46 protein-coding genes (2 of these 46 cut by a window edge) are annotated in these 57,671 nt (G+C 71.4%); 19 read left to right on the top strand and 27 right to left on the bottom strand.

What is annotated here, in order from left to right; genetic code table 11:
- The 4 genes from HHX37_RS11175 to HHX37_RS11160 form a co-directional block, all read left to right on the top strand.
- A protein-coding gene (locus HHX37_RS11175) for an extracellular solute-binding protein (RefSeq protein ID WP_182878112.1) crosses the window boundary here: on the top strand, positions 1–803 show its final stretch. 853 nt of this gene lie to the left of the window's left edge; only the last 803 of its 1,656 coding nucleotides appear in the window; its start codon lies off the left edge, out of view; its stop codon occupies positions 801–803.
- 60 nt (positions 804–863) lie between these two features.
- Positions 864–1,598 carry a hypothetical protein gene (locus HHX37_RS11170; protein WP_182885338.1) on the top strand — a complete coding sequence of 245 codons (735 nt, stop codon included), beginning with the start codon at positions 864–866 and terminating at the stop codon, positions 1,596–1,598.
- Positions 1,599–1,639: 41 nt separating this feature from the next.
- On the top strand, positions 1,640–3,871 hold the full coding sequence (locus HHX37_RS11165; protein ID WP_182885337.1) for an alpha-glucuronidase: 2,232 nt from the start codon (positions 1,640–1,642) through the stop codon (positions 3,869–3,871).
- A gap of 466 nt (positions 3,872–4,337) precedes the next feature.
- Positions 4,338–7,595: a glycosyl hydrolase family 95 catalytic domain-containing protein gene (locus HHX37_RS11160; RefSeq protein WP_259406345.1), complete on the top strand. Its 3,258-nt coding sequence runs from the start codon at positions 4,338–4,340 to the stop codon at positions 7,593–7,595.
- Between the two features lie 88 nt (positions 7,596–7,683).
- Here the strand turns inward: HHX37_RS11160 and HHX37_RS11155 are convergent, their stop codons facing one another.
- Positions 7,684–8,898 carry a cysteine desulfurase-like protein gene (locus HHX37_RS11155; RefSeq protein ID WP_182885336.1) on the bottom strand — a complete coding sequence of 405 codons (1,215 nt, stop codon included), beginning with the start codon at positions 8,896–8,898 and terminating at the stop codon, positions 7,684–7,686.
- A 169-nt stretch (positions 8,899–9,067) separates the two neighbouring features.
- Between HHX37_RS11155 and HHX37_RS11150 the strand changes: the two genes are divergently transcribed.
- The 3 genes from HHX37_RS11150 to HHX37_RS11140 all read left to right on the top strand — a co-directional run bounded on the left by HHX37_RS11150 (position 9,068) and on the right by HHX37_RS11140 (position 12,752).
- Positions 9,068–10,171, top strand: a complete 1,104-nt coding sequence (locus tag HHX37_RS11150; protein ID WP_310740333.1) for an ADP-ribosylglycohydrolase family protein — start codon at positions 9,068–9,070, stop codon at positions 10,169–10,171.
- Between the two features lie 450 nt (positions 10,172–10,621).
- Positions 10,622–10,762: a hypothetical protein gene (locus tag HHX37_RS11145; RefSeq protein WP_182882245.1), complete on the top strand. Its 141-nt coding sequence runs from the start codon at positions 10,622–10,624 to the stop codon at positions 10,760–10,762.
- 31 nt (positions 10,763–10,793) lie between these two features.
- Complete coding sequence (locus HHX37_RS11140; protein ID WP_182885335.1) at positions 10,794–12,752, top strand: hypothetical protein; 1,959 nt, start codon at positions 10,794–10,796, stop codon at positions 12,750–12,752.
- Between the two features lie 5 nt (positions 12,753–12,757).
- Here the strand turns inward: HHX37_RS11140 and HHX37_RS11135 are convergent, their stop codons facing one another.
- Positions 12,758–13,237, bottom strand: a complete 480-nt coding sequence (locus tag HHX37_RS11135) for a hypothetical protein (protein ID WP_182885334.1) — start codon at positions 13,235–13,237, stop codon at positions 12,758–12,760.
- A gap of 280 nt (positions 13,238–13,517) precedes the next feature.
- On the opposite strand from HHX37_RS11135, the gene HHX37_RS11130 reads away from it, so the two are divergent.
- Positions 13,518–13,991 carry a TIGR00725 family protein gene (locus HHX37_RS11130; RefSeq protein WP_182885333.1) on the top strand — a complete coding sequence of 158 codons (474 nt, stop codon included), beginning with the start codon at positions 13,518–13,520 and terminating at the stop codon, positions 13,989–13,991.
- A 231-nt stretch (positions 13,992–14,222) separates the two neighbouring features.
- Here the strand turns inward: HHX37_RS11130 and HHX37_RS11125 are convergent, their stop codons facing one another.
- Positions 14,223–15,083: a helix-turn-helix transcriptional regulator gene (locus HHX37_RS11125; protein WP_182885332.1), complete on the bottom strand. Its 861-nt coding sequence runs from the start codon at positions 15,081–15,083 to the stop codon at positions 14,223–14,225.
- A gap of 111 nt (positions 15,084–15,194) precedes the next feature.
- Here HHX37_RS11125 and HHX37_RS11120 point away from each other — a divergent pair, with 111 nt between their 5' ends.
- Both HHX37_RS11120 and HHX37_RS11115 read left to right on the top strand, forming a co-directional pair.
- Complete coding sequence (locus tag HHX37_RS11120) at positions 15,195–15,959, top strand: SDR family oxidoreductase (protein ID WP_182885331.1); 765 nt, start codon at positions 15,195–15,197, stop codon at positions 15,957–15,959.
- Between the two features lie 413 nt (positions 15,960–16,372).
- The gene (locus HHX37_RS11115; RefSeq protein ID WP_310740332.1) at positions 16,373–18,172 is read left to right on the top strand and encodes a DUF2075 domain-containing protein; all 1,800 of its coding nucleotides are present in this window, start codon (positions 16,373–16,375) and stop codon (positions 18,170–18,172) included.
- A gap of 111 nt (positions 18,173–18,283) precedes the next feature.
- Here HHX37_RS11115 and HHX37_RS11110 read toward each other — a convergent pair whose 3' ends face one another.
- Positions 18,284–18,847, bottom strand: a complete 564-nt coding sequence (locus HHX37_RS11110) for a hemerythrin domain-containing protein (protein ID WP_182885329.1) — start codon at positions 18,845–18,847, stop codon at positions 18,284–18,286.
- 316 nt (positions 18,848–19,163) lie between these two features.
- Here HHX37_RS11110 and HHX37_RS11105 point away from each other — a divergent pair, with 316 nt between their 5' ends.
- Both HHX37_RS11105 and HHX37_RS11100 read left to right on the top strand, forming a co-directional pair.
- Positions 19,164–19,616 (top strand): cysteine dioxygenase, encoded by a 453-nt coding sequence (locus HHX37_RS11105; RefSeq protein WP_182877547.1) that lies wholly within the window; start codon positions 19,164–19,166, stop codon positions 19,614–19,616.
- Positions 19,610–20,044: a rhodanese-like domain-containing protein gene (locus HHX37_RS11100; RefSeq protein ID WP_396775346.1), complete on the top strand. Its 435-nt coding sequence runs from the start codon at positions 19,610–19,612 to the stop codon at positions 20,042–20,044. The genes HHX37_RS11105 and HHX37_RS11100 overlap by 7 nt, the downstream gene beginning before the upstream one ends.
- A 167-nt stretch (positions 20,045–20,211) precedes the next feature.
- Here HHX37_RS11100 and HHX37_RS11095 read toward each other — a convergent pair whose 3' ends face one another.
- The 9 genes from HHX37_RS11095 to HHX37_RS11055 form a co-directional block, all read right to left on the bottom strand.
- Positions 20,212–23,055: a fumarate reductase/succinate dehydrogenase flavoprotein subunit gene (locus HHX37_RS11095; RefSeq protein WP_182885328.1), complete on the bottom strand. Its 2,844-nt coding sequence runs from the start codon at positions 23,053–23,055 to the stop codon at positions 20,212–20,214.
- A complete protein-coding gene (locus HHX37_RS11090; RefSeq protein ID WP_182882237.1) occupies positions 23,055–23,798 on the bottom strand; it encodes an ABC transporter ATP-binding protein in 744 nt (247 codons plus the stop codon). The genes HHX37_RS11095 and HHX37_RS11090 overlap by 1 nt, the downstream gene beginning before the upstream one ends.
- Complete coding sequence (locus HHX37_RS11085) at positions 23,795–24,736, bottom strand: ABC transporter permease (RefSeq protein WP_310740331.1); 942 nt, start codon at positions 24,734–24,736, stop codon at positions 23,795–23,797. The genes HHX37_RS11090 and HHX37_RS11085 overlap by 4 nt, the downstream gene beginning before the upstream one ends.
- Positions 24,737–24,903: 167 nt before the next feature.
- Entirely contained in the window at positions 24,904–26,331 is a 1,428-nt protein-coding gene (locus HHX37_RS11080; protein ID WP_182885326.1) for an ABC transporter substrate-binding protein, read from the bottom strand.
- A gap of 14 nt (positions 26,332–26,345) precedes the next feature.
- Entirely contained in the window at positions 26,346–26,573 is a 228-nt protein-coding gene (locus HHX37_RS11075) for an indolepyruvate ferredoxin oxidoreductase subunit alpha (RefSeq protein ID WP_079312946.1), read from the bottom strand.
- The gene (locus HHX37_RS11070) at positions 26,557–27,306 is read right to left on the bottom strand and encodes a GntR family transcriptional regulator (protein WP_182885325.1); all 750 of its coding nucleotides are present in this window, start codon (positions 27,304–27,306) and stop codon (positions 26,557–26,559) included. Before HHX37_RS11070 ends, HHX37_RS11075 begins: the two co-directional genes overlap by 17 nt.
- Positions 27,307–27,529: 223 nt before the next feature.
- On the bottom strand, positions 27,530–27,853 hold the full coding sequence (locus HHX37_RS11065) for a hypothetical protein (protein WP_182882235.1): 324 nt from the start codon (positions 27,851–27,853) through the stop codon (positions 27,530–27,532).
- 129 nt (positions 27,854–27,982) lie between these two features.
- Positions 27,983–29,008 carry a pentapeptide repeat-containing protein gene (locus HHX37_RS11060; protein ID WP_182885324.1) on the bottom strand — a complete coding sequence of 342 codons (1,026 nt, stop codon included), beginning with the start codon at positions 29,006–29,008 and terminating at the stop codon, positions 27,983–27,985.
- A 476-nt stretch (positions 29,009–29,484) separates the two neighbouring features.
- Positions 29,485–30,708 (bottom strand): saccharopine dehydrogenase family protein, encoded by a 1,224-nt coding sequence (locus HHX37_RS11055; protein WP_182885323.1) that lies wholly within the window; start codon positions 30,706–30,708, stop codon positions 29,485–29,487.
- 95 nt (positions 30,709–30,803) lie between these two features.
- Here HHX37_RS11055 and HHX37_RS11050 point away from each other — a divergent pair, with 95 nt between their 5' ends.
- From HHX37_RS11050 to mftF, 7 genes are all read left to right on the top strand, one after another.
- A complete protein-coding gene (locus HHX37_RS11050) occupies positions 30,804–31,583 on the top strand; it encodes a TetR/AcrR family transcriptional regulator (protein WP_310740330.1) in 780 nt (259 codons plus the stop codon).
- Positions 31,584–31,865: 282 nt separating this feature from the next.
- Positions 31,866–31,964 (top strand): mycofactocin precursor MftA, encoded by a 99-nt coding sequence (gene mftA / locus HHX37_RS11045; RefSeq protein WP_117409937.1) that lies wholly within the window; start codon positions 31,866–31,868, stop codon positions 31,962–31,964.
- Positions 31,964–33,559 carry a mycofactocin radical SAM maturase gene (gene mftC, locus HHX37_RS11040; RefSeq protein ID WP_182885322.1) on the top strand — a complete coding sequence of 532 codons (1,596 nt, stop codon included), beginning with the start codon at positions 31,964–31,966 and terminating at the stop codon, positions 33,557–33,559. The genes mftA and mftC overlap by 1 nt, the downstream gene beginning before the upstream one ends.
- A 17-nt stretch (positions 33,560–33,576) precedes the next feature.
- Positions 33,577–34,800: a pre-mycofactocin synthase MftD gene (gene mftD, locus HHX37_RS11035; protein ID WP_117409935.1), complete on the top strand. Its 1,224-nt coding sequence runs from the start codon at positions 33,577–33,579 to the stop codon at positions 34,798–34,800.
- Entirely contained in the window at positions 34,793–35,587 is a 795-nt protein-coding gene (gene mftE, locus HHX37_RS11030; RefSeq protein WP_182885321.1) for a mycofactocin biosynthesis peptidyl-dipeptidase MftE, read from the top strand. Before mftD ends, mftE begins: the two co-directional genes overlap by 8 nt.
- Positions 35,584–36,408 carry a mycofactocin-coupled SDR family oxidoreductase gene (locus HHX37_RS11025; RefSeq protein WP_182885320.1) on the top strand — a complete coding sequence of 275 codons (825 nt, stop codon included), beginning with the start codon at positions 35,584–35,586 and terminating at the stop codon, positions 36,406–36,408. Before mftE ends, HHX37_RS11025 begins: the two co-directional genes overlap by 4 nt.
- A complete protein-coding gene (gene mftF, locus HHX37_RS11020) occupies positions 36,405–37,865 on the top strand; it encodes a mycofactocin biosynthesis glycosyltransferase MftF (protein ID WP_182885319.1) in 1,461 nt (486 codons plus the stop codon). Before HHX37_RS11025 ends, mftF begins: the two co-directional genes overlap by 4 nt.
- 81 nt (positions 37,866–37,946) lie before the next feature.
- Here mftF and HHX37_RS11015 read toward each other — a convergent pair whose 3' ends face one another.
- The 14 genes from HHX37_RS11015 to HHX37_RS10950 form a co-directional block, all read right to left on the bottom strand.
- Positions 37,947–38,171 carry an acyl-CoA carboxylase subunit epsilon gene (locus tag HHX37_RS11015; protein ID WP_117409931.1) on the bottom strand — a complete coding sequence of 75 codons (225 nt, stop codon included), beginning with the start codon at positions 38,169–38,171 and terminating at the stop codon, positions 37,947–37,949.
- Entirely contained in the window at positions 38,171–39,760 is a 1,590-nt protein-coding gene (locus HHX37_RS11010; RefSeq protein WP_220499464.1) for an acyl-CoA carboxylase subunit beta, read from the bottom strand. Before HHX37_RS11010 ends, HHX37_RS11015 begins: the two co-directional genes overlap by 1 nt.
- Before the next feature lie 197 nt (positions 39,761–39,957).
- On the bottom strand, positions 39,958–42,738 hold the full coding sequence (locus HHX37_RS11005) for a helix-turn-helix transcriptional regulator (RefSeq protein WP_182885318.1): 2,781 nt from the start codon (positions 42,736–42,738) through the stop codon (positions 39,958–39,960).
- A 404-nt stretch (positions 42,739–43,142) separates the two neighbouring features.
- Positions 43,143–44,882 (bottom strand): 2-isopropylmalate synthase, encoded by a 1,740-nt coding sequence (gene leuA, locus HHX37_RS11000; RefSeq protein ID WP_182882282.1) that lies wholly within the window; start codon positions 44,880–44,882, stop codon positions 43,143–43,145.
- A 37-nt stretch (positions 44,883–44,919) separates the two neighbouring features.
- A complete protein-coding gene (locus tag HHX37_RS10995) occupies positions 44,920–45,258 on the bottom strand; it encodes a hydroxyisourate hydrolase (RefSeq protein ID WP_117409929.1) in 339 nt (112 codons plus the stop codon).
- Between the two features lie 394 nt (positions 45,259–45,652).
- Positions 45,653–48,160 (bottom strand): AfsR/SARP family transcriptional regulator, encoded by a 2,508-nt coding sequence (locus HHX37_RS10990; protein ID WP_182885317.1) that lies wholly within the window; start codon positions 48,158–48,160, stop codon positions 45,653–45,655.
- Positions 48,161–48,320: 160 nt separating this feature from the next.
- The gene (locus HHX37_RS10985) at positions 48,321–51,386 is read right to left on the bottom strand and encodes an AfsR/SARP family transcriptional regulator (protein WP_182885316.1); all 3,066 of its coding nucleotides are present in this window, start codon (positions 51,384–51,386) and stop codon (positions 48,321–48,323) included.
- 549 nt (positions 51,387–51,935) lie between these two features.
- On the bottom strand, positions 51,936–52,103 hold the full coding sequence (locus HHX37_RS10980; RefSeq protein WP_165900889.1) for a hypothetical protein: 168 nt from the start codon (positions 52,101–52,103) through the stop codon (positions 51,936–51,938).
- Between the two features lie 93 nt (positions 52,104–52,196).
- The gene (locus HHX37_RS10975; protein ID WP_182882224.1) at positions 52,197–52,970 is read right to left on the bottom strand and encodes an ABC transporter ATP-binding protein; all 774 of its coding nucleotides are present in this window, start codon (positions 52,968–52,970) and stop codon (positions 52,197–52,199) included.
- The gene (locus HHX37_RS10970) at positions 52,967–53,764 is read right to left on the bottom strand and encodes an ABC transporter ATP-binding protein (RefSeq protein ID WP_182885315.1); all 798 of its coding nucleotides are present in this window, start codon (positions 53,762–53,764) and stop codon (positions 52,967–52,969) included. The genes HHX37_RS10975 and HHX37_RS10970 overlap by 4 nt, the downstream gene beginning before the upstream one ends.
- On the bottom strand, positions 53,761–54,570 hold the full coding sequence (locus tag HHX37_RS10965; protein WP_220502763.1) for an ABC transporter permease: 810 nt from the start codon (positions 54,568–54,570) through the stop codon (positions 53,761–53,763). Before HHX37_RS10965 ends, HHX37_RS10970 begins: the two co-directional genes overlap by 4 nt.
- On the bottom strand, positions 54,567–55,532 hold the full coding sequence (locus HHX37_RS10960; protein WP_182885314.1) for an ABC transporter permease: 966 nt from the start codon (positions 55,530–55,532) through the stop codon (positions 54,567–54,569). The genes HHX37_RS10965 and HHX37_RS10960 overlap by 4 nt, the downstream gene beginning before the upstream one ends.
- A gap of 3 nt (positions 55,533–55,535) precedes the next feature.
- The gene (locus HHX37_RS10955) at positions 55,536–56,996 is read right to left on the bottom strand and encodes an ABC transporter substrate-binding protein (protein WP_220502762.1); all 1,461 of its coding nucleotides are present in this window, start codon (positions 56,994–56,996) and stop codon (positions 55,536–55,538) included.
- Positions 56,997–57,314: 318 nt separating this feature from the next.
- A protein-coding gene (locus HHX37_RS10950; RefSeq protein WP_117409923.1) for a thioesterase II family protein crosses the window boundary here: on the bottom strand, positions 57,315–57,671 show its 3' end. 435 nt of this gene lie beyond the right edge of the window; 357 of the gene's 792 nt are visible here — the last part of the coding sequence; its start codon lies beyond the right edge, outside the window; its stop codon occupies positions 57,315–57,317.

Raw genomic sequence — 57,671 nt, 5'->3', positions numbered from 1 at the left:
TCCACACGCTGGTGCAGGAGAAGCTGCTCGACCCGGAGAGCTTCACGCAGACCGACGACCAGGCGATCCAGAAGCTGGCGTCCGGCAAGTCCTTCGTGATCAGCGGCAACGCCCAGACCCTCGTCAACGAGTATCGCCCGCCGCTGAAGAAGGCGAATCCGAAGGCCCGGCTGGTCAAGATCCCGGTGCCCGTCGGGCCGCTCGGGCCCATCAAGGCCGACTCCAACGACACCCGGCTGGAGAACGGCATCATGATCTCCGCGAAGGCCAAGGACAGCAAGAACTTCGTGGCGATGATGCAGTTCATCGACTGGCTCTGGTACTCCGACGAGGGCCAGGTGTTCGCCAAGTGGGGCGTCGAGGGGGTCACCCACACCAGGGACGCCTCCGGCTTCCACCTCGCGAAGGACGTCGACTTCGTCGGGCTCAACCCCGGGGCGCCCAAGCACCTGCAGAAGGACTTCGGCTTCTCCAACGGCGTGTTCGCGTACGGCGGGAGCACCGAACTGCTCCAGTCGGTCTTCTCGGAGGAGGAGATCGAGTGGCAGAAGGCCATGAACGCCCGGAAGGCGCTGCCGCCGAAGCCTCCGGCCCCCCTCAACGACGAGGAGCGTGAGCAGGCCGCGCTGTGGCAGACCCCGCTGAAGGACCACGCCACGCAGAACTCGCTCGAGTTCATCCTCGGCAAGCGCGACTTCTCCGAGTGGGACGCGTACGTGCAGGAGCTGGAGGCCAAGAACATGTCCGCCTACGTGAACCTGGCGAACAGCGCCTACGAGCGGTACAAGAAGGAGCACGGCTGACCGTCGCGCCGGTAGGCGCGCTCGACCCCGCGGCGGCCCGATCGACCAGGAGACTCCCCCATGACCGACACGACGACGACGTCAGGGGCGGCGACGTCCGCGGCGACGACGGAGGCGGCACGGCGGTTCGGCACCGGCCCGCTCTCGCGGGCCGCCGCGCTGGTCTACACCCTGCTCGTGGTCGAACTGCTGCTGCTGACCGCCTGCCTGCCCGGCCTGGCGGGGCTCGTCCTGCTCGGCCTGTTCGGGCGTGACGCGACCAACCTGCCGCTGGCCGCGGCCTGCCTGCTCCCGGCCGGCCCGGCGCTGTCGGCCGCGCTGTACGCGCTGCACCGCCGCCGCCCGGATCTGGCGGACCTGCGTCCGGCGGCGGCGTTCCTGCGCGGCTACGCGATGAACGTCCGCGGCGCGCTCAAGGTGTGGGTCCCGGCACTGGCGTTGCTGACCGTCGTCGCGGTCGTCCTCGCGAACTTCCCCGCCGCCGGGGTGCCGGACTGGTGGACGGTGCCACTCGTCGTCATCGGGGTGGTGACGGTGGTGTGGACCGCGAACGCGCTGGTGATCACCTCTCTCTTCGCGTTCCGGGGGCGGGACGTCGCCCGCCTGGCCGTCTACTTCCTGTTCCGGACGCCCCGGGTGGCGCTGGGCGGCGCGGGACTCCTCGTCGCGGCGGCCGGCCTCACGCTGGTCGCCACCGAGGCGGCGACGGCGGCGCTGGCCTCGGTGTTCGCGGCGCTGCTGCTGCTGAACAGCCGGCCGATGACCGCCGAGGTGCGCGACAGGTTCACCGCGTGACCCTCCCGCGACGACCGGCACGCCCGTCCGAAGGGAGTCCCGTGACCTCTTCCGGCCCGCCCGGCACCCCCGGTTCGCGCGGCGTCCACCCGGCGTGGCTGCCGGACGAGGCGTTCCGGCCGATCGGCTCGCGCCGCACGCTCCTGTGCGGCGGCGGACCGCTCGCCGGGACCGTGCACGAGGAGGTGGCGTCGGCCTGCGCCCGGTACGGCGGCAGCGTCCGGCGGCGGGCGGAGGGCCCGGACGAGGCCCCGGAGGCCGGCCCGCACGGCGGCGCGGACGGCGGCGCGGACGAGGGCGGGCCGTACGACCTCGTGCTCGCGCTCACCACGGCCGGGCCCCTGCCCGCCGTCGCCGAGACGGCCCTGGCCGGGTTCCGGCGCGGGCCCTCGCCGGGTGACGGCCCGGCGGTCGGCCCGGACATCGGCCCGGTGATCGGCACGACCGGCGGGGACGAGGGCATCGGGGACGAGGGCTACGTCGTCGCCCGGCACGACGGTGTCACGGTGGTGCTCGCCGATTCGGCGACCGGCCTGCTCTACGGCCTGTTCCATCTGGTGCGGCTCGGCGACGAGGCGTTCGGCGCCGCGCGGCCGGCCGAGCACCACCGGCCCGCGGCCCGGCTGCGCATGCTCGACCACTGGGACAACGTGGACGTGCACCCGGTGATGGGCCAGGTCGAGCGCGGCTACGCGGGCGGGTCGATCTTCTGGCGCGACGGCGCGTTGCGCGACGACCTGACGCGGGTCCGCGCCTACGGGCGGCTGCTGGCCGCCTGCGGGGTGAACGCGGTCACGGTGAACAACGTGAACGTGCACGCCACGGAGACCCGCCTGCTCACCGAGCGTCTCCGCGACGTCGCCGCGATCGCGGACCGGCTGCGTCCCTACGGCGTACGGGTACACCTGTCGGTGAACTTCGCCGCGCCGGTCGCCCTCGGCGGGACGGCGACCGCCGACCCGCTCGACGAGGACGTGCGGGCGTGGTGGGCCGCCGTCACCGCGCGGGTGTACGAGACGATCCCCGACTTCGGCGGCTACGTGGTCAAGGCCGACTCCGAGGGGCAGCCGGGGCCCCACGCGTACGGACGTGACCACGCCGACGGCGCGAACCTGCTAGCCGAGGCGCTGGCGCCGTTCGGCGGGGTCGTCCACTGGCGCGCCTTCGTCTACAACCACCGGCAGGACTGGCGCGACAGGTCGACCGACCGGGCCCGCGCGGCGTACGACCACTTCACCCCGCTCGACGGGCGCTTCCGCGACAACGTGATCCTCCAGGTGAAGCACGGCCCGATCGACTTCCAGGTGCGCGAGCCGGTCTCGCCGGTGATCGCGGCGATGCCCCGCACCCGGGTCGCGGTGGAGCTTCAGGTGACGCAGGAGTACACCGGCCAGCAGCGGCACGTCTGCTACCTCGCGCCGATGTGGAGCGAGGTGCTCGGCTTCCGCCCGTGGGGCCCCACCGGGCCAGGCGTGGCCCACGTGGTGGCCGGTGACGTCGCCGATGGCGCGGCCGGCGGAGGGCTGGTGGGGGTCTCCAACGTCGGCGACGACCCCTACTGGACCGGCCACCCGCTCGCCCAGGCCAACCTGTACGCCTTCGGCCGGCTCGCCTGGGCGCCGTCCTCCGACCCGGCCGCGATCCTCGACGAGTGGATCGGCCTCACGTTCCCGGCGGCGGGCGGGAACGACGCGACCGGCGGGGACGACGGGCGGCTGCGGGAGGCGCTGCACGAGATCATGGACGACTCGTGCGGCACGTACGAGCGGTACACCGTGCCGCTCGGCGTGGGGTTCATGGTCCGCCCCGGCCACCACTACGGCCCGGACGTGGACGGGTACGAGTACACGCCGTGGGGCACCTACCACTTCGCCGACCGCGACGGCGTGGGCGTCGACCGCACCCGCGCCACCGGCACGGGGTTCACGGGCCAGTATCCGCCGCCGTGGTCGGAGGTCTACGAGTCGCTCGCGCGGTGCCCCGACGAACTGCTGCTGTTCTTCCACCACGTCCCGTACGGGCACGTGCTGCACGACGGGACCACCGTCATCCAGCACATCTACGACACGCATTTCGCCGGCGTCGAGGAGGTGGACCGGGCGCGGCTGCGCTGGGCGGAGCTCGCCGGGCTGGTGCCCGACGCCCCGCACGCCCGCGTAAGCGAGTTGTTCGCGGAGCAGCTCCGCTGCGCCGAGGAGTGGCGCGACCAGGTCAACGCGTACTTCCTCCGCAAGTCGGGCGTGCCCGACGCCCGAGGCCGCCGCATCCCCTGAGCATTCCCGAGCCCCTCCCCGAACGCCGGACCTTCCGGACGCCGGGGCTTGCGATCGCGACAGGCGCCGCAATCACCCTTCGTGACGCCACCGTGACGGCGGCGCCGACGCCGGGGCGTCCGTCCAGTCCACCCGCAAGATCGGCCCAAGTCAACGCGTTCCGGACAGGATTAAGGCCAAAGGTCAGATGTTCTCGAGGGTCAAGGGGGCAAGATGGCGGGTTTTCGGGCGTTTTGATAACAACCATTGACCCATACATCAAATCTTTGTAGCTTTGCGCTCACCCCCTACACCGCCTCGTCACAGTGCCGGTCCCGCCGAGCCCGTCTGCCCCCGCCACCGCCGGGATCAGGCGTATCGGCGTGCGCCGGACCGTCGGCAAGGCCGGAGCGCGTTTGGAGAACCGATGCCAGACCTGACGCGAAGGCAATTGATGAAGATCGGCACGGTCGGAGCAGGAGCTCTGATGCTGCCGATGCAGTGGACAGCGGTCGCCCGCGCCGGATCGTTGGCACCCCCGGAGGTACGCGCCGCCAACGACATGGCCCTGTGGTACGACCGGGGCGCCGGCACGGACTGGCTCCGCGCCCTTCCGATCGGCAACGGGCGCCTCGGCGCCATGGTGTTCGGCAACGTCGACGTCGAGCGGCTCCAGCTCAACGAGGACACCGTCTGGGGCGGCGGACCGTACGACCAGAGCAACCCCAAGGGCGCGGCGGCGCTGCCGGAGATCCAGCGCCTGGTCTTCGCGGACCAGTGGAGCCAGGCCCAGACCCTGATCGACCAGAACATGCTGGGCAAGCCCGCGGGCCAGCTCGCCTACCAGACGGTCGGCAACATCAGGCTGACCTTCCCCAGCACCAGCGGGTTCACGGAGTACAACCGCCAGCTCGACCTCACCACCGCCGTCACGTCCGTCAACTACCTGCTGAACGGCGTGCGGTACAAGCGCGAGGTCTTCGCCAGCGCGCCCGACCAGGTCATCGTCATCCGCCTGACCGCGGACAAGCCGGGCTCGATCACGTTCAGCGCGACCTTCGACACCCCCCAGCGCACGACGACCCGCACCAGCCCGGACAGCACCACGGTGGCGCTCGACGGCGTCTCGGGCACCTTCGAGGGCATCCCCGGCCAGGTCAAGTTCCTGGCCCTGGCCAAGGTCGTCGCCGAGGGCGGCGCCGTCACCAGCACCGGCGGAACGCTCCAAGTCGCCGCCGCGGACAGCGTGACGCTGCTGATCTCCATCGGCACCAGCTACGTGAGCTACAAGGACGTCAACGGCGACTACCAGGGCATCGCCCGGCAGCACCTCGAGGCCGCCCAGCAGACGCCGTACGACCAGCTGCGCAGCCGGCACGTCGCCGACTACCAGGGCCTGTTCAAGCGGACGACGCTCGAACTGGACCGCACCGACGCGGCCGACCAGCCGACCGACGTCCGGATCGCCCAGCACGGAGCCGTCGACGACCCGCAGTTCTCCGCGCTGCTGTTCCAGTTCGGCCGCTACCTGCTGATCAGCTGCTCGCGGCCCGGGACGCAACCGGCCAACCTGCAGGGCATCTGGAACGACTCGCTGAGCCCGCAGTGGGACTCGAAGTACACCATCAACGCCAACCTGCCGATGAACTACTGGCCCGCCGACACGACGAACCTGTCGGAGTGCTACGAGCCGGTGTTCTCCATGATCAAGGACCTCACCGAGACCGGCGCCCGCACCGCCGAGGTGCAGTACGGAGCCGGCGGCTGGGTCACCCACCACAACACCGACGCGTGGCGGGCGACCTCGGTCGTCGACGGCGCGCTCTGGGGCATGTGGCAGACCGGCGGCGCGTGGCTGTCCACCATGATCTGGGAGCACTACCTCTTCACCGGCGACGTCGAGTTCCTGCGGAAGAACTACCCGGCGATGAAGGGCTCGGCGCAGTTCTTCCTCGACACCCTCGTCGAGGAGCCGAAGCTCGGGTATCTGGTCACGAACCCGTCGAACTCGCCCGAGCTGCCGCACCACCCGAACGTCAGCGTCGCCGCCGGCCCGACCATGGACAACCAGATCCTGCGTGACCTGTTCACCGGCTGCGCCGAGGCCAGCGAGGTGCTCGGCGTGGACGCGAGCTTCCGGGACCAGGTCCTGGCCGCCCGGGACCGGCTCCCTCCGATGAAGATCGGTTCGCGCGGCAACATCCAGGAGTGGCTGTACGACTGGATCGAGACCGAGCGGAACCACCGGCACGTCTCGCACCTGTACGGCCTGCACCCCAGCCACCAGATCACCAAGCGCGGCACTCCGGAGCTCTACACCGCGGCGCGGCGGACGCTCGAACTGCGCGGCGACGACGGCACCGGCTGGTCCCTGGCCTGGAAGATCAACTACTGGGCCCGGCTGGAGGAGGGCAAGCGGGCGCACGACCTGGTCCGCCTCCTCGTGACGCCGGCCCGGCTCGCGCCGAACATGTTCGACCTGCACCCGCCGTTCCAGATCGACGGCAACTTCGGCGCCACGTCCGGCATCGCCGAGATGCTGCTGCAGAGCCACGCCGGCGAGCTGCACCTGCTGCCCGCGCTGCCGCCCGCCTGGGCGAACGGGCGGGTCAAGGGCCTGCGGGGCCGCGGCGGCCACACCGTCAGCGTGGAGTGGAGCGAGGGCCAGGCCGACGACTACCGCGTCAGGCCGGACCGCGAGGGCGTGGTCAAGCTGCGCGGCGACATCTTCGCGGGCCGCTTCAAGCTCCTCGACACCACCGGCGGCGGCACGGCCCAGTACAAGAGGGTCGAGCCCGACGCCATCGAGATCAACGCGCAGGCCCGCCACACGTACCAGGCGGTCGCTCTGCAGAAGATCACGATGACCGCGCCCGTCGAGGTGAGCCCGGGACAGGGAGGAAAGGTCAAGGTCACCGTCAAGGCGGTCGACATGCCGATCGCGCCCGGTGCGACCGTGGCACTCCAGGCGCCGGAAGGGTGGACCGTCACCCCCGCGCAGGCCGAGGTGGGGCCCCTGGCGCCGTACGCGAAGGCCACCGTGCAGTTCACCGTCACGCCCGCCGCCGGCGCGGCGAGCGGCACCGCGGTCCTCACCGCGGTGGTGAGCGGCACCCAGGCGGGCGAGGACTGGACCGCGTCCACGCAGGCCACGGTGCGGGTGTGGAGCGGCGGCGAGAAGCCGCTGGAGGAGCTGTTCAGCAACGTCGGCATCACCGACGACAACAACACCGCTCCCGGAGGCTTCGACGGCACCGGAGGAGCCAGCATCTCCGCGCAGGCGCTGGCGTCGGTCGGGGTCACCCCCGGGTCCACCGTCGCCAAGAACGGGGTGAACTTCAAGTGGCCCAACGTCCCGGTGGGCACCCCTGACAACGCCATCGCCTCGGGACAGTCCCTAAAGATCACCGGCACCGGCAAGACGCTCGGCTTCCTGCTGACCGGGACCTACGGCGCGGTGTCCGGACCGGCCACCATCGTCTACAAGGACGGCACGAGGCAGACCTTCACCCTCAGCTCGCCCGACTGGTACGGCGCGCCGAGGCCCGAGGGCGACGCGGCCGTCGTGGCCCCCTACCAGAACCGGCCGAACAACCAGCGGCAGAACACCGCCGCGACCATCTACTACGTCGGCGTGCCGCTGCAGAACAAGGAGATCTCCCGCGTCGACCTGCCCAACATCAGCGCACGGGCGGCGACCAACGTCGCGACCATGCACATCTTCGCCGTGGCCATCGGCGGCTGATCCCGCCCCGGTCACCGGTCACCGTCACCACCCGGAGGCCGCGGCACGGCTCACCAGCCGTGCCGCGGCCTCCGGCCGTGTTCCCGTACTATTTCCGCCCGCCCGGCAGGCTTGTCAGCGCCTCCAGCAGCCGGTCCACGTCCGAGCGGTCGTTGTAGTGGACGAGACCGGCGCGTACGGCGGAGCCCCGGTCGCGGATGCCGAGGGCCAGGGCCGGCTCCCAGGCGTAGCAGTGCCCGTCCCACACGTTGACGCGGCGGGCGGCCAGATGCTCGGCGACCTCACGGGGAGTGTGTCCGTCCACCGTGAAGTAGGCCGTGGCGGTGCGGCGCCGGGGTGACCCGATCAGCGTCACCCCGGGCAGGGACGACAACCCCTCCAGCAGATGCGCCAGCCCGGCCTGCTCATGGGCCTCGACCGCCGCCATGGAGACGCGCAGCCGCTGCCGGCGGGTGCCGGTGGCCTCCGGGTCCAGGCCGGCGAGGTGGTCGACCGCGGCGGCGACCCCCGCGAGGTCGGCGAAGGGCGCCGTCCCCGTCTCGAACCGGTCGGGCACGTCGTCCGGAGCGGAGGCGAGCTTGTCGGGCCGCAGGCGCTCCAGCAGGTCCGGACGCGCCACGACGGCCCCGACGTGCGGGCCCGACCACTTGTACGCGCTGGTCGCGTAGAAGTCGGCGCCCAGCGCGACCATGTCGACCGGCGTGTGCGGGGTGGCGTGCACGCCGTCCACGTACGTCAGGGCCCCGGCGGCGTGCGCCAGGTCGGCGATCCTCCGCACTTCGGGGATGGTCCCCAGGATGTTGCTCGCCGCGGTCACCGCCACCAGCCTCGTCCGTTCGCCGACGAGCTCGCCGTACTGGTCCGCGGGCAGTTCACCGCTCGGCACCTCGATCGACGCCCAGCGGACCCGGGCGCCGGCGCGCTCGGCCGCCTGCGCCCAGGGCCGGACGTTCGCGTCGTGGTCCAGCCGGGAAAGCACGATCTCGTCCCCCGGGCCCCACTCCTTGGACAGGGCGTACGCGAACCGGTAGGTGAGGGTGGTCATGTTCGGGCCGAGGACGACGCCGCCGGGATCGCCGCCGACGAGGTCGGCGACGGCCCGCCGGGCCTCGGCGACGATGGCGTCGGATCGCGCGCTGGCCGCGAACGCCCCGTGCGTGTTGCCGATGCCGGCCGAGTAGGCCGCCACGATGGCGTCGATCACGGGCTGGGGCACCTGGGTGCCCGCCGCCGCGTCGAGCCAGGCGGAGCCGTCGGACAGGGCGGGATAGAGGGCACGGACGCGTCCGATGTCGAAGCTCATGACTCCTCAGTCTCGCGGCACCGTCAGCCGGAGAAAAGAGCTGATTTCGGTCATACAACCTGAAATCACCTTCGACGCTGCACCCTCAAGATGAGTGCGCGGGACCGCTGTGGTGGAATGCCCGGCAAGACCCAATAGAAGCCCAGGCGGGCGAAAGGGGATTCTCGTTGTGAGTGATGCCGAGACAGGTGGAATGTCGTTCCGGGCGAGGGTACGCGGCTGCCTGCTCGGCGGGGCGATCGGCGACGCCCTCGGCGCGCCCGTCGAGTTCGACCCTCTGGCGGTCATCCAGCGCGACCACGGCAGCGCGGGCCTGGTCGACTTCACCCCCGACTGGCGGGGCAAGGTCGGGCTGATCACCGACGACACCCAGATGACGTTGTTCACCGCCGAAGGGCTGATCCGCGCCGACGTCCGCGTACGCGAGAGAGGCATCGGCAGCGAGACCGACGTCGTCCGCAACGCCTACCTGCGCTGGCTCGACACCCAGGAGCACCGCTCCCCGCCGCCGGCGGACGGTCTCGTCCGCACCGGCCGGCTTCGCGAGCAGGCCTGGCTGTACTCCCGTCGCGCGCCCGGAAACGCCTGTCTGTCCGGACTGCGCGTCGCGCCCGGTCCGGCCGCCGCTCCCGGCGAACCCGGGCCGGTCAATCCCCGGTCGAAGGGCTGCGGCACGGTGATGCGCTCGGCGCCGTTCGGGCTGGCCGCCCGCGACCCGTACGCGGCCTTCGATCTCGCGGCCAGATGCGCCCAGATCACGCACGGGCACCCGACCGGCTACCTGGCGGCGGGGGCCTTCGCGGCGATCGTCTTCTTCCTGGTCGAGGGCAGGCCGCCGATGGAGGCCGTACACCACACCCTCGAAATCCTGCGGGACAAGCCCGCGCACGAGGAGACCACCACCGCCCTCCAGGCCGCGGTCGCCCTGGCGGACGCGGCGAAGCCGTCACCCGAGACGGTGGAGTCGCTCGGCGGCGCCTGGGTGGCCGAGGAGGCGCTCGCCATCGGCGTCTACTGCGCCCTGGTGAGCGACGACGACGTGGAGCGGGGGCTGCTGCTCGCGGTCAACCACTCCGGCGACAGCGACTCCACCGGCTCCGTCTGCGGCAACCTGCTCGGCGCCCGGCACGGCGAGGCGGCCCTTCCCGAGCGGTGGCTGTCCCGGCTCGAAGGCCGGGAGGTCATCACCGAGCTCGCCGACGACTTCGCGGACCAGTTCGGCGGCCAGTCCGGTGGAGGCCGCGCGGCGTCCGGCAAGTACCCCGGCTGCTGACCGGCTTTCGGCCGGTGGCCGCTGAGGTGATCGTCGCCGACGCACGTGTGCCGGCGGCTGTCACTCCAATTCAATGCTTGTTTCCCTGGCGACGTTGCCGAGACGGAGATAAGTTCGTGAGGGATGAACTTATCTTCTCCACTCTGGCGAACATATCGGGCAACCCGAAATGAATCGCCGGTTGGATGTCCGGAGAGTGCGGTTGCCGAGGCTATAGGACGATGTCTACCTTTGACATCGAATGCGAAGCGGGGGCGAGGGGCAGGCGGAACGGGGGACGGCGTGGCGGAAGAGATGGTGCCCAACCCTCGCCACGCGCAATTGGTGGAGCTCCTCAGGGAAGTGCAGAGCCGCGCTCACGAGGTCGGGCAGGCATATCACGGCATTTATGCCGCGATGCAGTCAGCCAAAGTCTGGACAGGACCGACCGCCGCGAAATGGACAGGCGAGGTGGCGGATCGGCATCACCGCCTGGCCCAGCTCGTACGGCAGATGACCCACGCGATCGAGGACGAACTGCACCGGCATCCGGCGATGGTGACCCGCTCCCAGGCCGAGCTCATCCGGCACCGGCTGACCGGGCGCCCCTGAACGCTGTGACCGCCCCGCCAGGAAGGACGCGATGACATCTCCCAGCGGCGACTTCTGCGGCATCGATCCGGTGGCGATGAACGCGATGGCGGCCGACCTCCGCCGGGCCGCCGACCGGCTCACCGCCTTCTCCGCCGACTTTGAAGGGCTGTTCCGGGCGAACGGGGTGAGCACCGCTCCCCTCACGCAGGTCACCGCCATCGCCGACTGGGGCAGAGGCCAGGTGCTCAAGCTCTCGGAGCGGGCCGAACTGATCAAGGCGCTGAACGGAACGGGCGACCACACCTTCGCCCGCCTGCCGGACGCACTGGACAGCTTCGCGACCGGCCACGGCCTGGGCCTCATGTACGGCACCGGCCTCCTTGCGAACCCCGACTTCACCGTCGAGACGAAGGGTGACCTCGTCCATCAGCACATCAAGGAGATCACCGCACTGGCCAAGGACCCCGCCGCGGCGGCGGCATTCTTCGCCACGTTGCCCGCCGAAGTGCGCGACGCGCTGCCCGACCTCCTGATGAACACCGGCAGCCCGACCGCCAAGGCCGACCTGGCCGCGTTCAGCGCCGCCCTGGGCGCCGCCCTGCGCGCCCCCGGCCGCATCCCGGCGTTCGAAAAGGTGAAGGCAGAACTGCTGAGCAAGCCCGCGAACCGGGTCATCGCCTGGAACCGGCTCGCGCTGCTCGCCGGGGCTGAAGCGCCGACGGACGTGCGGGTCGCCGCGGCCCGCACCCTCGCGCTCGACGACTTCACGAAAAACCCCCGCCAGGACTGGCGCGGCGCCGGCGTGAACGAGACCCACGCCTACGGCTACTCCCCCGACACTGTCGCCCTCGCCCTGGGGCTTCTCGCCGGTGACGGCAAGGCCGCACGGGCCGCCTTCGCCGGGATGGGTGGCGATGGAGTCAAGCTCACCCAAGTCGAGAAGATGAAGCAGTTCCTTGCCTACGCCAAGTCGACCGGCACTGGGGACGACGTCGCAGACGCCTTCGGCCGGGCCATGGAGGCGGGCAGCGAGGCCGCGACAGAGAAGCCGGGCAAGCACTCGGCGGAGGCCGCCGCCTTCACCCTGGACGCGATGCTCGCAGCAGGTTCCTTCGGCAAGGACCTCCCAAACGCCGCACGGGACTCTATGACCTCTATCGCCAAGTCATACATCCACGAACTCGCCTCCGGCGCCCGCTTCGACAAGGCCATCTATAGGAAATCGGGGATGTCCGTACCCGATGAGTGGCTGCCGATCCCCGGCGTCACCCCCGCCTTCTACCTCAGTCCCGGAGACACCTACCGCTTCCTGCAGACGTTCACCGGCGAGGAGTCACTGACCGAAGACTTCGACAAGACAGCAGCGCAATTCCGCTACGACATTCTCATGGCCACTGCTCGCCTGGATGCCAAGAGAGACAAAGATTGGTTCCGACGTGGAGCGCAGATGTTCGGCGATCTCGGCGGCCTCGAGTTCAAGGCGGCGCTTGAGGTTAGGGGCGAAAAGGACACTACAGACAATCTGATCCGGGATCTCAGCAAAAACACCATAGGCCTGGGCATCGACCAGATCCCCGTAGTGAGCGGTCTCATCGAGACAGGCTGGACGCTGACGAAAACATACGCCGCAAGCAGCTTGCTGGACGACTGGGCCGCCAGCTTCGAAACCCGCGTTCAAGCACTGACCGAGGCTCGCGCCAACTTCACCCTACGCCAGAAATACGACATGGCATACCTGCTACACGATGCCGGTTATCCAGCGGAAAAAGCGCCAAGCGAAATAACCAGTGCGAGAACTGGTGATCTCAAGACATTCGATGAGCTCATGGCGGAGGCAAAAAGGGAAGCGACCCGTACCGGGAGCAACTGGGAGAGCATCCTCCAAACGAAGCTGACTCCATACGAACGATGGATGGACTCCAACAAGAAATTCGACGACAAGTTGGAGAACTCCTCACGCATCATCGTTAACGATCACGCAAAGGAACTCATCAGGGTTTGGGGATGACGCCCTTATGAACGCGAAAGACAATCAGTCTCCGCGACCAAGCGCCACGTGGGCGATTCCGGAACCACGATCACCCTGACCGTAATGCCGGGGACGTCCTTCCTACCCTCGATCACCCGCGCATCCTTCCAGTCCGTCTGGGTGAGGTCATATGTCATCTTGTAGTGAAGTACACGGGACAATGTGTTCTCCATCAACCTTTGAGCAAGGTCTAGGTGGCCATCTACGTCTGGGGTTTTACGTTCCTCGTCAGCCGTCGCCCGTAGCACCCGCTGAAACTTACCCTTGTCACAGGGCAAGTCCTTGTCCGGGCGATCCACAATACGTAGCTTCTTGAGAGGGTTTTTGAAGACGTCGTCAGCCTCCAGGCGTTGCATGTCTTTCTGGAGCTCCGCGCTGGCCGCCTGCAAGGTCGGACCGGTGCCGCAACCCGAAACCACTCCGCCGACCAGGAAAGCCGCCACCGCTATCCATGCAACGCGCACGCCCCTACCTCCACTGGCCGACATACGGACAAAGCAATCTTGACCTAAAACCTCGCCTCTCGTCATCCCATCGATTAAGTCGGTCGCTTATCCGGATTGCGTGGTGGCTTCGGCGACCCCTGGGTGTGCGCCCGGACTTCAGGGCCGACCCGCGCGGCCCTCCTGCCGTGACAGGGGCTTCCAGCAGGCGCGCGGCTCAGGCGACCGGATAACGGTGGTCCACGTCCCGCCGGGCGGTAGTCCCTGGCCGCTGGCTCGGATCGAATGACATGCTCGCGGAGTGGCGATTCAAGTAGCGGTGTGCGGGCCCCGCGACTGCACGGCCGAGGACGCGCGCAACGCACAGGAGATCGGCCGGCTTCTGGCCGAGCGCGGTGCGGTGGTGATCTGCGGCGGCTACACCGGAGTGATGGCCGCGGTAGCGGCGGGAGCGCGCTCCGCCGGCGGGACCGTCGTCGGCATCCTGTCCCGTCCTGACCGCGAGCACGCCAACCCCGACCTGAGCATCGTGATCCCCACCGGGGCCGGCGAGGCACGCAACAACATCATCGTCAACTCGGGGGATGCCGTGATCGTGATCGGCGGTTCCTGGGGCACCCTCTCGGAGCTCGCCCTCGCCATGCGGCACGGCCGGGCCCCCGTTGTCCAGCTTGGAGGGTGGCGACTCCTGGACCAGCACGGCGATCCCGTCCCAGGCGTACGGCATGCCACCTCGCCCGAGCATGCGCTCGAACTGACGGGCCTCTGGCCATGACGGTCATGCCGAGCCGGACGCAGCCGTCTCCGCACTGCGGCTGCTCGAAGCGGCCGAGGGACCGATCCCGGCAGCGACCGCATGTCACGGCAACGAGCCGGCCGCGATGGCTCGCCCGCTCGATGTGGCAGGGTAAAGCTGGAACCGCACCCAGCGAAGGCCGCCAACCACCCCGCCTTCTGCAGGACGCGCAGGACAAGATCAGGCGCCCCAGCCGATGGAGCGGGCGACCTAAGGCAGTTCGTACGGCGACGGCTCGGTGAAGCGCTCCTGTCCCAGTACGGCGAGCAGCCGCAGCTTCTCGTAGCCCTCGGTGCGCGGAGGGGCGGTGAGCACGAGCAGCGCCTGGGACTGGTCCTCGGTGAACAGCACCTGGCAGTCCAGCTCGATCGGGCCGAGCTCGGGGTGGACGAGCGTCTTGTGGTCCTCGAAGCGCTTGGCGACCTCGTGCCGGTCCCACAGCTCGGCGAACTCGGCGCTCGCCTTGCGCAGGGCCCGTACCAGCTCACCCGCCCGGGACTGCTCCCCCATCGTCCCGTACGCGACGCGCAGGTTCGCCACCTGGGCCCGGCTGTGCCGGTCACGGTCGTCCTCGGGATAGCGCAGCCGCTCCGAGGGATCGGTGAACCACCGGTAGACCTCGCTGCGGGCGAGGCCCGTGTAGCCCGACCTGTCGCCGAACAGCGCGTCGGCCATCCGGTTCTGCACCAGCGTCTCGCCCAGGTTGGACAGGATGAGCGCCGGGGTGTCGCTGAGGCGGTCGAGCACCCGCAACAGCGCGGGGACGACGTGCGTCGCGGCGGAGGCCCTCGCGGGAGCGTTGTGCCCCGCGATCCGGAAGAGGTAGTCGCGCTCGTCGCCCGTCAGCCGCAGCGCCCGGGCGAGCGAGGCGAGCATCTGCTCGCTGGGCTGCGGTCCGCGCTGCTGCTCAAGCCGCGTGTAGTAGTCATTGGACATCGCGGCGAGCGCCGCAACCTCCTCACGCCGCAGTCCGGGCGTACGGCGGCGGGCGCCGGCGGCGAGCCCCACGTCCTCCGGACGCAGGGCCTCACGGCGGCGGCGGAGGAAGTCGGCGAGTCCGGCGCGGTCCATGCGCCCAGTATCCGCCCGGCGTCCGCGAGCCGGTGACCGCCTGCCAGGGATCGCCGATCCCCCGATCAGCGCTCTCTGCACCCGCCACGGCCCGGCGCCAAGAATGTGAGCATGAACATCTCGGGAAACACCATATTCATCCCCGGCTCCACCAGCGGCATCGGACTCGCGCTCGCCGTCGCGCTGCACGACAGGGGGAACACGGTCATCGTCGGCGGACGGCGGGCCGACCTGCTGGAGCGCATCGCCGCCGAGCACCCCGGCATCGGCACCATACAGATCGACGCCGCCGACGCCGGGAGCATCGAGGCCGCCGCGAAGGACGTGCTGGCGAGGTATCCGGATCTCAACGTGCTCGTCACGATGGCCGGGATCATGCGCGTCGAGGACTGGCACCGGCCCGAGTCGTTCCTCGCCTCCGCCGAGTCGGTCATCACGACCAACCTGCTCGGCACGATCCGCCTGATCGCCGCGTTCGTCGAGCACCTGCGGGCGCAGCCGGACGCCACCATCGTGACCGTCTCCTCGGGCCTGGCGTTCGCGCCGCTCAAGGTCACCCCGAGTTACAACGCGTCGAAGGCCGCCGTCCACATGCTCAGCGAGTCGATCCGGCTGCAACTCGCCGACACGAGCGTGAAGGTCGTCGAACTCGAACCGCCGTCCGTCCGCACCTCGCTGCTGCCGGGCCAGGAGGACAGCGAGGCGGCGATGCCGCTCGACGAGTTCGTGGCGGAGGTCCTCGAGCTGTTCGAGACGCAGCCCGACGCGAAGGAGATCCAGGTCGAGCGGGTGAAGTTCCTGCGGTACGGCGAGGCGCGCGGCGACTACGACCAGGTCGTGACGAGGCTCAACGCGTCCGACCCGCACGGCAAGTAGCGGCCGGGTCCGCCGCCGGCGCGGATGAAGCCGAATCCGGCCGAAGAGCGGCGGGCCGGATGCCTTGAACGCCGCACCGGCCGCGGTGGGCCCGCTCACCCTCGTCGGGACCCTCACGAAGCGACCGGACCGGTCCAGGCGGCGGCCTTCCTCGACGACCACGACACGTACCCGGTGCCGGACCTCGCGTTCGCGTCCGTCCTCGCCGGGTTGCGTGCCGGTGGATCGTTGTAATCTTCTGGACGTCCTGGTGATGCGGCCCGACGGGCTTCCGTTACTCACATGAGAGCGGACACGCCCCCATACCGCACGAATTCTTCGTGCTGCCTGGGGGTACGTCCGTGGCGGTTGTCCGGCATTCCGCGGAAGGCCTGCTCCAACTCGCGTCGGTACCGGAAAGGGTGCTCAGCGAGGTGATCGCCGAACAGCTTCACCACACCCAAGGCATCAGCCCCGGCAGGAGCGAGCGGAGGTCCTGGGATCGAAGCCTGCCCGTCCTCGCCCGCGATCTGGTCGAGGCCGGGCTCGGCGGCGTCGAGATGCTCCTGGAGTACCGATTACCGCTGACCAGCAAGCGGGCCGACGTGATCCTGGCCGGCGTGGACCGGCACAGCGGCGACGACGCGTACGTCATCGTGGAGCTCAAGCAGTGGAGCCAGGCCGAACTGTACGAGGACGACGCCGACCTCGTCATCGTCCCCGGAATGGGCGACCAGCTCAAGCTTCATCCGGTCCTGCAGGTGCGCGGCTACTGCGACTACCTCGCCGACTTCGTCGGCGCCCTGGAACACCGCCGTCACGCGGTGCGCGGTGTCGCCTACCTGCACAACGCAAACGACCTGGACATCCACGACCTCTACGATCGGGTGGAGGACGAGTGGACCCGGTTGTTCAGTCAGAGCCGCCGAGGCCGGTTCATCGACTACCTCCGCGCCCAGTTCGCACCCGAGCCGGGCGCCGCCGCCGCGGACAGGCTGCTGTCGTCCGCGGTCCGGCCGTCCAAGCAGTTGCTGAAGGTGGCCGCGGCCGAGATCAAGGATCGCGACCAGTTCGTCCTGCTGGACCGGCAGCGCCTGGCGTACGGGCTCGTGCTGCACGCGGTGGAGAAGGCGAGGGCGGCCGACTCCAAGCAGGTCGTGATCGTCACCGGCGGCCCCGGCTCCGGCAAGAGCGTCATCGCCCTGTCACTGCTCGGCGAGCTGGCCGAGCGCGGCTACCCGGCACAGCACGCCACCGGGTCGCGGTCCTTCACCGAGACCATGCGCCGCCACGTGGCCAGGGGCTCCACACGGACGAAGGCGATGTTCAAATACTTCAACAACTTCACGGCCGCCAGGCCGAACGACCTCGACGTGCTGATCTGCGACGAAGCCCACCGGGTCCGCGAGACCTCCGCCAGCCGCTTCACCAGGGCCACCGAGCGGACGGGGCGGCCCCAGCTCGACGAACTCATGGCCGCGGCCCGCGTTCCCGTCTTCCTCCTGGACGAACATCAGGTGGTACGGCCGGGCGAGACCGGCACCGTCGCCGACATCAGGGCGCACGCGCGGTTCCTCGGCGTGGCCGTCCACCAGGTGGATCTGGACGCCCAGTTCCGCTGCGGCGGCAGCCGCGCGTACGAGGAGTGGGTGCTGCGGCTGCTCGGCCTCAACGGCGAGGATCCCGGCGCGTGGACCGGTGACGCCGACTTCGAGGTCACCCTCGCCGACTCGCCGTACGAGCTGGAGGGACTGCTGCGCGGCAGGCTGAACGCCGGCTACTCCGCGCGGATCACGGCCGGTTACTGCTGGCGGTGGAGTGATCCGGACGGCGACCGCCTGGTATCCGACGTGCAGGTCGACGACTGGGCCAAACCCTGGAACGTCAAGGGCGACCGCGCCGTCGGGGACGCTCCTCCCAGCGCGCTGTGGGCCACCCTGCCCGGCGGTTTCGAGCAGGTCGGCTGCGTGTACACCGCCCAGGGCTTCGAGTACGACTGGAACGGGGTCGTCTTCGGGCCCGACCTCGTCTACCGTGACGGGCGCCTGGTCACCGTACGCGCGGCCAGCAAGGACCCGGCGTTGCTGAAGAAGACCGTCACCGACGAACAGGCCGACCGGCTGATCCGCAACACCTACAAGGTGCTGCTCACCCGCGGCATGGTCGGCACCGCCGTCTACTCGGTGGACTCCAAGACGCAGGACTTCCTCGCCTCGCTGCTGCCGGACGGATGACTCGCCGTCGCGTGAACCGGTGCCCGCCCGGCCCCGCCGGGCGGGTGGCGCCGGGCGGGACCCACCCCGGCGCAGACCCGCGCCGGGAGGTGCTCGCCTACGTCATCTCCGTCAGTCCTTGTTCGACTGCCGCCAGTCGCGCACCGCGTCGCGGATCTTGTCGAACACCGCCACCGGCGGGCCGGCCAGCATGTTCACGGTCGCGGACTCCCCGGCGCCCGGGTGCGGCCGGGTCGGCGCGATCGCCTCGGCCGCCCGTACGGCGCCGGCCATCCGGCGCAGCCGCTCCGCGGACAGCTCCTGGCGCAGGCGGGGGAACTCCTCCTGCTCCTCGTGGGTGGCGTGCTCGACGACCGCCTTCTCCAGCATGGCGAGCCTGGCGTCGAACTCGGGATGCTCCACGCCGAGGTCGTACAGGTCGGAGAGGGCGTGCTTGGCCTCGCTCTCCTCGTGCAGACGGGCCTCGACGACCTCGTCGCCCGCCGACGAGCGCGCGGCGGGGTGCACGACCTGCTCCTCCGCGCTCTCGTGTACGGCCAGCAGCCGCACGAGGTCGTTGAACAGGTCGCCCTTGCGATCGCCGTCCGCCACGACGATCCCGGCGAACAGGCCCTTGATCTGCTCGTGCTGCGCCAGCAGCAGGTCGATGACATCGCGGTCTTCGGTAGTGGTCAACGCCGTCACCTTTCGCTTCGGGAAGCTGTGACTCGCTTCGGGGGTTCGTTCCGGGGCCTCACTTCGGCAACCTGGGCCCACCTGCCCCTTTCCCGCTCCCCTATGCCTGCCCGCCCGCCGGGAGCCGCCGCACCCCTATACCCCGCTTTCCAGGTTGACTTAGTAGGTATTTCTCCCGCATCCTTGGCCCATGCACCTGGAGCCTCTCCACTGGTCGAACCTGCCCGTAGATCTCCGCAGGCAGGCGAGTGCTCTCTGTACGGCGTCCGCACCCGCGTGAGCAGAGGTATCGGAACCGCACGACCAGGAGCATGGAATGACCGCGAACGCACCCACCCTCACCCGCACCCGGCTGGCCGGCATCGCCCACGCGCTGGCCACCTCCCCCGACGAATGGATCCAGCGCGTGCGGCTCAGCACCGACGGCCGCTGGTACGAGCGGCTGCACGGCGACGACGACCACGAGATCTGGCTGATCAGCTGGCTGCCCGGTCAGTCGACCGGGTTCCACGACCACGGCGGCTCGCGGGGGGCCTTCGCCGTCGCCCTCGGCAGCCTGCGCGAACACGACGTGACCGTCGAACGGGATCTCCACGCCGGTGACGCGCGCGAGTTCGGGCCCGACTACGTGCACGAGGTGCGCAACGTCTCCACCGCTCCCGCGGTCAGCGTGCACGTCTACTCGCCCCCGCTGTCCACCATGAGCCGCTACGACCTCACCGACGGCCGGCTGACCAAGGTCGCCGAGGAAGGTGCGGAGCAGTGGTGACGGGCGCGGCGGCGCCGGTCCGCCCTCCGGGCGCCCGGAGCATCGACGAAATCCTCGCCGACAGCCGGCGCCGCCTGCGGAGGCTCACCCCCCAGGAGGCGTACGGCAGGGTCCGCGAGGGCGCCCTGCTCGTCGACATCCGGCCCGCGGCCCAGCGGGCGGCGGAAGGCGAGGTGCCCGGCGCGCTGATCGTCGAACGCAACGTCCTGGAGTGGCGCTTCGACCCCGCCCAGGACGCCCGGCTGCCGGAGGCGACCGGATACGACGTGGAGGTCATCGTGATCTGTTCCGAGGGCTACACGTCGAGCCTGGCCGCCGCGTCGCTCCACGACCTCGGGCTGACCCGCTCCACCGACGTCGTCGGCGGATTCGTGGCCTGGCGGGCGGCGGGACTGCCCGCCACCGGCGGGGGGCACACGCCCTCCTGACAGCGAGCCGCCGCGCTCCCGGACCGCCCTCCCGGAACCGCCAGGCTCCTGAACCGCGATCCCGACAACGCCACGCTCCCGAGCCGCGCTCCTGAAGCGCGCTCCCGAACCGCCGCCGGGGAGTCGACGCCTCCGGGCGGGCCGGCCTCGCCCCCGGCGGCGGCGGATCAGACTCCCGCCGGGACCCCGGCCGCTCCGGCCGGGGCAGCGGTCTCCAGCGCTCTGCGGGCGTACGCGCGGACGTCGGCGTCGGAGTCGCCGAGCGCGCCACGCAGGGCGGCGGCCACGTCCCGCCGCGCCGCCCAGGGCGACAGCGAGAGGACCGCGGCCTTGCGCACGTCGAGGTGCGGGTCGGCGAGCGCCGCCACCAACGGTCCCGCGGCCATGCCGGGATCGGCGGCCGCCAGCCCGCGGGCCGCGCCCACCCTCACCTCCCAGGCCGGATCCGCCAGAGCCCGTACGGCCGTCTCACCGAAGCCGGAGACGGTATCGAAGCCGGTGTCGGAGCCGGCTCCGGGCTCGCGGTAGAGAGCCGGGCCGAGCCCGGCGGACGCCTCAAGCGCGGCCGCCCGCACGAGCGGATCGGGGTCGGCGGCGAGCCGTACGACGGCCGGGGCGCCGCCGGGCAGGCCGATGGTCCCGAGCCCCCTGGCCGCCCAGACGCGCACCTCGCGGTCCTCGTCCCCGGCGGCGAGCGCCACCCGCCCGGCGTCGTCGAGCGAGACCAGGCCCCTGACCGCCTCGATCCGCACCCGGGAGTCGGGGTCGGTGAGCGCCGCCCCGAACACGCCGGCGTCGCCGAGGCGCAGCGCCCGCAGGACGTCCAGGACGGCCGCGCGGACGATCGGGTCCCCGGCCGCCGCGCCGGCCCCGCCCGACGTCTCCCCCGCCCCGCTGTGACTCACGCCCGCAGGGCCCGCGTCACCGGGACTCGCCCCGTAACCGGCCACCGCGCGGAGGGAGGCGCCGAAGGCGGGGGTCGCGGGCAGCACCTCGACGAGTTCCCGCAGGCCGGTGGCGGCGGCCCGCCGTACGGTGCCGTGCTGGTCGGCGAGGGCCTGGGCCAGCGCGGTCTCCACGCCCGGGGGCGTGGTCTCGGTCAGCGTGGCGACGGCCGCCCTGCGGACCTTCGGGTCGGCCTCCGCCAGGTAGGGGGTGATCTGGTCGAGCGTGGGCTCGCCGTCGGCGAGCCGCAGCAGTTCGAGGATGCGGGGCGAGCGCCCGATCGCCTCCACCGCGAGCCGACCGCCCCCGCCGCGCCGCACCGAACGGGGCGCGCCGTACGCGCCGACGACGACCGGCTCGGCCGGGCGGGGCGTGAAGCCCTCGACCGGCACGAGGTACGGCTCGACCGGGCGCTTGACGAACTCCATCGCCCCGGCGGCGTTCCTGCGCAGGTTGAGGTGGTAGAGCCACTCGTCGTCGTTCCGCTCGGGCAGGTCGGCGCGGTCGTGGTAGAGACCCCACCTGCTCTCGGTGCGGACCAGCGAGGACCGGGCGGCCATCTCGGCGCAGTCCCTGATGAACGACACCTCCGCGCACCGCATCAGCTCGTGCGGGGTCCGCGCGCCCATGGCCGCGATCTCGTCGCGCATCCGCTCGAACGTCTCCAGCGCGAGGCCGAGCTTCCTGCCGGTCTTCGGCGGGGCGACGTAGTCGTTGACGAACCTCCGCAGTTTGTACTCGACCTGCGGCTGCGGCGGGCCGTCGGGGTTGCGCAGCGGGCGGTAGATCAGTTCGTGCGCGGCGGTGATCTGGTCCTCCGGCAGACCGCCGGCCGTACGGTGGTGCTCGGCGGCGTGCGCCCCGGCGAGGTCCCCGAAGACGAACGCGCCGATCATGTAGTTGTGCGGCACGCAGGCCAGGTCGCCCGCGGCGTACAGGCCGGGGACGGTGGTCGCGCCGTTCTCGTCCACCCACACGCCCGAGGCCGAGTGCCCGCCGCACAGGCCGATCTCGGAGATGTGCATCTCCACGTCGTGGGTGCGGTAGTCGTGCCCGCGCCCGGCGTGGAAGGTGCCCCTGGTGGGCCGCTCGGTGGTGTGCAGGATGTTCTCCAGCGCGGTGAGCGTCTCGTCCGGCAGGTGGGTGGTCTTGAGGTAGATCGGGCCGCGCGCCGAGGCGATCTCCCCGGCCACCTCGGCCATCATCTGGCCCGACCAGTAGTCGCAGTCGACGAACCGCTCCCCCTCGGCGTTGACCTGGTAGCCCCCGAACGGGTTGGCCACGTAGGCGCAGGCCGGGCCGTTGTAGTCCTTGATCAGCGGGTTGATCTGGAAGCACTCGATGCCGCTGAGCTCGGCGCCCGCGTGGTAGGCCATCGCGTACCCGTCCCCGGCGTTGGTCGGGTTCTCGTACGTGCCGTACAGGTAGCCGCTGGCGGGCAGGCCGAGCCGCCCGCACGCGCCGGTCGCGAGGATCACGGCTCCGGCGGAGACCGTGACGAACCGGCCGGAGCGGGTGTCGAACCCGGCCACGCCGACGGCCCGGCCCTCGCTCGTGAGCACGCGGACCGGCATCACCCGGTTCTCGATGCGCACCTTCTCGCGGATGTCGCGACGGCGCAGCACCCGGTAGAGGACCTTCTTGACGTCCTTGCCCTCCGGCATGGGCAGGACGTAGCTGCCCGACCGGTGGACCCGGCGCACCGCGTAGTCGCCGTGCTCGTTCTTCTCGAACTTCACGCCGTAGCGCTCCAGCCGCCGCACCATGTCGTAGCCGCGCGTCGCCGTCTGGTGGACGGTGCGCTGGTTGACCACCCCGTCGTTGGCCCTGGTGATCTCTGCGACGTAGTCCTCGGGGGTGGCCTTGCCGGGGATGACCGCGTTGTTCACGCCGTCCATGCCCATCGCGAGCGCGCCGCTGTGCCGTACGTGCGCCTTTTCCAGCAGGATCACGTCGGCGCCGCGCTCGGCGGCGGTGATCGCGGCCATGGTCCCCGCGGTGCCGCCGCCCACCACCAGAACCTGGCATTCCAGATGCAGGCGGTCTGCCGGGGAAGGGATGTCCATCACAGCTCCTCGATGATCCGGGCGCGCAGCCCGGCACGGTCGGTCTCAGGGGTGCGCGGGCCGGGCACGGGCAGGACGCGTCCGATGCCGCCACGTCCGAGCACGACGACACGGTCGGCGAGCAGCAGTGCCTCGTCCACGTCGTGGGTGACGAAGACGACCGTGGCGGCCGTGTCGCGGAGCACGTCCAGCAGCAGGCGCTGCATCTCGCCCCGGGTCTGCGCGTCCAGCGCGCCGAAGGGCTCGTCCATGAGCACGGCGCGCGGCGCGGCGGCCAGGGACCTGGCGAGCTGCACGCGCTGCCGCATGCCGCCGGACAGCTCCCGGGGCAGCCGGTCCTCCCAGCCGGCGAGGCCGACCCGGGCGATCCAGCTCTCGGCGGCCGGTCCGCGCTCCCGCCTCGGCACGCCACGGATGCGCAGCGGCAGTTCCACGTTGCGCCGGACCGTGCGCCAGGGCAGCAGCGCGTCGTCCTGGAAGACCATCGCACGGTCGGGCGACGGCCCGGTGACCGGGAGGCCCTGGGCCAGGACCCGGCCGGCCCGCGGGGTCAGCAGCCCGGCGACGGCCCGCAGGATCGTGGACTTGCCCGAACCGGACGGCCCCACGATCACCAGGACCTCGCCGGGGGCCACGTCGAGGTGGAGATCCTCCAGTACGGCGTGCCGCCCGTAGCCGAGGGACACGCCCTCCAGCCGGATGGCGAGCCCCGTCTCCAGGGCGGGCGCGACCGTGGCACTCATCGGGCGGCCTCCTCGACGCCCTGGCCGGCTTCCCGCCCGCCGGCCGCCTGCTCGAAGGTCGCCTGCTCGAAGGCCGCCTGCTCGTGGGTTTCCCGGTCTCCGGCCCGCACGTCGGTCCTCTCCTCCGCCTTCTCTTCGGTCCTCTCTTCGGTCCTCTCTTCGGCCCTCTGTTCGGCCCTCTGTTCGGCCCTCTGTTCGGCACGGGGCAGCCATCGGGTGAGGCGCCGGCCGAGCAGCTCGATCGAGGCGGAGGTCAGCCACCCGAGCACCCCGATCGACGCCATGCCGACGAGCACCGCCGGGTAGTCGACCACCGTGTACGCGTGCCACGTCCGGTAGCCGACGCCGAACTCGCCGGAGATCATCTCGGCGGAGATCACGCAGATCCAGGCGACGCCCATGCCGACCGACAGCCCGCCGAAGACGCCCGGCAGCGTGCCGGGGAGCACGACGTGCCACAGCACGTGCGCGCGCCCGCCGCCCATGGTGCGGACCGCGTCCTCCCACAGCGTGGGCAGCGCCCGTACGGCGTGCCGGGTGCTCACCATGATCGGGAAGAACGCCGCGGCGAACGTGATGAACACGATGCCCTGCTCGTCGGTGGGGAACACCAGGATCGCGATCGGGACGAGGGCGATCGCCGGGATCGGCCGGACGACCTCGACGGGCGGCAGCAGCACGTCGGCCGCCCACCGGGACCGCGCGACCAGCACTCCCAGGGCGATGCCGGCCACCGACGCCAGCGCGAACCCGGTGAGGATGCGGATCATGCTCTGGGTCAGGTCGAGATAGTAGAGCCCTCCGGAGAGTTGCCGGCTGAACTCCGTCGCGACCTCGACGGGCGAGGGCAGCCGGTCGAACCGCAGCCCGGCGCGGACGTCGGCGGTCGTCAGCCACTGCCACAGCGCGACGACGACCACCAGGGATCCCAGCCGCACCGCCCATCTGCGCAGCCCGGCCGCCGTCGCCCGGCCACGTACGCGCCGTCCCGGCCGCGCCGCCGGGACGGCACCGGAAGCCGGGGGCTCCGACGCCGGGGGGCCCGATGCCGAGGGCTCCGATGCCGGGGACTGCGGAGCGAGAGACGCGGCCGGCGCCGGGGTGCTCACCGCGACGCACCTCCCGCCGCGGCCTTCAGCGCCTCGTCGTAGCCGACGACCGCCGCCCGGGGGTGCTCCTTCACGAACGCCTCCGCGCCGTCGCGGGTGGTGAAGGGCTTGAACCTCTCGTTCTCGTCCGCGGCGGGATCGCGCACCCAGACGGACCGGTCCGCGAACCAGTGCGTGCCCGTGGCCGCGTCCGGCACGTACGCCGCCCGTACGGACCCGCCGCCCGAGGTGGCGGCGGCGATCTGCCGCAGCAGGCAGGTCGGCGTGGCCGCGGGACGGAGCGTGCCCTCCCCCGTCAGCCACAGCTCGCCCGCCTTCGCGGGGTCGCCGGCCGTGGTGCCGCAGGCGGCGTCGGTCCCGGTGATGCGCGCCGCGTTGACGGTGCCCGCGGCGTCGGCGTCGTAGGAGGCGCCGTACGCCTTCCGGACATAGGAGTCGTCGGCGAACCTCGCCACGTCGACGCCCTTGAAGTCGGTGCCGATGGACTTCAGGTACTTCTGGTCGTGGTCCAGCGCGGCGAGGAGCCGGGACTTCAGCGTGACGTCGAAGGTGGCGATGCCGTCGCGCCCGTTGTAGAGGTAGACGACCTCGGCCGGGAGCCCGGTCGCCTTCGCGACCGCCTCGGCGGCCTCGACGGGGTGCTCGTGGAGGTACTTCGTGGCGTCGATCTGCGCCTGCAGGAACGCCTGGAGCACGTCGGGCCGCTCCTTCGCGTACGCCTCCCGCACCACGACGCCGTGGAACGTCGGCACGTCGAGTGCCGACCCGTCGTACACGAGCCGGGCCTGGTTCTTGAAGACGAGCAGTCCCGGCCACGCCACGAACTGGGCGTATCCCTGCACGTTGCCCGACTGCAGCGCGGAGGCGCCCACCGGCGGCTGCTGGTTCACGACCTCCACGTCGGTGGCGGGGTCGAGCCCGGCCCGCTCAAGCGCCTGGACGAGCGTGCCGTGGCCCGCCGACCCGGAGCTGGCCGACACCTTCCCGCCCTTCAGGTCGGCCAGCGTGCGCGCCTTCGACGACGGGGCGACCACCACCGAGTTGAGCCCGCCGCGCAGGTTGTAGCCGGTCGCCGACACGAGCCGGGTCCGGGCGGCGGACACGCCCTGGGTGCGGGAGGCGTTGATGAGGAGCGGGTAGTCGCCCATCGACCCGATGTCGATCTTCCCGGCCACCATCTTGGCGGTGATCGGGGCGCCGGTGTCGTAGTCCTGCCACTCGACCCGGTACCTGCCGCCGAGGCGCTTCTCGAAGTAGCCGAGGCCGCGCAGCAGCGTCCCGGCCGTCACCGTGTTGATGGTCTTCGACTGATATCCGACGACCACGGTCTCCTTGCCGTCGTCGGCGCCCGCGGAGACGGAGCATCCGGAGAGGGCGCCGGCGGCCGCGGCCAGCAGCGCCACGGTGGCGAAGATTGTGCGCATGGGGGGATGTCCTTCTATCGCAGCAGGTAGGGGATGTTCACCGTGACGGCGTCGGCGGGGCACCGGTCGGCGCAGGGGCCGCAGTACCAGCACTCGTCCACGTGCATGTACGCCTTGCCGCTGACCTCGTGGATGGCCAGTGAGTCGAGCGGGCAGACGTCCACGCACAGCGTGCAGCCCTCGATGCACAGCGACTCGTCGATCGTCACGGGCACGTCGACGCGGCTATTGACCAGGGTCATCGGTGTTCCTCCAGAGATGGCCACGCATGGTGAGACGGTCGCCGCGGAACCGGACGAACTCCAGGTCCACGGGGCGGCCGTCGGAAAGGTGGGTGAGGCGCTCGACCATCAGCAGCGCCGCTCCGCGCGGCGCGTCGAGGACGGCGGCGGTGTGGGCGTCGGCGTTGACGGCCTCGATCGTGAGCTCCGCCGCGCCGAGCGGCCGCCCGGCGATCCGCTCCAGGAGCACGAACACGTCGTTGTGCACGAGGTCGGCGTCGAAGAGCGGCTCGCCGAGCTCTCGTACGAGATAGGTCAGGTCGAGCGAGAGCGGCAGCCCGTCGAGTCTGCGCAGCCGCTCGATGTAGACGACGGGCTCGCCCTCGGGCAGGTCGAGCCGTTGCCGGACCGCGGCGGGAGGCGGGATGAGGCCCATGGCGCGGACCTCGTTCGTCACCTCGCCGTGCTCCCGGAGCGTCTCGGCCAGGCCGAGCAGCCGGTACAGGCCGTGCGGGTACTTCTCCGCCGCGACCGTGGTGCCCACTCCCGGGCACCGCGCGATGAGGCCCTCGTCCCTGAGCAGGTCAAGGGCGTCCCTGACGGTGTTGCGCGAGGCCCCGAACTCCCGGGCGAGAGCGGCCTCCAGGGGCAGGTGACCGTCGTCGAAACCACCGCGCACGATCTCGCACCGCAGCAGGTCGGCCACCTGGCGGGCCCGGTCCGCCCGCCGCCGTCTCGCATCCGCCAGCTCCATGGGAAAGAAGCCTAGCTTCCCGGTAGGGATATATGGATAACAGCCGGATTACGCCACCCCAGGCGGCATCCATGCACCGCTGACCTGGCGGTACGCCCGAAGACAGCCGAGAACCGCCACCCCTCCGCCACCTCGGCAGGCGTCGGCAGCATCCGGCATGACCCGGAGACCGAGCCGGGGAAGGAGCGGGAAGGCAGGCTTCCTACTCTCCTCCCGTCGCCGGTCACCGGTAGACGCCGCCGTAACCGTGAGCGCAGACCCGCGCACCGCGCAACGGCGTCGACACCCCCACGCTCTTCGCGGCCCTGAACGCCGTGAAGGGCGATCCGGAACTGGCGAAGTTCCGGTTCCGGGCCTTCAGCGCACGGTCTCGGAGCAGGCGCGCGGCCTCGTGACGGCAGGCGAGACGGATCGGCAGGTCCTCGGCCTGGTCACACTGCGGGGGCTGGTCGCGCACAACCGGGGCGAGCGGTATCCGCAGCTCCGCTTGGAGCTGCGCCGGACCCGCGACGAGCCGCCCCTGGCCACCGCGATCCTCGACTCCCACCTCCTGCGCGGTGGAGTAACTGCTCTACGGCCGACGCCGTACGGCGAGGTGATCGAACTGGCGGCGGCGCTGCGGGAGACCGGGACGCGGGCGGGCGCGATGCGGGCCGTGGCGTTCGCGCGGAACTTGCTACTCGCCGGGCCACGTCTCCTCCGGGCTCGGCGAAGCTTCCTGCGCATCGGTAGAAGGTGCGTCGAGGAGGTTCGCGCCGCGGACGTCCTCCTTGGTGACCTTCGCACCATGGAGGTCACCGACGTAGATCTGCGCGCCGCGAAGTTGCGCGCCGCGAAGGTCTGCGGCGAACAGATGCGCGTCGCGTAGGTCCGCGCCGATGAGAAACGCGCCGCGTAGGTCCGCACCGGAAAGTTTCGCGCCGCGTAGGTCCGCGCCGACGAGAAGCGCATCGCGAAGGTCCGCACCTGGACCGAGATTATGTCCTTGGAGGTTAGCGTGGCGGAGGTCCGCGTGGACAAGGACCGCGTCGCGAAGGTCCGCCTTGGAGAGGTTCGCGTCGGATAGGTTCGTGCCGGAGAGGTTCGCCCGGCGAAGGTCGGCACCGGTGAGGAACGCGCGGCGGAGGTCCGCGTCAAAGAGATCGATACGGTCCCGATCCTGACGGTGATCACGGCGACCTATCACAGTCAGGGCAGCCTGGACATCGGTTCCAGGAACACGAGGCGAACTATGCACACCAAGCGGTGGACCGGCCTGTCTATCACAGGCTGTCCGCTCCTCGCCGTCCTGCTGGTCGGGACTATCGCAATCCCGGCAGTGCTCGCGGATGAAGGCCGCCAGCACCTCCATGACGGTGGGGTGGTCGCGGGCCGAGTCTCGGGCGATCCGCTCCAGCGCGTATATGCCGCCCAGGCGGATGTCGAGCTTGTCCGAGCCGAGCTGCTCGATCGCCTTCGTGTATCGGTCGGTGATGTGCCCCTGCCGGGCGGTGTCGGCGTTGCGCGCCGTGTAGAACACGGCCGCCAGCGCAATCACTCCAGTGGCGACCGCTAATGCGCGCCCGCGTACCGCATCGAGCGCTGCGGCCAGGTCCTTGCCGACAATGCCGTTCACGCCGTCGAAGTGGGCCAGCACCCAGGCGGCACCCGGACCGAGTACCCAGCCCAGCGCGACGGCGAGGACCAGCCCGAGCGCGATCATTATGAGTCGGGGAAATCTCACACCTTGCACAACGGCCGACTGATGGGTCTGGTGCCAGACCCTGCTGCCGAAACCTCTTACCGCGTCCCGCTCGGACGGCGCCTGGCGCGGTCATCTCCCAGTGCCTCACGGCTTCGCCCAGCGCTGGGAGTTGGCCAGGGCCTCGCGCACCAGGGCGAGGCCGCAGCGGCAGGTCGCCGCGTGCCGCCTGCGCGTCCGCGCGCCGGGCGTACGCCTTGATCCCAGCCCGCGGCTCGCCCCAGCGCCGCCCATCCGGAGCCTGGTCGAGCGCGATCTGACACAGTGGCAGGAGGAGCCCGGGAGCTGGCTGAACGAGGATGACGGCCTTCTCAACGACGTCACCGAAGAAGCCTACGTACGAGCCAGGTTCGTCGACGGCGACGGCGTCACCATCCAGGCGGTCGAACGTCGTCACGGGCATCTTCTGACGGAAGCGGGCACGCCCCGCGCCGGGGTCACTGCTCGCGCATGCCCCAGGGGGTGCCGTACTCGGTGAGCAGGTCGAGGAAGGGCCGCGGCGGGAAGGCCTCGGGGCCCAGGACTCCGGCGCCGGACCAGGCGCCGGAGGCCATCAGTTCGAGGGCCACGACCGGGTTGACGGCGGTCTGCCATACCACCGCCTGGGAGCCGTACTCACGCATCGACCACTGGTTGTCGACCACGTGGTAGAGGTAGACCTCACGCGGGCCGCCGTTCCTGGTGCCCCTGACCCAGGTGCCCGCGCACGTCCTGCCGTGCATGCGCTCCCCGAGCGTCGCCGGGTCGGGCAGGCACGCCGCGACCACGTCCCGCGGGGAGACCTCGACGGGAACGCCGTCCGCGCCGGCGACCCGGACCGGCTCGGTGCGGTCCAGCCCGAGCAGGTGCAGGGTCCGCAGCGTTCCGATGAACTCCTCGCCCAGCCCGTACTTGAAGGTCACCCGCCCGGCGTCGACCCAGCGGGGCATGAGCAGGACCTCCTCGTGCTCGACGTTGACGCACTCGACCGGGCCGATGCCCTCGGGAAAGTCGAACACCTCGGGCTCGCTGAAGGGCGGGGTGGTGAACCATCCCCGCCCGGACTCGTAGACGACCGGGGGGTTCAGGCACTCCTCGATGGTGGTCCAGATGCTGAACGACGGCGCGAAGTCGTGTCCGTCGACCGTGAGGTCGGCGCCGTCCCGCACGCCGATCTCCTCGATGTGGTCGAAGAGCTCGTCGGCGGCGTACCGGGCGAACACGTCCGAAAGCCCCGGCTCCACGCCCATGCCGACCAGCGCGAGCCGGCCCGCCCGCTCCCACTCCGCGGCCGTCTCGAACTGGGCGTCGCCCAACTTGACCCCGCACTCCTCGTGCGGGCGGTCCGGATGGGGCCGCGACAGCGACATCGCCATGTCCAGGTAGTGCGCGCCGGCCGCCAGCGCCGCCCGGAACAACGGCATGACGAACCGCGGGTCCGTGGCGTTGAGGAGGACGTCGCAGCGGTGCTCGGCCAGCAGCGCCGCGACCGCGGCCTCGTCACCCGCGTCGGCCTGGCAGGCGCTGAAGCGATCCCCCGTCTCCCCGAGCGCGGCGACGGCCGCCTTGGCACGGGACAGGTCGTAGTCGGCGACGACCATGTGTTCGAGGAAGGATCTGCGGGCCGCGATCCGGGTGATCGCCGTACCCACTCCACCGGCTCCGACAAGCAGCACGCGCATGGTACAAACATCCCTTTCTTGGACAAACGCCCCTGATGTGCCGATCCAACGCCACCCCCACCCCGAACGTCAATGGCGTTGGCATAAGGTGGGCGGTGAGGAGAGAGGGGGACGCCGTGCCCAAGCCGGTGGTGGGCGAGTCGGCGCGCCAGCGGCGCCGCCCGACGAAGAACGGGGTGGTCCTCTCGGAGGGCCTGATCGTGCGGACCGCGCTGCGCATGCTGCGCGAGCACGGCCCGGCCGGCCTCACCGTACGGCGGCTCGGCATCGCCCTGGGGGCCGATCCCAGCACGCTCTACCGCTACTTCAGAGGCGTGGACGACCTGACCCTCGCCATCGGCGACATGCTCATCGGGCAGGCGATGGCCGGCTGGAGCGGCGGCGGCGACTGGCGCGCCGGCCTTCGCGACCTGGGCCTGCGCATCCACGCCGCCTACCTCGAACACCCGCAGGCCGCGGTGCTGACCGCCAGCCGCATCAGCGGCAAGTCGCACGAGATCGCGGCCGACGAGGCGATCCTCGGGCTGCTGCGCGGCGCGGGGTTCCCCGACCGTGAGGCGGTCGGCGTCTACCACACCTTCATCGACATGACGCTGGCCTTCGCGGCGCTGGACGCGGCCACCCTGGCGCTGCCCGCCGAGGCGCGCGAAGCCGACGAGGAGATCTGGCGGGCGACCTACGCCCGGCTGCCCCGGGCCACCCACCCCAACATCGCGGCGGTCGCCCCTCTGCTGGTCGCCCGCATGAACGACAGCGCCTACCCCGCCGCCCTGGAGATGCTCCTCGACAGCGCCGCGTCGCGACTCACGCGCCCCCGCCCCGCACCCCGGACGGCACGGGGCGGGGGCCGGGACCACCCGGACAAGGGTGTCTAGGGGTTTTCCACGCCTATCACTCCTTTTAGTGTGATTGGTGTTTCAGCAGAAAGGCGAGTCGCCTCATTCGAGTTCGCTCAGGTCGAGCAGGCTCGAATCGTGGCCGCTCGAATCGAGACCGTCGCGGCGGTAGTCCCTTCCCTCACATCTCGAGAGCGCCGGCGATTCCGCGAGGACGCCCCGGTCCGGCTCTCGCCGCACGAATATCCCGAAGACCCGGCTTATCCCCAAAAATCCGCTTATTCCGGAAACCAGGTTCCGCGCCCCGAGGAAGGAGCAGCCATGGAGGAGACGACCGTTCCGGCCGAGGCGACGGAGGAGCTCACGGCGGAGACGCTGATCGAAGAGGTGTCGATCGACGGCATGTGCGGCGTCTACTGATGAACGATCCCCTGGACGAGGCCTGGGAGCTGTCTCCCCGGGTGGCCCTGCGGCCGGAGCCGTTCGGGGCCCTGGCCTACCACTTCGGCAACCGGCGGCTGACCTTCCTCAAGCGCCCCGAGCTCGTCTCGGTGCTCCGCGACCTCTCCGGCGAGCCCGACGCCCGTGCCGCGCTGACCCGTGCCGGCGTTCCCGCCGGCCGGTGGCCCGCGTACGCGGAGGCCCTGCGGGGCCTCGCCGGCGCGGACATGATCAGGCCGCGCGGGCGGGTGGAGAGCCGGAGCGCGGCAGCGCGGAATTCGACGGCCCAGAACTCGACGGCACAGAACTCGGCAGCGCAGGACGGTCCGGCCCGGTCCGGGACGGCGAGCGGGTCGCTGGCCAAGCGGTTCGAGTACGGCCTGGCCGCCCCCATCTGCCTGACCTGGGAACTCACCTACGCCTGCAACCTGTCGTGCGTGCACTGCCTGTCGTCGTCGGGGCGGCGTGACCCGCGTGAGCTCGCCACCGCCCAGTGCGAGGCGGTGATCGACGAGCTGCAGGCCATGCAGGTCTTCTACGTCAACATCGGCGGCGGGGAGCCGACCGTGCGGCCCGACTTCTGGCATCTGGTGCAGTACGCCGTGAACCACCAGGTCGGGGTGAAGTTCTCCACGAACGGGACGCGACTCACCCCCGAGCGGGCGCGGTTTCTGGCCGCCACGGACTACGTGGACGTGCAGGTGTCGCTCGACGGCGCCACCCCCGAGGTCAACGACCGGGTCCGCGGCCCGGGGTCGTACGAGACGGCGCTGCGGGCGCTCGACAACCTCGCCGCGGCCGGGTTCGCCGACGCGAAGCTGTCGGTGGTCGTGACCCGGGAGAACGCGGGCCAGCTCGACGAGTTCAAGGCCATCGCCGACGAGCGCGGGGCGACGCTCCGGCTCACCCGCCTGCGCCCGTCCGGACGGGGCGCCGACGTGTGGGACGAACTGCACCCGACGGCGGCCCAGCAGCGTGAGCTGTACGAGTGGCTGCTGCGCGCGGGCGAGAACGTCCTCACCGGCGACTCGTTCTTCCACCTCGCGGGATACGGCGAGTCGCTGCCGGGGCTGAACCTGTGCGGCGCGGGCCGGGTGGTCTGCCTGATCGACCCCCTGGGCGACGTGTACGCCTGCCCGTTCGCGATCCACGACCGCTTCCGCGCCGGCAACGTGCTCTCCGACGGCGGGTTCGCCGCCGTGTGGCGGGAGTCGGAGCTCTTCGGGGACCTGCGGTCGCCGCAGACCTCGGGCGCGTGCACCGGATGCGGGTTCTTCGACTCCTGCCGGGGCGGGTGCATGGCCGCCAAGTTCTTCACCGGCCTGCCGCTCGACGGGCCCGACCCCGAATGCGTGCAGGGGCACGCCGCCGACGCGCTCGCCGCTGCGGGCCGTACGGTGCCCCGGCCCAGCCAGGACCACTCCCGCCGCCCCGGCGCCCGCCGGGCCGGAGCCGGGCCGGTTCCGGTGCGCATCGGACGCCGGCCCTCCCCCGCCGCCCCACCCGTACACCCACCCGTGCACGCGTGCGCGGAGAGCCCGCTCGCCGGGTTCAGCCCCTCATCCGACGTGTAGCAGAAGGACGATAGCTCGTGGCCGCGAACGCCTGGTTCGAGACGGTTGCGGAGGCGCAGCGCAGAGCGCGGCGCCACCTGCCGAAGTCGGTGTACTCCGCGCTGCTCGCCGGTTCGGAGAGAGGCCGGACGTACCGCGACAACACGGCGGCGTTCGCCGAACTCGGCTTCGCGCCGCACGTGGCGGACCTGCCGGCCAAGCGCGACCTGTCCACCACCGTGATGGGGCAGCAGATCTCCCTGCCGGTGCTCATCTCCCCCACCGGGGTGCAGGCCGTGCATCCCGACGGGGAGGTGGCGGTGGCACGCGCCGCCGCGGCGCGCGGCACGATCATGGGGCTGAGCAACTTCGCGAGCAAGCCCGTCGAGGAGGTCGTGGCCGCCAACCCGCAGACCTTCTTCCAGATGTACTGGATGGGCACCCGCGAGTCCATGGCCGCGCACATGGAGCGGGCCCGCGCCGCCGGGGTCAAGGGGCTGATCGTGACCCTGGACTGGACGTTCTCCCACGGCAGGGACTGGGGCAGCCCGTGGATCCCCGAACGCCTGGACCTGAAGGCGCTCGCCCGCTTCGCGCCGCAGGGCCTGACCCGGCCGCGGTGGCTGCTCGGCTTCGCCAGGACCGGCCGGCTGCCCGACCTCACCGTCCCCAACGTGGCGGAGCCCGGCCGTCCGGCTCCGACGTTCTTCGGCGCGTACGGCGAGTGGATGCGGACCCCGCCACCCGGCTGGGATGACGTCCGGTGGATGCGCGAGCAGTGGGACGGCCCGTTCATGCTCAAGGGCATCTCCCGGCTCGACGACGCCCGCCGCGCGGTGGACGCCGGGGTCACCGCGATCTCGGTGTCGAACCACGGCGGCAACAACCTGGACGGCACGCCCGCGACCATCCGGCTGCTCCCGGGCATCGCGCGGGTGGTCGACGGCCAGGCCGAGGTGCTGCTCGACGGCGGCGTACGGCGCGGGGGCGACGTGGTCAAGGCGCTCGCGCTCGGCGCGCGGGCCGTGATGATCGGACGCGCCTCGCTGTGGGGCCTGGCGGCGAACGGCCAGGCGGGCGTGGAGAACGTGCTCGACATCCTGCGCGGCGGCATCGACTCGGCGCTGCTCGGTCTGGGCCGCGCGTCGATCCACGATCTGGAGCCCGGCGACGTGCTGGTCCCGCCCGGCTTCACCAGGGAGATCGGGTTCACCGGGGAGATCGGCTCCACCAGGGAGATCGGGTCTCCGGGCGATGCGTGAGAGGGGCGAAGGCGGCCTGGCAGAGCTGTCGTGGCCCGCGCTGCCGTCCTCGCCGACCGTGCTGGTGCCGCTCGGCTCCACCGAGCAGCACGGCCCGCACCTGCCCCTGCACACGGACACGGCGGTCGCGGCGGCGGTGGCGAGGGCCGCCGCCGCCCGCCTTCTCGCGGTGGCTCCGGACGACCCCGTCCTCGTGGCGCCGCCCGTCGCGTACGGCGCGAGCGGCGAGCACCAGGACTTCCCCGGCACCATGTCCATCGGGACCGCCGCCCTCCGGTTCCTGCTCGTCGAACTCGTCCGCTCCCTGTCCCGCTGGGCCGGGCGCGTCGTGATCGTGAACGGTCACGGCGGGAACCTGGACGCCCTCGCCGCCGCGACGCCACTGCTGCGCGAGGAAGGCCACGACGTGTGCTGGGCGCCCTGCGCGGCCGGGCCGGCCGACGCCCACGCCGGCCACGCCGAGACGTCGCTCATGCTGCACCTGGCCCCGCGTCTGGTGGACATGGCCCAGGCGGAGCCGGGCAACCTCGCCCCGCTCGCGGAGATCATGCCCGAGCTCGCGGCCAGGGGCGTCGCCGCCGTGTCACCCTCCGGCGTGCTCGGCGACCCGACCACGGCCACCGCCGGGGAGGGACGCCGCCTGCTCGACCGGATGGCCGACGACGTGGCCGCCCGCGTCCGGCACGGACGGGCCGACCACACCGGCCGCCTCCTGCCCGCCCCCGCCCCCGCACCCGCCCCCGCACCCACACCCGGGCCCGCGGCCGCGACGGCCTCTCCGGCATGAGCCAGGTGAGCGGCGAGGACGGCGGCTTCCGGGTCGCCCTGGTGACCGGGGCGGCCCGCGGGATCGGCGCCGCCGTCGTGCGGGCGCTGTGCGCCAGGGGCTACCGCGTGGTCGCGGTCGACTCGTGCGCGGCGGACGGCCCGGCGCGGCCCGCCGGGGTGACCTATCCGCTCGCGGCCGACACCGACCTGAAGTCGCTGGCCGACGACCACCCCGGCGTGGTGGTGCCGTACATCGCGGACGTGCGCGACCGCGACGCGCTCGCCCGCGCCGCCGCCGTGGCGGCGGACCGCTTCGGCCGGCTGGACGCGGCCGTGGCCGCCGCGGCGGTCATGGCCGGCGGCCTGCCGCTGTGGGAGACCCCGGACGCGCACGTCCGCGCCCTGTGGGAGACCGACGTGCTCGGGGTGTGGAACACCGCCGCGGAGTGCGTCCCGCACATGCTGGCGGGGCCCGAGCCGGGGGCGTGCCGGTTCGTCGCGGTGGCCTCGGCGGCCGGTTCGCACGGGCTGTTCCGCCTGTCGGCGTACACGATGGCCAAGCACGCGGTGGTCGGGCTGGTGCGCGGCCTCGCCGCCGACCTGGTGGGCACGGGGGTGACCGCGGCGGCCGTCTCCCCCGGTTCGACCCGCACGCCGATGCTCGTCGCCACCGCCGAGGTGTACGGCCTGGACGGCGTCGAGGACTTCGCCTCGTCCCAGTTGCTGCGCCGTCTGATCGAGCCCGCCGAGATCGCCGAGACCATCGCGTTCTGCTGCTCTCGCGAGGGAGGCGTCGTCAACGGATCGGTGATATCGGCGGACGGAGGCTTCACGCCATGACCCACGATCAGATCACCCGCGACTCGGACCCACGGGTGCCCGGCCGGCTTCCGGACGGTTTCACCGTCCGGCTGAACCGGCGTGTCCGGGTCCGCGACGGCGGGCGCACCCTGGTGGGTGGCGCGCCGACGCGGGTCATGTACCTCACCCCGGCCGCCGCGGACCTGTTCGATGGCCGCACGCTGCGGGTCCGCGACCGCGTCTCCGCCCTGCTCGCCGACCGGCTGCTGGAGGCAGGCCTGGCCGACCCTGTCGTCGGGGACCTGCCCGGTCTCGACCCCTCGCAGGTGACGGTGGTCGTGCCGGTGCGCGACCGGCCCGCCGCGCTCGACCGGCTGCTGTCGGGTATCGGCGACCGGCACCGCGTGATCGTGGTGGACGACGCGTCGGCCGCCCCGGAGGCCGTCGCCGAGGTCACGGCGGCGCACGGCGCGGTGCTCGTCGCGCTGGCGGAGAACGTCGGCCCCGCCGCCGCCCGCAACGCGGGCCTGCGCCGGGTCACCACGCCCTACGTCGCCTTCGCGGACTCCGACGTTGTCCTCGAACCCGGCACGCTGCCGACCCTGCTCCGGCACTTCGCCGACCCCCGGGTGGCCGTGGTGGCGCCGCGCGTGCTGGGGCTCCGCCTGCCCGGCCGGGCCCGCTGGATCCTCCGCTACGAGGACGCGCGGTCCTCCCTCGACCTGGGCCTCGATCCGGGCATCGTACGCCCGAGGGCGCCGGTCTCCTGGGTCCCGAGCGCGTTCCTGCTGGCGCGGGCCGACGCCCTCGGCCACGGCTTCAGCGCCGAGATGCGCGTCGGCGAGGACGTCGACCTGGTGTGGCGGCTGGCGCGGGCGGGCTGGCGGGTGCGCTACGAGCCGGCCGCGACGGTGCGGCACGAGCACCGCACGGTGGTCCACGACTGGCTGCGGCGCAAGGCCTTCTACGGCACCGGAGCCGACCTGCTCGCCCGGCGGCATGGCCGCGACGTGGCCCCCGCGGTGCTGGCGCCCTGGAGCGCGGCCTTCGTGCTGGCGCTGCTGGCGCAGCGGCGGTGGTCGCTGCCGGCCGCGGCGCTGATCTTCGCGGGCACGGCCGCGACGATGTCGGCCAAGGTCAGGCGGAGCGAGCACCCGGTGCGCCTCGCCCTGACGCTGACGTCCGACGGTGCCGTCGCGGCCGTCTGGCAGGCGGCGGCGCTGCTGCTCCGCCACTGGTGGCCGCTCGCCGCCGTCGGCTGCCTGCTGTCCAGGAGGCTCCGCCGGGCCGTGGCCGCCGTGGCCGTGATGGACGCGCTCACCGATCTGCGGCGCACTGGCGCGCACCTCGACCCGGTCCGCTACGCCGTGGCCCGGCGCCTGGACGACGCGGCGTACGGGTCCGGCCTGTGGCTCGGCGCGATCCGCGGGCGCTCGGTGCGCGCCCTGCTGCCCGACATCCGGTGGAAGACGCGCTCGTCGAGGCCGTCCGCCTAGAAGCCGGCCGCCGGGAGACCGGCCGCCTGAAGAACGTGGTGAGCCGCCGCCCCGGGAGCACCCGGGGCGGCGGCTGCGACGTCACCGGACACCGGTGAGCGCGTCGGTTCGGTGGCACGCCACCCAGGACCGGGGCGACCCGTAGTCCGGCAGGCGCAGCCGGGGCCGGTGCCTCTTCGGCCCGGCGACCGGCCCGGGTTCCGCGCCGTCCGCACGGTCCGCCGCGACCGCGTACAGGGCGCACACCAGCGCGCAGATCTCCTCCTCGGTGGGATTTCCCGCGACCACCCGCAGTTCGGCGCCCATCACATCGGGGGGTTTCCGTGCTTACGCCGCGGCCCCGACGCCTGCTTGGCCCGCAGCAGGCCGAGCGCCCTGGTCAGGGTGGCCCTGGTCTCGCTCGGGTCGATGACGTCGTCGACCAGCCCGCGCTCGGCGGCGTAGTAGGGGTGCATGAGCTGCCTGCGGTATTCCTCCACCCGCTGGGCGTGCGCCTCGACCGGGTCCGGCGCGGCGGCGATCTCCCGGCGGAAGATGACGTTGGCCGCGCCCTCCGCGCCCATGACCGCGATCTCGTTGGTCGGCCAGGCGAAGGACAGGTCCGCGCCGATCGACCTGGAGTCCATCACGATGTACGCGCCGCCGTACGCCTTGCGCAGCACCATCGAGATGCGCGGCACGGTCGCGGCGCAGTACGCGTAGAGCAGCTTGGCGCCGTGCCTGATGATGCCACCGTGCTCCTGGTCGGTCCCGGGCAGGAAGCCCGGCACGTCGACCAGGCTGACCAGCGGGATGTTGAAGGCGTCGCACATCTGGATGAAGCGCGCGCCCTTCTCCGAGGCCTTGATGTCCAGCACCCCGGCCAGGTGGGCGGGCTGGTTGGCGATGATGCCGGTGACGTGACCGTCGAACCTGGCCAGCCCGCAGATGAGGTTCTGCGCCCAGCCCGCGTGGAACTCGAAGAACTCCCCGTCGTCGACGATCTCCTCGATCACCGCCGACATGTCGTAGGAGATCGCCGGATCAGCCGGCACCAGGTCGAGCAGGGCGTCGTTGCGCCGGTTCGCCGGGTCGGTGCAGGTGATGGACGGCGGCAGTTCCTGGTTGTTGGCGGGCAGCAGGGACAGCAGATAGCGGACTTCCTCAAGACAGGACACCTCGTCCGGGCAGACGAACCCCGCCACGCCGGAGAGTGTGCCGTGCACCCGCGCACCACCGAGGTCGTCGGCGCTGATCTCCTCACCGGTCACCGCCTTCACGACGTCCGGGCCCGTGATGAACATCTGGGCCGTGTTCTGCACCATGAACACGAAATCGGAGAGAGCCGGCGAGTACGCCGCTCCCCCCGCGCACGGGCCGAGCATGACGTTGATCTGCGGAATCACCCCCGACATCCGCACATTGCGCCGGAAAATACCGCCATAACCGGCAAGCGCGGTCACACCTTCCTGGATCCGGGCCCCGGCGCCGTCGTTCAAACCGATCAGCGGCACCCCGGCGGCCTCGGCCAGATCCATCACCTTGTGGATCTTCTCGGCGTGCGCCTCACCGAGCGCGCCGCCGAACATCCGGAAATCGTGGGCGAAGACCATGACCTCGCGGCCGTAGACCTTGCCCCACCCCGCCACCACGCCGTCGGTGTACGGCCTGCGGTGCTCCAGCCCGAAACCGGTGGCCCGGTGCTGCCGGAACGCCTCCACCTCCACGAAGGACCCGCTGTCGAGGAGCACGTCCAGGCGCTCCCGCACGGTGAGCTTGCCCTTGGCGTGCTGGCGCGCGGTCGCCTCCTCACTCGGGCCTGAATGGATGCTCTCCTTGAGCACCTGCAAATCCGCCAGCCGTTCCCGCATCGATTCCTTCGGCAGGTCGCTGACCCGCGTCACCACGGTCCCCATATGTATTCCTCCTGACGGCACAACCGGGTGCCCTCAGGGTAAGGGGGCCGATCAACGCCACGACACCCCTAAAAAGGACGGCGACCGCGCCGATAAAACGCGTCCCGAATAGAACCGGAAAACGGTCCGGATATCAGTGTTCCGGTCCGGCGGTGGCCGGCCCCCTACGGGCCGGCCACCGGGGGACCACGATCGACTCAGCCGACGGCGGCCCCGCCGAACTCGAGGACCGCGGGCAGGTCGGCCCGGCTGCTGATGTCGAGCTTGCGGTAGATCCGGGTGAGGTGCTGCTCCACCGTGCTCACCGTGAGGTAGAGCTCACCGGCGATCTCCCGGTTGGTGTGCCCGGCGGCGGCCAGCACCGCGACCCGGCGCTCGGCCTCGCTCAGCAGCGCCGCGCTGCCCCCGCTCAGAGCCGGGGAGGCCTGCTTGCCGGTCTCGGCCGCCGCCTGCGCGCCGCCGATCTCGGCGCCGCACTCCTTCATCAGGGCCCGCGCTCGAATCATGATCATGCCGACTCTCCGGTGCTCGCCCAGACCGCGGTAGGCCTCCGCCAGGTCGAAGAGCGAGCGGGCCTGCTCGTAGCGGTCGCCGCCGTTCTGCAGCATGTCGGCGGACTTGCGCAGGAGCATCGGCCGGTGCCGCAGCTCGCTGGTGGCCGCCAGCAGGCGGATCGTCATGCCGAGCTCCCGCGGCGTGCGGGAGTTGCAGCGGGACAACTGGTCCTCGATCAGGCGGGAGGCCTGCTCGGAACGGCCCATCTGCAGGCAGGCCTCGGCGGCGCCGGCCCGCCACGGCAGCAGGCCCGGCACGTCCAGGCCCCACCTGCCGGTCAGCTCGCCGCAGAGCTGGAAGTCCCGCAGGGCCAGTGCCGCCTGCCCGACCGCCAGGCTGTAGCGGCCCCTGGCGTACAGGTAGTGCAGGCCGTACCGGCTCTCGAACATGGCGTCCAGCACGGGCCGGTCGAGGATGTCGTGCACGTCGTCGAACCGGCCCATCGCGGTCAGCGCGATCACCAAGCTGCCGAGCGGGCTGCCCACCGTGACACCCCAGCTCGTGATGGGCATGATCTCCAATGCCGCCCGCGCGTACTGCTCGGCGCTGACCATGTCACCCTGCCGTACGGCCATCTCGGCGCGGATGGCCGAGAGCCTGGCCTGGCGGCTCGGGGCGCGCCGGGAGGACGCCTCGACGCTGAACAGGTCGCACAGCGGCGCGGCCTTCTCCGCCTGCCCGCCGTAGGTGAGCGCGAGCAGCGCGCACTCCACGGTGTCCATCGACATCTCGTCCAGGCGCGCGAGCCGCAGGATGCGCTCGACGGCGATCAGGGCGCCCTCGTGCGGGCCGTTGACGAGCACCTGCGCGAGCGCGGTCGCCGTCTCCAGACGGCGCCCCGCGGCCACCGACACCAGGGCGGTTCCGGTGTCCGCGCGCGGCTCGCCGAGCTTGGACGCGAAGGCGGGATGGGTGGCGCGCAGCCACGGGCGCGCGATGTTGAGCTCCATCACCGTCTCGGGGTCGCTCTCGTAGCCGGCCGTGGTCAGATGCTCGATCACGTCCTGCGCGTCGTCGTACCGGCCGTGCCAGAGCAGCGCGCGGGCCAGGACCACGCCGTCGCTGCCGCGCAGGTGACCGCGCTGCATCGCCTCGGTGAGATCGGCCAGGTGCCGGTCGGGCGCCTCGGGGTTGATGCGCCACTCGGCACGCACCAGCATCGTGGCGATCTTGAGGCGGCGCCGCTCGTCGGTGCACGCCTGCCACGCGAGGCGCAGGTAGTCCACGCCACGCTCGGTGCGGCCCTCGCGCAGCGCGTCCCTGGCCGCGTCCTCCAGCACCGGCACCACCCAGGGCGCGTCGATCGGGCCGGCCTGGACGAGGTGATCGGCGATCACCGACGTGGCCGCGCCGTCCGCGTGCGCCAGTTCGGCCGCGCGGCGGTGCAGGTCCCGGCGCTCGTCGAGGCCCACCTCGGCCAGCACGGCCGTACGGGCCGACTCGTGCCGGAACCGGCCCACGCTGAGCACGCCGCCGGCCGTCAGGGCGTTCATGGCCCTGCTGATCTGGGTGTGCCCCAGGCTGAGCAGCCGGTCGAGCGAGTCGGTGTCGCCGAGCACCGCCAGGCACCGGGCGATCCGGAGCAGTTCGGGCTCTCCCCGGTGCAGGCAGGTCAGCACGGCCTGGCCGTACCGCTCGCCGACCACCGGCTCGTCCGTCACCGGCTCGCCGTCCCTCTCCCGCGGCCCGCCGAGGTAGTCCTCGATGAGGGCGGCGGCCAGCAGCGGGTTGCCGGCGCTGAACGCGTACCAGTCCTCCGCGAAGCGGACCGCGACCTCCTCGCCCGCGCGCTCGCGCACGAGCGTGTGCACGCCCTGCCGGGACAGCGGGTTGAGCTGCACGACACCGCAGTACGGCTGGCGCAGCAGGTCGGTCCAGAAGAAGGTGTCGGTGCTGCGCACGTAGTCGGAGTAACTGAAGATCACCATGATCCGGGCGAAGCGTACGCGCCGGGCGAGGTACGCCAGGCACAGCAACGACGGACGGTCGGCGTAGTGCACGTCGTCGACCACGATCACCAGGGGATAGCGCTCCGACAGCTCCAGCAGCACGGTGCACAGAGCGTGCGCGATCTGGGCGTCCACCTGGTCCAGGGTCTCGGAGGCGAGCCCGGAGCTCATCGCGGTCTGCTTGCCCTCCTCAAGCAGCGCGAGCGCGCGCACGCGCTCCTCCTCCACCAGCGGCGCCTCTTCGATGAGCTGGCCGAGCACGCCGAGCGGCAGGTCCTGCTCCATGCGGGACGCGGTCGCGGCGACGGGCAGGGCGCCCAGCTCCACGGCCTGCTCGGCGAACGCGTCGAGCAGTGCGCTCTTCCCGGTGGCGACGGTGCCGCTGAGCATCGCGACCTTGCCCTTGCCCGTCAGCGCGGCCGCCAGCATCTCCTGTAACGAGGTCAGTGCCTCGTCTCTCTCAATCAAGTTCATCAAGCGGGCCCCCTCCAGCTGAGCTTCCGTCCTTACGAATGGACGCTTGCCTGCTTGTTGGAGACGATGGTCTCGCCGGCCGCTTTTGGATCGCTATCGCGCGCTTATCCCCACTCCCGCGCCCCGGCCATGACCTCGTGAGCTGGGAGTTCACCGGGATTTCGCGCACCGGGGACGGGCCGCACCGGGACACGCGACACCCGCCGCCCCGCCCATGACAGGGCGGAGGCGGCGGGCGCGTCAGAACTTCAGCGGGCGGCCGGAGGGAGTACGCAGGTCGGGCGCCTCGTCCTTGGCCGTGGGGCGCCCCGAGGGCCGGCTCTTCTTCAGCTGCTTTCGCGTCATCGCGTCGTGCCCTTCCGTACGGGGCCCGTGGACGAGGGCCGGAGGTCGGTCGTGCGCGGTCACGCGGTGGTGGCCAGCCGCCGCCTGCGCGGGCGCCCGTGGGCCTCGCCCAGTTCGCGGTGGTTCCTGCCGGAGGGCTCGACGAGCCGGGCGGCCCGGTGGACGACGGCCTGCACCGCGCGGAGCGCGGCGGTCTCGGCGTCCCGCTCGATCCCCACGCCCCAGTGCGTGCGGTTCCCCAGGCGGCACTCGGCGTAGACCGCGACCCCCGCCGCGACGTCCTGTTCCCCCTGGCCGACGCCGGTCCGGTGGACGGCGCGGACCTCGATCCCCCACTCGGCGAGGCTCACCCGGAGCGCCTGCAGCGCGTCGGCGCGCTCCGCGCCGACCTCGAACCCGCCGCCGTCCACGTGCAGTTCGACGGCGAGCGGCTCCGGCCCGAAGACGGGCGGCCCGGGCGGGCACGTGTACTCGCTCTCGAACAGCTCCCGCACCCCGCTGGGGGTGATCTCCATGCCTTCGCTGTCGGCCCGCCGCTGCACCACCCGGGCGAAGTCGATCTGCAGGTCGCGCGGCAGGTGCCTGCCGTACCAGGTGCTCATGATGTAGGCGACGCCGCCCTTGCCGGACTGGCTGTTGATCCGCACCACTGCCTCGTAGGTCCGGCCCACGTCCGCGGGATCGACGGGCAGGTACGGCATGTCCCAGGGCATCTCGTCCATCGGGGCGCCGAGCGCGGCGGCCTCCCGCTCCAGCGCGTCGAAGCCCTTCTTGATGGCGTCCTGGTGGGAGCCGGAGAAGGAGGTGTAGACGAGGTCGCCCCCGTAGGGGTGGCGCGGGTGGACCGGAATGCCGTTGCACTCCTCCACGACGCGGCGGATCGCGTTGAGGTCGGAGAAGTCGATGCCCGGGTCGACGCCGTGGCTGAACAGGTTCATGCCGAGCGTGACCAGGTCCACGTTGCCCGCGCGCTCGCCGTTGCCGAACAGGCAGCCCTCGATGCGCTGCGCGCCGGCCATCATGGCCAGCTCCGCCGAGGCGACGCCGGTCCCCCGGTCGTTGTGCGGGTGGATGGACAGGCAGACGTGCTCCCGCCGGGACAGGTTGCGGTCGAGCCACTCGATCTGGTCGGCGAAGACGTTGGGCGTGCTCCGCTCGACGGTCGACGGGAAGTTCAGGATGATGTCCCGCCCGGGGCCGGGCTGCCAGACGTCCATGACCGCCTCGCAGACCTCGAGGGCGAAGTCCAGCTCGGTGTCGCTGAACAGCTCGGGAGAGTACTGGAAGCCCAGGTCGCAGTCGCTCAGCGTCTTGTCCGCGTACTTCATCATCAGGCGCGTGCCCTGGACGGCCAGGTCCTTGCACTCGTCCCTGGTCATCCCGAACACCAGCCGCCGGAACAACGGCGACGTCGCGTTGTACAGGTGGATGGTGGCGCGGGGAGCGCCTTCGAGGCTCTCCACGGTCCGCCGGATCAACTCGTCACGTGCCTGCACCAGGACGGAGACGCGGACGTCGTCGGGGATCAGGTCGCGCTCGATGAGCTCGCGCAGGAAGGCGTGGTCGTCCTCGCTCGCCACGGGGAAGCCGACCTCGATCTCCTTGTAGCCCATCCGGACCAGCAGATCGAACATGGCCATCTTGCGCGCCGGGCTCATCGGACTGGCCAGCGACTGGTTGCCGTCGCGAAGGTCGGTGGAAAGCCAGCGAGGCGCCCGCGTGATGACGTTGTCGGGCCAGCGGCGGCCGGGCAGCCGGACGGGTTCGGGTGCGCGGTAGCGCCGCAGCGCCTTGGTCATCCTCGTCAACGGAAGATCCCTTCTCTCTGGCTCAGGGTTAACCGTTCGAACCGAAATACGTCGAATAAGAATAAGGCGACAGCGTCACCTGGATCTGGAAGGAGGAAACGTCGCCGATGATGCGGAACATCACGGCGATCTCCGGATAGGCGGCGGTCATTCCGAGATTGACGAAGTAGTGGTCGCTGTCGAATATCATGCGGTAGAGCCCGCGCTCCAACTGGGCGGTGTCCCATCCCTTCACGACGCCCGCCCCGTCGGTCTCGGCGGTGGTCACATGCCACCAGATGCCGTCGACCTCGCGCTCCAGGCGCAAACGAACGCCGGCCGCACCGCGGCCGAAAACGCTGTCCAACGCCTGCGCCGTAATGTTCATCTCTCCGCACACCTGTCTATCGGACCCGCGGGGACCGATCTCGAAGTCTCCAGTGACGTGTTCCGGGTCGCTTCCGCACAGCCTCGCAGCGCCGGCTATCGGTTCACCTTCGCCGCTCTATCGGGGACGCGGGGCCGCGAAGGGGCGCCGGACATCCGGGCCGAGGCCATCCGGACAAGGGTGCCTAGGGGTGTGAACGCGCTTGCCGATCCTCTTATAGTGATATCAGCGAAAGCGCAATTTTGAACGATTTGTGAGCCTCATGCGAGGTGACGCCACTGAGTGCGCGGTAACCGGCAGAAGCCGTGATTCCAGCGATGAGAGACGAACGAGTCGCACGTACGAAAATGGAGCCGTCGGGAATCGACCCGACGGCTCCATTCGTTTGCCCGGATCACTTGCGGGCGGGGGTTTCCACGTTCCGTGGAGAGGGCCCGGAGGCCGGACGGCCACGGGCCGGCCGGGCGGAACGCCGGCCGGGTGCCTGCGTCTTCTCCTCGTCCAGACGGCTCGCCACCACGCGGCGGGCGCCGGCCTCGTCGAAGCGGCCCGACTCGCGTTCCAGCAGACCGATGCGGCGGATGGTGAGGGCCACGCCGTGGTCGTCACCGGTCTGCCGGAACAGCTCCAGCGCCGTGTCGAGGCTGCCGCGGGCGTCGGCGTAGCGCTGCTCCGCGGCCCACAGCAGGCCCGTGGAGTAGTGCATGGCCGCCTGTCCCCTGCGGTCTCCGGCCTGGCGGGCGGCCGCCATCGCCACGTTGTTCGTGTTGCGCCAGTCGTCCAAGTAGACCCTGGACTCGAAGAAGGGCGCGGCGCAGATGGCCAGGTCCCAGGACAGCTCGGCGAGACCGGCCTGGGCCGCCTGGCGGATCCCGGACACCAGTGTCAGCCGTTCGCGCTCGTACCACGGGAGCGGCTGCTGGACGAGCCGGCGGACCAGCGTGTCGGGCAGCGGCCAGCGGGCGGCGCCGCTGTGGAGGCCCGCGTAGTCGTCGCCGTACTGCTCGCGGTGCGCGTCCCGGGCGAGGTGGAGCAGGCAGCTCAGCACCCTGGCCAGCGCGGCGCCGCGCTCGGCGGCCGGTTCCTCCGCGGCCAGGCGCTCCCTGGCGAAGACCCGGATGAGGTCGTGGAAACGGTACCGGCTGTGGGCGCCCCGCCCGGTCCCGGTGATCTCGACGAGCTGGGCGTCGGCCAGGTCGTCCATCAGGTCCTGGGTCTCGTGCAGCGGCCGGTCCAGCAACGCGGCGCTGACCCACGAGGGGAACGGCTGGAAGTCGAGGATGGCGAGCCGGCGGAACAGCCTGCGGGCCGCCTCGCCGGTGCTCTCGTAGGCGACGGCGATGCTGGCCCTCATGCCCATCCCGCCGTGCCTGAGCTCGTCCAGCCGACGGGTCTCGTCCTGTAGCCGCCCCGCCAGCTGCTCGATGCTCCAGTGCGGATGGGCGGAAAGACGTGATCCGGCGATGCGCAACGCGAGCGGCAACTGGCCGCAGAGCTCGGCGAGGGCCTGTGCCGACGCCGGCTCCGACCGCACCCGGTCCTCTCCCGCGATGTGGGCCAGCAGCCGCATCGACTGGTCCGGGTCGAAGGTCTCCACCTCGACGTTGCGCGCGCCGGGCAGGCCGGTCAGCCTGCTGCGGCTGGTGACGATGACCGAGCAGTCGGAGCTGCCCGGCAGCAACGGCACCACCTGGCTCTCGCCCGCCGCGTCGTCGAGCACCACGAGCGTCGTGCGGCCGGCCAGGAGGCCGCGGTACATCTCGGCCCGCTCGTCCAGCGTCTCCGGTACCGCGCCGCCCGGGACGCCGAGCGCCCGCAGGAACCGGCCCAGCACGTCGAACGGATGCACGGGGCGCGCCGTCCCGCCATGAAGGGCGGCGAACAGCTGCCCGTCGGGGAACCGCTCCGCCACGGTGTGGGCGGTGTGGACAGCGAGGGTGCTCTTGCCGACGCCCGGCTTGCCGGTGATGACCGCGATCGGCACGGCGAACGGCGCCCGTTCTCCCGGGGACGGCGTGATGAGGCGGCGTACGGCGTCGACCTCCGGGGCCCGGCCGGTGAAGTCGGCGATGCCGGCCGGCAGCATCCGCGGGGCGCCGGTACGAGGAGCCGTCACGGCGACGCCCGCCGCGGCCGCCGGCGCGGGCGCCGGCCGCCCCGTCTCGACGGAGACCCGGATCGCGTGTTCGAGCCGGCGCAGCCGCTCGTTCGGCTCGATCCCCAGCTCCTCGACGAGGATCCGCCTGCCCTCGCGGTAGACGTGCAGTGCCTCGGCCTCCCGTCCCGACTGGTAGAGAGCGGTCATCAGCTGGCCGCGCAGTTGCTCGCGCAGCGGATACCGCTCCACCAGTTCCGTCAGCTCGGCTATCACCTCCCGATGCCGCCCCAGGGAGAGTTCCAGCTCGATGCACTTCTCGTGGGCGGTGATCCGGTCCTCGGTGAGGCGGCGGGCGGCCGCCCGGATCAGCCTGCTGTCCATCCCCTCCAGCGCGTGGCCGCGCCACAGGGCGAGCGCCTCGCGGTAGTGCCCGACGGCGGCCTCGGCCGCGCCGGCCGCGCCGGACCGCCGGGCCAGCAGGATCAGGTGCTGGAAGCGGTCGCAGTCGAGTTCGTCGTCGTCCCCGACCTCGATCGCGTACCCCTGGGAGTGAGTGGAGATCAGGTTGGGCCGGCCGTACTGGGCGAAGACCCGGCGCAGGGCCGAGATGCAGATCTGCACCTGTGAGCGGCAGGTCGTGGGCGGGTTGTCGTCGTAGACCGCCTCGATGAGCCTGCCGATGGACGTGCCCCGGCTGTGGTCCAGCAGGAGCACGGCGAGAGCCGTCTGCTGTCTCGTGCTGCCCAGGTCCACGCGATGCGCGCCGTCCACGACTTCCAGAGGCCCGAGAATGCGAAACTTCACCGCGTGACTCCTTGCACTTATCGGACCCGTCCCCCGGGCCCACAAGGATGATCGGTTTCACACGTTGATGGGGATGGACGAAAAGATTACCGTTGCGGACCGATCCTATGACCCAACCGATGGGGATTCCAACAGGTTGGCAGTCCCGGCAGCGGCCGGGTTAGGACATGCCGGCCCGATGCGTGGGCGTCGCCAGCACGACCCGCAGCCGCTCGGCCACCTCCGGACCCAGCTTCGCCGCGATGGTCAGGATGCGCGCGACGGCCTCCACGGCCGACGCGTCCTCGCCCCGCACCCGGTGCGCGTCCCGGAGCAGCTTGAGGACGTTGACCTCGTCCAGCGGCACACCCAGCGTGGCGAACAGGTCGAGTGCCTGCTCGGCGGCGGTCACCGCGCCGGCGGAGTCGCCCTCTGCCAGGGCGAGTTCGGCCAGCGCCGCCAGCACCCGGCCCCTGCTGAGCCGGTCGTCGGTGGTGGTGGCCAGCATCAGGGCATGTCGCAGCGTGCCGCTCGCCTCGGCCCTGGCGCCGAGCCGCAGCTTCGCCAGGCCCGTGCAGATGAGGGCGTACGACTCGCCCATGGGGTCACCGATCTTCTGGTAGACGGCGAGCGCCGCCTCCACGATCCTGAGCGCCTCCGCCGACCGGCCCAGCTCCAGGTAGGTGTAGCCCAGCCTGACCTGGATGTAGGCCTTCTGACGCCCGCTGACGCCGCCGGCCAGTTCCATCGCGTCCGACAGCAGGGCCTCGGCGCCCTCGGGGTCGGAGAACAACAGCCGGATCTGTGCGAGGTGGCAGAGCACGTTGCTCGTGTTGCTCGGCGTGCCGTGGCGCCGCGAGAGGTCGAGCGCCTGCCGGCACCGCTCGGCCGCGGCGTCCAGCTGTCCGGTGACCAGGTGGAGATAGCCGAGGTTGGCCAGCGCGGTGGCGAGGGAGCGCTGGTCGTCGAGCTCGGTGAACAGCTGGATCGCCGCCAGGTAGTCGCGGCGCGCGTCGTCGAACCTGCGCTCGTTGGAGGCCAGCGCGCCGTTGACGTACAGCATGGCGGCCTGCCCGGCCGTGTCCCCCGCCTGCTGCACGGCGGCCATCGCGATCTGCTGCGCCTCGCGCCAGTCGTCGAGGTAGAACCGCGAGAGGAAGAAGGTGGCGGCGCCGAGCGCCAGCCCCCAGCAGACCTCCGTCAGACCGGCCTGCGCCGACTGCCTGATGCCCGAGACCAGGATGGACCGTTCTCGTTCGAACCAGGCCAGCGGGTGCTCCACCAGACGGTCGACCAGGACCTCGGGCAGCGACCACGCCGGGGGCGGGATCAGGAGGCGGTCCTCCAGCTCCTTCCGCCTGGCCGCGTCGACCAGGGTCAGCAGGCCGCCGAGCATCCGGCCCAGGGCCGCGCTGCGCTCGGCGATGGGTTCCTCGGCCGCCAGGCGCTCGCGGGCGAAGACCCTTATGAGGTCGTGGAAGCGGTAGTGGGCGTTGATGCCACGGCCGGTGCCGGTCGTCTCCAGCAACTGGGCGTCGGCGAGGTCGTCCAGCAGGTCCTGCGCCTCGGCGACGGGCCGGTCGAGCAGGGCCGCGCCGAGCCAGGCGGTGATGATGTCGCAGTCCAGGATGGCCAGGCGCCGGAACAGCCGCCTCGCGTCGCCGCTCACGCTCTCGTACGTCAGGGAGATGCTCGCCCTGATCCCCATCTCGCCGTGCTTGAGCTCGTCCAGCCGCCGGGTCTCGTCCCCCAGCCGCTCCACGAGCTGCTCGATGCTCCAGTGGGGGCGGGCGGCCAGCCGGGCGCCCGCGATGCGCAGGGCCAGCGGAAGGTGGCCGCAGAGCTCGGCCAGGGCCACCGCGAAGTCGGGCTCGGACTGCACTCGCTCGGCCCCCGCGATGCGGGAGAGCAGGTCCAGCGACTGCGCCGAGTCGAAGACGTCCACCTCGACGTGCACGGCGCCCGACAGCCCGGCCAGGCGGCTCCTGCTGCTGAGGACGACCGCCGCGTTGGGGCTGCCGGGGAGCAGGGGCAGCACCTGGCCTTCGGTGCCGACGTCGTCCAGGACGATCAGGACCTTCTTGTCGGCGAGCAGCATGCGGTAGAGCTCGGCCCGCTCCTCCAGCCCCTCCGGGACGGCGGAGCCCGTCACGCCGAGCGCCCGCAGGAATCGTTCCAGCACCCTGATGGCGGCGACCGACCGGGAGGAGCCGCCGTGGAGCTTGGCGTAGAGCTGGCCGTCCGGATAGTGCTCGACGACCCGGTGCGCCACGTGCACCGCCATCGTGCTCTTGCCGATGCCGGGCTTGCCGGCCAGCGCGACGATGGGCACGGCGTATCTGCCGGGACCGCCGCCGGAGCCCACCAGCCGCTCCAGGATCTCGTCCACGAGCTTGGACCGGCCGCTGAAGTCGGCGATGTCGGTCGGCAGCAGCCGGGGCACGGCGACCGGCGGAGAGGGCGGCGCAGGTGTGCTCACCCGCACGGCGGTCGCCGGCAGGTTCAGCCCGGGGTCCGAGGTGAGGATCGCGTGCTGGAGCCTCTGGAGCCGCTCGTGCGGCTCGATCCCCAACTCGTCGATCATGACGCGTCGCGCCTGGTTGTAGGCCTGCAGGGCCTCGGCCTGACGGCCGGAACGGTAGAGGGCCAGCATGAGCTGCCCCCGCAGGCGTTCGCGGAGCGGATACTGTGCCACCAGCGCGGTCAGCTCGCCCACCAGCTCGTGGTGGCGGCCGAGGTCGAACTCCAGGTCGACGCAGTCCTCGTTGGCCGCGATCCGGTCCTCGTCCAGGCGCATCGCGGCCGCCTGGACCACCCGGCTCTCGATGCCCTCCAGGGCCGGGCCCCGCCACAGGGCGAGTGCGTCGCGGTACCGGGCCACCGCCTCCTCGGCGCGGTTCGCCGTCCGGGCCTGCTTGGCCTGGCGCAGGAGGTGTTCGAATCGGCCCAGGTCGAACCCCTCGTCGGTGATGCGCACCGAATAGCCGTTCGACTGCGTCACGATGATGTCGGGCCTGCCGCAGTTGCCGAACAGGCGCCGCAGGGCCGAGACGCAGATCTGGATCTGGGCTTTGGCTGTCGGCGGAGGGGCGTCGTCGTAGATGGTCTCCGTGAGGCGGGAGACGGTGACAGTCCGGCCCGCCTCCAGGAGCAACGCGGCGAGGACGGTCTGTTGTCTGGCTCCCCCGAGCTCCAGCCTTCGGTCGGTGAGAACGACCTCAAGTGGGCCCAGGATCCGGAAGTCCACCCACATCTCCTGTTGGGCTGGCGTAGCTCCCCCAAGCCGAAGGACCTGACGGAGAGATTAATCCATCCCAATCGTGTGTGCTACGTCCGAACCTCGACAGCTGAGCCGTTCTCGATGACTTTCAGTCACTGTGATGCCAGGTGTCCCGCAAAGTCTCTTTCCGAATGAAAGCGGTAATACAAACGTATAAGACAAATGACAGACTGACGGCCCCCGCACCCTCGGCGTGCGGCACGAGACCATGCTGTTCGTGTCCCCCCTGCCACACGCCGAGCGCCGTCGTCGTGGCACCCGGCGAGCCCGCCCCCCTCGGCTGCTTCGACCGGGCACCACCCGTCATGGGCTGATTTCTCAGAGTGCGCGTACGTTTCGCCGACGATCCGTCCAGAGCGGCACACCGCGTCGGCTTCGACTTCCCCCAGATCGGGAAAGCCCCCCTACCCCCACCGATCCCGCTCCATAGGGAGCGTGACCAGGCACAGTCAGAATCACAGGATTCGATTTCCAGCCGGCAACAAGAATTCACTCATTCTTAACGGGGAGCCCCGATCACGGAAAACCGCAGCAGAGCTTGGTGGCGGGCACCTCGTAGACCGGCTTGACGTCAACGACGGCACCGGCGGCGGCGCCTCCGCTGAGCGGGAAGGCGACGAACGCGAACGTGACGACCATGGCACCGACGATCCGGCCGAGACGCGACAGCAGGTGGTTCTTCATCTCTTACCTCACATTGTGGCTGGGAACTCTGTCCGACGCCTTAAAGGTAGGAAAGGCCGCCATCCTTCCGTTATTGAATCGGCTTTTTACAGGTCAGGGTGGGTTTAGAGCTCGCGGGAGCCGCGGCGCCGCGGCCACGAGGCGCCGTGTGCAGGGATGACGCGGCGATCCGAGCACCTCGGCGGTGGCCCCGCGCTCGACCACCCGGCCCCGGTCGAGGACCACGGTCTCCTCGCACAACGCGGCGACGACGGCCAGGTCGTGGGAGACGAGCACCACGGTCAGCCGCCTGCTTTCCCGCAGGTCGGCGAGCAGATCGAGGAGCCGCACCCGGGTGGCGGTGTCCAGGGCGCTGACCGGCTCGTCGGCCAGCAGCACCCGGGGGGAGGCCGCTATCGCCCGCGCTATCGCTATCCGCTGCCGCTGCCCGCCGGAGAACTCGTGGGGATAGCGACGGGCGGCGTCCGCGGGCAGTCCCACCGAGCGCAGCGCCTCCTCGACCATGGCCGTCGCCGCCGCGCCGCGGGCGACGCCGAGCGAGCGCAGAGGCTCTCCGACGATCCGGTCCACCCGCAGCCGCGGGTCCAGCGAGGAGTACGGGTCCTGGAAGACGGGCTGCACCGCGTGCCGGAGCGCCCGCATCCGTCCGCGCAACGGCAGGCCGTCGAGGAGCACCTGCCCGGTGCGGGGCCGCAGCAGCCCCAGCATGAGGCGGACCAGCGTGGTCTTGCCCGCTCCCGACTCCCCCACCAGGGCCAGCCCGCGGCCCGCGGTGACCTCGAAGGAGACGTCGCTGAGCACGGCGGGACCACGCCGGTAGGCGAAGCCCAGGTCGCGTACGCCGAGAACAGGAGGAGGCGACGTCACGGCAGCATCCGCTCCAGCGCCCCGTGCAGCCGCCGGGCGGCCGACACGAGGTCCCGGGTGTGCGGGTGCGACGGCGCCCGCAGCACGTCCCCGACCTCGCCCTCCTCCACCGCCCTGCCCCGCTCCAGCACCAGGATCCGGCGGCTGACCCGGGCCACCACGGCCAGGTCGTGACCGACGAACAGCAGCCCCATGCCGCGAGCCGCCACCAGCCGCTCCAGCAGCGCGAGCATCTCCGCCTGGACCGTGCCGTCCAGCGCGGCCGTGGGCTCGTCGGCGATCAGGAACGACGGTTCGCAGGCCAGCGCCATGGCCATCGCCACCCGCTGGCGCTGGCCGCCGGAGATCTCGTGGGGATAGGACCGGGCGATGCGGTCCGGGTCGCTCAGCCGCACCTCCGTCAGCGCCTCCAGGGCCGCGCGCCGCGCGGCGGCCCCGCGCAGCCCCCGGTGGCGTCGCAGCGGCTCGGCGACCTGCGCGCCGACACGCATCAGGGGGTCCAGGGCGGCGAGCGGGTCCTGGAAGACGACGGCGACGCGGCGGCCCCTGACCGTGTTCAGCACCCGCTCGGGCGCGCCGAGGATGGGCTCGCCGTCCAGGAGGACCCGGCCCGAGGCGGTCATGCCGGCCGGCAACAGGCCGACGATCGCGAGCACGGTCAGGGACTTGCCGGCGCCGGACTCCCCGATCAGCCCGAGCCGGTCCCCCCTGGCCAGGCGGAAGGACAGGTCGCGCAGCAGTTCGCGGCCGTCCGCCGTGCGCACCGTCAGGTTCCCGGCTTCGAGCAGGCTCACCAGCGCCCCCGCAGCAGCGGGTCGGCGACCTCGCGGACGCCGTCGGCCAGCAGGTTGACGCCGATCACCAGGAGGACGAGCAGCAGCCCCGGGGCGACGATGTCACCGGGCGCGACCAGGACCGTGGCCTGGGCCTCTCGCAGCATGTGCCCCCAGGAGGCGTTCGGCGGCGGCGGGCCGAGGCCCAGATAGGACAGGCCGGCCTCGGCCAGGACGGCCCGGCCCAGCTGGAGGGCGAGGTTCACGGCGAGCGCGGGCCAGATGTTGGGCAGCACGTGCCCGGCGACGATCCCCGGCCAGGACGTGCCGGAGGTGCGGGCCGCCGTCACGTAGTCCTGCGCCAGCACCCGCTTCACCTGCTGCCTGGCCGGCCTGGCCACCACGGCGGTCATCGCCAGCCCGATGGCGGTCACGGCGGACAACAGCGATCCCCGCCTGGCCGCGATCACCAGCATGGCCAGCAGCAGAGTCGGGAAGGCGATCAGGAGGTCCAGCACCACCGCCATCATGTCGTCCAGCCACCGCACGGCGAAGCCGGCCGCGATCCCGGCCAGCAGGCCGAGCGCCCCGCCGAGGGCCACCGCCCCGGCCCCGATCGACAGCGCCACCCGGGCGCCGATCATGACCTGGGTGAGCAGGTCCCGCCCCAGCCGGTCGGTGCCCAGCCAGTGCTCCGGGCCCGGCGGCTCCAGCCTGCCGCCGGATGTGTCGGCCGGGTCGTACGGCGTCCACAGCGCCGAGACCATCGCGATCGCGACCACCCCGCCCAGCAGGACGCAGCCCGCGACCAGCGCCCGCGACCTCACGCGGACGTTCCCGTCGCGGTACGGCGCAGCCGCGGGTCGATGAGGCGCTGGGCCGTGTCGGCCACGAAGCCGATCGTGAGCACGGCGGCCGTGCTCAGCGTCAGGACGCCCTGGATGACGGGATAGTCGTGCTGGGCGAACGCCCGCACCAGCATGCTGCCGAGTCCCGGCAGCGCGAAGACGTTCTCCACGACGACCGCCCCCAGGAACGTGCTGGCCAGTTCGATGGCGAGGATCGGCACCACGGGCGCGGCGGCGTTGCGCAGCCCGTGCCGCAGGAGCGCGGCACGGAGCGGGGCGCCGAGCGCCCTGGCGGTCCGCAGGTAGTCGCTGTCGAGCACGTCCAGCGCGGCGGAGTGGACGTAGCGGGTCAGCGAGGCCGACATGACCAGCGCGATGGTGACCACGGGCAGCAGGAGCGAGGTGAGCGCGGCGGCCGGGGCCGCCCAGTCCTCGGCCGGGAAGCCGCCGGCCGGCAGCCACCGCAGCCGCAGCGCGAACACGGTGACGAGCAGCATGCCCACCCAGAAGACCGGCACGGCGAGACCCAGCTGACTCACCCCCGCCAGCAGTGTGCCGTACCAGGTGCCCCTGCGCAGCGCGACGAGAAATCCCGTGGGCACCGCGATCAGCACGGCCAGCAGGAAGGCCAGCACTGTGAGAGGCACGGTGACGTGCAGCCGCCCGGCGATCTCGGACGCCACGGGCAGGGAGCTGACCAGCGACCGGCCGAGGTCCAGCCGCGCCAGGCCCCGGAGCCACCCCCCGAACTGCTGGGCCGGCGGCAGGTCGGTGCCGAGCTCGTGCCGGGCGGCGGCGGCCTGTGCCGGGGTGGCGCCCGTGTCGAGCAGCGCGTTGGCCGGGTCGCCGGGAAGCACCCGGAGCAGCACGAACAGCGCCACGCTGGAGACGGCCAGGGACAGTGCCAGCAGGATCGCCCTGCGGACGAGATAGGCGGCCATCGGTCAGCGCTTGTCGATCCCGTAGACGGGGAACTGCGCCTGGACCGCGTTGGCGGCGTATCCGGTCACGCGGGCGGACGCGACGACGATCTGCGGATTGAGGTAGAGCCAGTCGCTGGCGGCGTCCTCGACGATCTCGTGGTTGGCCCGCCGGAGCAGTTCGGTCTGCTCCCGCGTGGTCTTCGCGGTCTCCGACCTCCTGATCAGGTCGGAGACCTCGGGGTTGTCGTAACCCCAGTAGAAGCCGGGGTCGCCGTAGTAGCGGATGTCGCGGTCGTTGACGTGTTCCTGGAGGGTCGCGGCGAAGTCGTGGTGCTGGAAGACGCGGGAGTACCACTCGTCCGCGCTGATGACGTTGATCGTCACCGTGATGCCGACCTTGGCCAGTTCCGACTTCACGAACTCGGCGATGGTCGGGTGCGGGTCGTACTGCGGGGTGTCGAGCGTCATCGGGAAGCCGCCGGGATAGCCCGCCTCGGCGAGCATCCGCTTCGCCGCCTCCACGTCGTAGGCGTTCTTCCCGCTCAGGTCCTCGTACCAGGGATCGGCGGGCGGCACCATCGAGCCGATCACCATGCCGCGGTCGCCCCAGATCGAACGCAGCAGTTTCGCGTCGTCGATCGCGGCGCTGACGGCCCTGCGGACCAGCGGCTTGTCGAAGGGCGCGCGCCGGCAGTTGAAGGCGAGCAGGAGCTTGGTGGTGGACGTGCCCTCGGTGATCCGGAACGCCGAGGTGTCGGAGAACGGCGCCAGCGCGTCCGGGCTCTGCACGCTGGTGACGACGTCGACCGCGCCGGACAGCAGCGCGTTGTTGAGCGCCGCCGCCTCGGTGTAGTAGCGGAACGTGACCTGCCCGCATTTGGGCGACGCCCCCCAGTAGCCGCCGAATCGTTCCATGGTCAGCGTCGCGCCGCGCTTCCAGGACGCGAGGCGGTAGGGACCGGTGCCGTCCTCCGCGGTCTTCGGATCGGCCAGCGTGTGGTTGACGATCCACACCTGGCTGAGGTTGTAGATGAGCGAGATCGACCTGCTGGAGAGCCGGACCACGACGGTGTGGTCGTCCGGCGCGTCGACGCTCTTGATCATGTCGAGGGAGTTCTTGCGCGAGGACGTGGACGTCCCGGCGAGGATGCGCCGCAGGCTGTGCCGGACGTCGGCGGAGGTCATCGGGGTTCCGGAGTGGAAGCGGACGCCCTGACGCAGCGCGAAGGTGTAGGTGAGGCCGTCCGGGCTGACGGTGTATTCGGAGGCCAGCCCCTTCTCGACGGCGCCCGCCTCGGTGAGGCGGAAAAGCGCCTCGTAGACGTTGCCGGCCAGCGCCTCCGCCGCGCCCTGTCCCCCGCCTCCGGCGTTGTCCAGGTTCTGCGGTTCGTAGAGGGACCCGACGGACAGGGCGCAGGAAGCGGACGCGCCGCCGCCGGGAGATGAAACGCAGGCCGCGACCGAGAGCATGACGACGGACATGGCGACGGTAAGGCGCCTTATCTGAAATTTCAACTTTCCCCCCATTGCATACCCCGGGTCATTCTTGCGCCTTGTCGCCCCGTCTGACCATAGGACAGCCTGCGAAAATCCCCGTGGAGTCAAGAGGCGCGCGTGGAGGAAAGTGTCAAGTGGTACAAGCCGCCGAACCACCCGGCGGGCCCTCGGTTAGCGTTTTCCGCAATTCGGCAGGTAAAGGTGGGCATTCACCTGGCCCGCCCGGCCCCGTCCGGGCGGCACAGTGTGGTACGGCGCGGCACGGTGCAGCACGGTGCGGTGGGCGCGGTGAACGGCGCCCGGTCACCCCCGCAGCGCGATGGCCTGGCCGGGCAGCGCCGGCGTGCGACCGGCGGCGACCTCACGGATCACTCGCATGACGTCGGCGGCGTGGTCGTTGATGAAGAAGTGCCCGCCCCGGTAGACGCCGAGGTCGAACCGGCCGGTGGTGTGCTCGCTCCAGACACGCGCCTCCTCGACCGTGACCTGGGCGTCCTCGTCCCCGATCAGCGCCACCACCGGGCAGTCGAGCCGGGGCCCCGGCCGGTAGCGATAGGTCTCCGCCGCCCGGTAATCGTTGCGCAGCGCCGGGAGGATCATCTCCACCACCTGCGGGTCCTCGAAGAGCCGCGGGTCGGTGCCCGAAAGCCGGTCGAGGTC

Origin of the sequence: Microbispora sp. H10885 (assembly GCF_014161415.1) — a bacterium.
Taxonomy (GTDB): Bacteria; Actinomycetota; Actinomycetes; order Streptosporangiales; family Streptosporangiaceae; genus Microbispora; species Microbispora triticiradicis.
This window is presented reverse-complemented; position numbering and strand designations above follow the sequence as displayed.

Bases quoted from the DNA above. Each gene is read 5' to 3' on its own strand.
- HHX37_RS11170 (WP_182885338.1), top strand. From the start codon at position 864: ATGACCGACACGACGACGACGTCAGGGGCGGCGACGTCCGCGGCGACG.
- HHX37_RS11160 (WP_259406345.1), top strand. From the start codon at position 4,338: ATGCTGCCGATGCAGTGGACAGCGGTCGCCCGCGCCGGATCGTTGGCA.
- HHX37_RS11155 (WP_182885336.1), bottom strand. From the start codon at position 8,898: ATGAGCTTCGACATCGGACGCGTCCGTGCCCTCTATCCCGCCCTGTCC.
- HHX37_RS11140 (WP_182885335.1), top strand. From the start codon at position 10,794: ATGACATCTCCCAGCGGCGACTTCTGCGGCATCGATCCGGTGGCGATG.
- HHX37_RS11125 (WP_182885332.1), bottom strand. From the start codon at position 15,083: ATGGACCGCGCCGGACTCGCCGACTTCCTCCGCCGCCGCCGTGAGGCC.
- HHX37_RS11120 (WP_182885331.1), top strand. From the start codon at position 15,195: ATGAACATCTCGGGAAACACCATATTCATCCCCGGCTCCACCAGCGGC.
- HHX37_RS11105 (WP_182877547.1), top strand. From the start codon at position 19,164: ATGACCGCGAACGCACCCACCCTCACCCGCACCCGGCTGGCCGGCATC.
- HHX37_RS11095 (WP_182885328.1), bottom strand. From the start codon at position 23,055: ATGGACATCCCTTCCCCGGCAGACCGCCTGCATCTGGAATGCCAGGTT.
- HHX37_RS11090 (WP_182882237.1), bottom strand. From the start codon at position 23,798: ATGAGTGCCACGGTCGCGCCCGCCCTGGAGACGGGGCTCGCCATCCGG.
- HHX37_RS11080 (WP_182885326.1), bottom strand. From the start codon at position 26,331: ATGCGCACAATCTTCGCCACCGTGGCGCTGCTGGCCGCGGCCGCCGGC.
- HHX37_RS11075 (WP_079312946.1), bottom strand. From the start codon at position 26,573: ATGACCCTGGTCAATAGCCGCGTCGACGTGCCCGTGACGATCGACGAG.
- HHX37_RS11070 (WP_182885325.1), bottom strand. From the start codon at position 27,306: ATGGAGCTGGCGGATGCGAGACGGCGGCGGGCGGACCGGGCCCGCCAG.
- HHX37_RS11060 (WP_182885324.1), bottom strand. From the start codon at position 29,008: ATGATCGCGCTCGGGCTGGTCCTCGCCGTCGCGCTGGGCTGGGTACTC.
- HHX37_RS11055 (WP_182885323.1), bottom strand. From the start codon at position 30,708: ATGCGCGTGCTGCTTGTCGGAGCCGGTGGAGTGGGTACGGCGATCACC.
- mftA (WP_117409937.1), top strand. From the start codon at position 31,866: ATGGAGGAGACGACCGTTCCGGCCGAGGCGACGGAGGAGCTCACGGCG.
- mftC (WP_182885322.1), top strand. From the start codon at position 31,964: ATGAACGATCCCCTGGACGAGGCCTGGGAGCTGTCTCCCCGGGTGGCC.
- mftE (WP_182885321.1), top strand. From the start codon at position 34,793: ATGCGTGAGAGGGGCGAAGGCGGCCTGGCAGAGCTGTCGTGGCCCGCG.
- HHX37_RS11025 (WP_182885320.1), top strand. From the start codon at position 35,584: ATGAGCCAGGTGAGCGGCGAGGACGGCGGCTTCCGGGTCGCCCTGGTG.
- mftF (WP_182885319.1), top strand. From the start codon at position 36,405: ATGACCCACGATCAGATCACCCGCGACTCGGACCCACGGGTGCCCGGC.
- HHX37_RS11015 (WP_117409931.1), bottom strand. From the start codon at position 38,171: ATGGGCGCCGAACTGCGGGTGGTCGCGGGAAATCCCACCGAGGAGGAG.
- HHX37_RS11010 (WP_220499464.1), bottom strand. From the start codon at position 39,760: ATGGGGACCGTGGTGACGCGGGTCAGCGACCTGCCGAAGGAATCGATG.
- HHX37_RS11005 (WP_182885318.1), bottom strand. From the start codon at position 42,738: ATGAACTTGATTGAGAGAGACGAGGCACTGACCTCGTTACAGGAGATG.
- leuA (WP_182882282.1), bottom strand. From the start codon at position 44,882: ATGACCAAGGCGCTGCGGCGCTACCGCGCACCCGAACCCGTCCGGCTG.
- HHX37_RS10995 (WP_117409929.1), bottom strand. From the start codon at position 45,258: ATGAACATTACGGCGCAGGCGTTGGACAGCGTTTTCGGCCGCGGTGCG.
- HHX37_RS10980 (WP_165900889.1), bottom strand. From the start codon at position 52,103: ATGAAGAACCACCTGCTGTCGCGTCTCGGCCGGATCGTCGGTGCCATG.
- HHX37_RS10960 (WP_182885314.1), bottom strand. From the start codon at position 55,532: ATGGCCGCCTATCTCGTCCGCAGGGCGATCCTGCTGGCACTGTCCCTG.
- HHX37_RS10955 (WP_220502762.1), bottom strand. From the start codon at position 56,996: ATGTCCGTCGTCATGCTCTCGGTCGCGGCCTGCGTTTCATCTCCCGGC.